The following is a 57,671-nucleotide window of genomic DNA, read 5'->3' as shown; positions in this document are numbered from 1 at the left end:
TAGGGCAACTCTGGAAACTCTGGTACAACTCTTCCTGAGTTCGGGAAGTCTTCCAACCTGCGCAGTACCGTTCCAACTCGTTCTCGGAACTGGACTGCCGCCCGAGGATTATCCTGGCGAATGTAGGCGAGGGCGGAGAGAAACTGTACCCTGGCAGAAGGGGTAAAGCGGACTTTCATGATGGCTCTGCCGCCAGGACTGCATCTGCCTCCGCAAGGACTGAATCAAGGTCATGCCCTTCGCCTGCTTCTATCTCCTTTTCCCCTTTTGCCAGAAGGCGTAGGAGCTCCCTGTCACGTTCCGATCGCTCATATGCTTCAACACTGAGCATTACGGCAGCCGCACGCCCCCTCTGCGTGATTACGAGAGGTTCTTGGGAGTCCCTGAGCCGCTTCAGAACCTTAGCAGCATCCTGTCTCAAATCGCTTACCGGGATGATATTCAATAGCTTGCCCATATCGTACCTCCTATGATACTTCTAAACGTACTACAGAATGTCAATAGAAGCAAGAGCAGGCAGGACGTTCCGATAGGGCGGATGGCCGAAGGCCAAGTGGACGGCACCGCGAGTGGCCCGCCCCACGTAGAGGTAACCGGACGACGACGGCGTGGTGCCTGGGCCGCGAGGCCAACATGAACTTTCCTCCACCAGCAGAGAGCAAGAACAGGCCCGTATTTCTTTTGCGTGAATTTGCATCCCGGAGCGTTAAAGATTTCGCCAGGGGAAGTGTGGTTGCCCATGTCCTGGAATACGAAGTGCCCGTCTTCCCAATAGAGGGTAATGTTGGACGCCGTGCGGCATGCATAGTGCCATTTCCAGTTTTTGATGACAGCCTGTAGATTGATGCCGTCGAGCTCACCATCGCCCACGAGAACGACTTTGGCGCCTTTTGGAATTAGAGGGTGCACCTGCTGGAGGATTTTGATGTGCTCCGCTTCGGGAAGGTGCCCTTTTTTCCCCTTGACCACCAGCCAGGCAGTTGGCAATGCTCGTTGTTTGTAGACTACGGAAACCACAAGTGCCATACAACCGCGGCCAACCGTGCTCCCATCTATGGCCAACACCAGGGTCTCCCGGGAAAGGCATGAGAGGAGAGCTTGCGCGAAAGGAAGAAAGTATGTTTCCAGATCGAACTTCTTGTTATTCATGAGACGGTGAAGTCGCTTTTCGTTGCTTGCAGGCAGTGCGTTGCCCGGCATTTCATCGGCAATGTGCGAAAGATGGCAATCCTTGTTTCGTATGATGCCGCAAACGAGAGCAGTTGTGAGATTGAGGATCCTGCCACCATTACCGGACTTTTGGGCTGAGCAGATTACAGTCAATGCTCGGCGAACAGCGGTGAACATTTTTTGCTGTCAGACATCACAGACTCCTTTCTCTCATCGATTTCAAGAGTTTTAGTCTAAGATACTGATTTTACAGGAGGCTGTCCAGCGAAAAATGTGTCCGGTAGCAAACCCGACGCTCCTAAATCTTGCCATCTCGTCAACATCCCTGCCTTGCCGGGTCGTGAGGCCTGCCCCACAGCACCGGGCCCCATCGACTGCGGCGGCTCCGGGTCGTCGAAGACCCGGTAGGGGCGCAGGCACTGGCATCCGTAATACGGTGCCGCGCGCAGGCCTGAGAGAGGGTGCCGCACCAGCGGCGCGATTCGGTCGGCTCCGACATCGCCCGCAAGCACATCCAGGAGGTGGCGCAGAATGGGTGGTAGAGACCTATTGATGCCGTATCCTGCATTTGATATAGGGGGGCAAAACCAAGGGAAGGTGTGAGCGCATGAAAGGAAAAGAGGAGCCTGCCGGGCTCGAGGATCTGCTGGTGCTGGCGTGTCGACTGGGTGCGAGGGATGCTGCGGTCATCCCCTCAGGGGACATCCCCGTCGAGGACAATCTGGCGGAGTTGTGTAAAACCCCGGGGTGCGAAAATTATGGACAGGGAGCGGGCTGTCCTCCGCATGTTTCCGGACCATCCGGATTTCGGGAACTGGTGAAACAATACCGGAAAGCTATTGTTTTCATGCTGGAGGTCCCGTCCGAGGCCCTGTTTTCCAATGAGCGGGAGGGTCTCTTTCGCCTGTTACACGAAATTGCCTCCAGTATCGAACGTGCGGCCGTCTCCATGGGATACGGCAGGTCGAAAGCCTTCGCCGGAGGCTCCTGCAAGCAGCTGTTCTGTCAGCATCACGCACAGTGCCGCGTGCTGAGCGGAAAGGGGGGATGCAGGAACCCGGACCTGGCTCGACCCTCCATGTCCGGGTTTGGCATCAATGTCTCGAAGCTCATGCAGGCGGCCGGGTGGAGCATGAGCCGGGCGGTCAAGACCGAAAAGGACGCCGTGGCCATGGGAACCCTCTGCGGCCTGGTCCTGATCGGCTGAGTCCTTCGAGAACTGCGGAAGCCGGCGGAGTTTTGCTTTCAGGCGTCGTTCAAACGGTCCTCACCTGGATGCCGTCCCCCGTGATCCGTATGAAATGATAAGGCGGACCGATGTCGTCATCCGATTCCGCCAGTGTTAATAGGAACTTTTCAAAGAGTGCCTCGACCTGCTGGAGCGAATCATCCGAGGGTTGGAGATGGGCCAGGCGGTACTCCAGGGTGACCTGCCTCGGAATGGTGAGAACATTCGAGGTCTCGAGGACATGCACGGGATCGTCGGCCTGCTCGGATCCGATGAAAAGGAGGGGGAAGGACTGCTCATCCCCCTCCGGGACAGACCCCGCCAGGACGACATAAAACCGGTTGAGCTCCGAGCGCACCTGGGCCGAAAGGTGTCCTCTTCGAAAGGAATCCGTTTCCGTACGGAAGAAGCCGAGGGCGGATTCGGCAATGTCGTGGAAATCAGAGAGTCCCGCCTGCCCGACATATCTCTGGAATTTTTCACACAGCCGAATCCCGAAGCCGGCGCCACCCGTTACCGCTATGACCTCGGGTCCCAGGGCGAACAGCTTCTGCACCTGCAGGTGCTGGGCCTCCTCCGGGGATTTGCCTTCGAATGCCACGGCCCGGCTGTCCGTGGCTATGGCAATGCCGTTTTCCGAGCGATACAGAAGGATCTGAGTCACGGGCTCTCCTTATGGATTGGGCTTAATTCTGCTCTCCGCGTATCAGCTCCTCTGGAGATTGTCAAGAAGATCCCCGCTCAAGCCGCCGATGCAATGCCGGCGGGGCGACCCTGATCCTTGCAATTTTCCAAAATGCCTCGTTGCAGGAAATCTTCGCTCACATAATCCAGGCCGAGACTATCCAGGGTCTCCCGGGTTGGAATCCCTTCATTATTCCAGCCTTTGAATGCGTAATAGGCATCAAGCACTTTTTGTTCCATCTCGGGGTCTCTTTTCTTCCAATGGTCGGCCGGAGGGGCCTCCTCATTTCTTCTCAAGCCTCTCCTTACATTGATGGCCCTCACCAAATTTCGGTTTCTGGCAGCCGTCTTCCACAGGCCCTCCGAGTCTACATCCAGGCCGGTGGCCAATGATATAAAGGCAGGCAAATTATAGATATGGTACGGAGGCCTCCCGCCAAACTGCCCCCTGAAGGAGGATAAGAAGGCACACGTCCCTATGGCGTCGTCGATATAATGCATGGTTTCATTCCAATCGGCTATGTTGACAGATGCTTCTATGGACGGATGCTGACGTGGCTCCCAGTCCATGAACCATTTTTTGAATCTCTCAGGAGCCGCGTCCCAACCCTCGACAAACTCTCTTCTCTTTTCCAAATCAGGCTCGGGTACCTGAGGATAGGAGCCCTCAATTTGGGTGATGTTCATCTTCTCACCCGTGGCATACATGAGGTAATAAGGGTAATTGCCCTTGGGTAAACCCCCGGCTTTGCCGGGGGACTCCCAGAGTTTGACATTTGCGGGAGTATGCGAAAGCCTCCCTCTTGTGGACAGCTCAAAGTTCGCAAAAGGAAAGGCTTTCGCATGGATGGAACTCAAAGGAAAGAACGCCAGATCGCCAGAACCTTCCTCGGAAGGAAGAAAAACTTCACTGGCCAGCACTTTTGGGCCAGGGGCTACTTTGTGTCCACGGTTGGAAGGGACGAGCAGATGATCCGTGAGTACATCAATAAGCAAGAAACCGAGGATCGCCGACTCGATCAACTGAATATGTTTGAATAGTCGCCACCTTGTAAGGTGGCCAAAGGTTTACAACCGCTTTGAGCGGTCCATGGTTTTACAAGCCTCCGGCTTTGCCGGAGGTATTTGACTAAATAAATCAAGGGTAAAGGATTTTTGCCGCACATTTCTATTGGCTCTTGTCATCGATGATTTCCGTCAGAACCCCGTTGAGCTTTTTGGGGTGCACAAACGCGAACTCACAGCTGCGAAACGGTCGCGCGATCTCGCCCCTGTTGTCGGGGATGAACGGATAACCCTTACCCTGAAGTTCTTTTACAGCCTCCCGGGTATTGTCCACATTGAAACTGATGAGCATGACGCCCTCGCCACGGGTTTTAATGAATTTGGCGACGTCGCCATCGGGTGTCGTGGATTCCATCAATTCAAACCCCACTTCTCCGATCCAATAGCGCGCGACCCTTATCTTTTCCGGCTCATCCACGTAGGTGTCATCCGGTTTTTCTTTTCCCAGGAGCGGTTCCCAAGTCTTGCGCGCCTCATCGAGGTTCTTCACCGCAATACAAATATGATCCATCCTATTGATCTTCATGAAATCCTCCCATCACCAACACGCTGATCCATACTCAACACATCGATAATCGATACAGTGGATCTATTCTTTAGAAGCCCACCTGCCCACCCAGCTCGCTATGCTGCAATGGCTTTCAGCTTGAACCGTTGCAGTTTTCCGGTTTCAGTGCGTGGCAAAGCAGAGATGAATTGGACGGCCCTTGGATACTTATAGGGTGCGGCGTTCTGCTTGACGAACTCCTGGAGTGTCTTCACCATGGCATCGTCACCGTGGTGCCCCGGGTGCAGCACAACAAAAGCCTTGAGAATCTGGCCGCGATCGGGGTCGGGGACGCCTATTACCCCGCACTCAGAGACGGCTGGATGCTCCAGCAGAACGGATTCCACCTCGGGTCCGGCAACGTTATAGCCGGAGGTCACAATGATGTCGTCTACCCGCGCATGGTAATAAAAATAGCCGTCAGAATCCTGGTGATAGGTGTCGCCGGTGATGTTCCATCCATCTCTAACAAAAGATGTCTGCCGCTCATCGGCCAGGTAGCGACAACCCGTGGGACCCTTGAGCGCCAGCTTCCCGGTTTGCCCCACGGCAACCGTCTGCATGTCTTCGTCCACCAGCATCCCGCGATAACCGGGCAGGATTTTCCCCAGAGCGCCTTCACGATAGTTCTCAGGGCCCGAAGCGAGGTAAATATGGATCACCTCTGTGCCGCCGATACCGTCGTGAATCTGTATGCCGGTGGCTTCCTTCCACTTGTTTCGAGTATCCACCGGGAGGGCTTCCCCTGCGGACACGCATTTCTTGAGACTCTGGATGTTGTAATTTGAGACCAGACCGGACATTTGACGGTAGCCAGTGGGAGAAGTGAAGCAAATGGTGGTGCGGTACTGCTCGATGGCCTCTATGAGCGCAGGCGGAGTGAGCTTCTCCAGAAGCACCGTGCTGGCTCGCGCCCAGAGAGGAAAGCACAGGAGCCCTCCCAGGCCGAACGTGAACGCCAGCGGTGGAGTGCCAATAAAAATATCATCGGCACTGGGCTTCAACCAGGAACCAGGCACAACCTCACACATGGCCATCACATCTCTGTGCAGATGGATACAGCCCTTGGGGACCCCGGTGGTGCCGGATGTGAAAGCAATCAATGCTGGGTCATCGGCAGCGGTATCGACGGCGGTGAATTCCGTCGATTTGAGGGAAAGCTTTTCTACAAAAGCGTCGTCACCGAAAAGCATCACCTGCGTGAGCTCGGGGCACTCGGGGCGTGCCAGGTTCAGCTCTTCGGCCAGTGAAGCTTCGCACAACGCATGACTGATGCGCGCAAGGCGTATGAATTGCTTCAGCTCCTTGGCGCGCAACAACGGCATGGTGCTCACCGCTACCCCACCCGCCTTCCACACGGCAAGCCAGCAGACGGCAAACCACGGGGTGTTGGCGCCGCGCAGCAGCACACGGTTTCCCGGAACGAGGCCCATATCCTCGGTCAGCACACGCGCCAGCTGATTCACCTTGTTCTGCAGATCGCCATATGTCCAGCGGATACCCTTGCCGATCACGGCCGGCCGTCCAGCCGCTCCCTCTGCAACCGCTTTGTCGAGCAGAGCCTTAGCTGCATTCAGACGGTCGGGAAATTGGAGCTGAGGCAATTCAAAAATAAACTCCGGCAACTGATCGATGGGTGGCAAGTTGTCACGAACAAAACGATCAATGTGTGCAGTGTAGCTCATATTGCCTCCTCACATCCATGCGGTCGTTGAGAGATTGCTGGTGATTCCTCCAAGTGTTGATCGAGACATATCACGGGGATAGCGGTCCGTCAAGATAAAATATAATAGCATTAAGTTTTATGCGATTTTAACATGAAAATATGACGCATATAATAATAATTTCCATTATAATTACAATATATTATGTTAGTTTGTTATGTCAAAAATGATATTAATATTTTTGGTAAAAAGCAATCGAGGCTGATGTTTGGATGAACACCAACTATGCTCGGAGGAAGCACAGGAAGCTTTTGGGCAGAAATGAGGAGGACCGAGGTCCCAAGAATCTCTGAACCCATGACAGCCCGTCTCGGGAGAGGAATGTTGGAGCTGGACCTACACATTTCCAAACTGAATGCACCTCGGAAGCATTTCCGTCATCTCTGCACGCCGCTTAAAAAAACCAACTTGCAGCAACTATGATTTTGGGGATGCTTGGACTGAAAATATGTGCTATAAAGATGATCTGGATCACTATTTATCATTTTTTACCATTAAAACCTAATATTATTTACATCATTAAGAATGGGATCATCATACATTGACGACCAAATCTCAGGACGCAACAAAAGAAGGTGCCAGATCGAAATCCAATCGATCGGAAGAGAAGAAAACGACCCTCAGCAAGAAGGCCGAAGACACCAGGGAGCGCATCATCAACAGTGCGAAGTTGCTCTTTGCTGAAAACGGTTTCCTCAAAACGACGGTGGTGGACATCTGTCGACAGGTTGGACTTTCGGAGGCTGCCCTCTATGAGTACTTCAAGGGAAAGGAAGACCTCTTGCTTGCCATTCCAGACCTGTGGGTCAATCAACTGCTGAAGGATCTGGAGGATCAGATGTTTGGGATCAAAGGAGCATTCAACAAGCTGAGGAAGTATATCTGGTGGATGTACCGCCGCATCGAGGAATCTCCCCTGGACTCCAAGATCGTGTACCTGTTCCTCAAAACCAGCGCCAGCTTTATGGAGACGTCGGTCTACACAAACGTCAGGAGTCTCTACCATTATCTCATCGATATTTTTGAAGAAGGCAAGCAATCCGGAGAGATGCGACCCGATCTGGATCCCTTTGTCGCTCGCACACTCGTCATTGGTACGATCGACCATGTTGTCACTGTCTGGCTGCTCAAGAATATGTCTTATTCGCTGTTCGAGAAGATAGAAGAAACCTTTGATCTCCTTGAGGGCGCTTTTTCCAGCAAAGGACATTGCGACACAAAGCCGCAACAGTGATTGGTCAGCCCCACGCGATATTTTAAGCGGTAAGGGCCGGGGAAGTAGATTCCTGGCTAGAGAAAAAAGCCATCTGAACGGCTGATCAGTTGAGGCGCGCAGAACTTTCACAGGAAAGCAAGCGGCCAAGACAGAGGGTAGTCTCTCCTGGGGATGGGTGCAAAATGAACCCACCTGAAAAGACATTCTCATGGCTAACATCCTCCCGGCTATCCCTCCCGCAGCCGCTTCGCTGGCTGTGAATCATATAATATCCTGTTAATTCAATCGATAACCTCATCAGATGTGTGCCACCCCTCCCTGTATTTCTTGTCCCTCGCCCAATGGCACGGGGATTGCCTTAAGAACATCCAGTGGTGAAAGGAATTGAAGGGTTGGGAACAGCACAATGCACAGCAGGGGAAGTGGAATCATGCTGGCCATACCTGTATTTCGCGACCGGGTGGCTCCGGTGCTCAACTGGTCTAAAAGGGTTCTGATCGTTTCCGATGAGGAACCGGAAGCCTCTCGAGGGGAAGAGCTCTTCTTTCCATCGGCGACGGGTTTCGAAATCCTGCGATGCCTGAAGGACAAGGGGGTTCACACCGTCATCTGCGGGGCCATCAGCCGGGAGCTTCTCTGCTACGCGGCCAACCTGGGGATAAAGATCCTCTGCGGGGTTTCCGGGCCCGTCCTGGATGTTCTGCGTGGGTACAGGGGCCGGCAGCTGGAGGAACCGCGATTTTGGCTGCCGGGGTGCGGTGGGCAGCGCCAGTACCGGGGAGACTGTCCTCGGAAGGCCCAGAGGGACCTGCGGGAAGAAGGGTCGGGTGAGGCCTCCGGAATGGCGGCAGGCCGGGGGCGCTGCCTCGGGCCGGGACGCGGCTGGCGAAGTGGAGGGGACAGCGGCCTGGAGCCCAATGCCCCTGGAGGTCTCCCGGGCTCGGAGATGCGAGATTTCTGCCTGTGCCCTGCCTGCGGTATGGAAGTCCCGCACCAGCGGGGGATCCCCTGTGCCCAGATGCGCTGCCACGAGTGTGATCAACCCATGGTGAGAAAATAGGGCTCAGACAAGGAGAATTTGAAATGATCATCAGTATCGCCAGCGGAAAGGGCGGAACAGGGAAGACAACCCTCGCCGCCAATCTTGCTGTTGCATTGAGGAATATAGAACCTGAGGTGACGTTGCTCGATTGCGATGTGGAAGAGCCGAACGACCACCTTTTTCTCTCGCCGACCTTTACCCGGACAAACGAGATCTGGGCGGAAGTCCCCGACATCGATACAAAGCTTTGCGCCTACTGTGGAAAGTGCCAGGAGATCTGCCAATTCAACGCCATCGCCATTCTTCCCGAGTTGGCCCTGACGTTTCCGGAGCTCTGCCACAGCTGTGGAGGGTGCTTCATGGTCTGCCCTGAAAATGCGGTGCGCTCCGGTAAACGGCTGCTGGGAGTAGTGGAAGAGGGCTCCCGAGGGCCGCTCCAATTCGTTCAGGGGCGCCTTCGCGTGGGGGAAGCCATGGCGCCGCCGCTCATCCGCAAGGTCCGGGAAGCAGCCGGCGGTGACGGCCTTACCCTGGTGGATGCCCCGCCGGGAACTTCCTGCCCCGTCATGGCCGCTCTGAGGGGAAGTGATTTCGTCCTTCTCGTCACGGAGCCGACTCCCTTCGGTTTGAATGACCTGGAGCTGGCGGTGGGAGCGGTTCGCATTCTGGGAATTCCCATGGGAATTGCCATCAACCGCTCCGACCTGGGGGATGACCGTATCCGGAAATTCGCCGGGAAGGAAAAAATCCCCCTGCTCATGGAGATCCCCTTCGACCGCCGCGTGGCGGAAGCCTACGCGAAAGGGGAGCTCCTGGTGGAAGTCCTTCCCGAATGGCGGGAAAAGATGTTGACCCTGTATGACGCCATCTGCAGGGTTCAGGGCGGGTGCGGCAATGGCCACAATGGAAGAGAAGGAAGCCAATGAAAGAGCTTGTCATCATCAGTGGAAAAGGCGGAACGGGGAAAACCAGTATTGTGGGGGCCTTTGCAGCGCTGGCGCGACGACAGGTCCTTTGCGATGCGGATGTGGATGCCGCAGACCTGCATCTGCTCCTCTCTCCCACGGTTGTGGAGCGTCATGATTTCAGGGCCGGCCATAAAGCGTCCATCGACCCCGAGCGCTGTACTCAATGCGGAGACTGCCTGGAACGGTGTCGTTTCGGAGCTATTTCTCCGGATCTCGTGGTGGATCCGCTCCAGTGTGAAGGCTGCGGCGTCTGCCACCACTTTTGCCCGGCGGGGGCCATCGACTTTCCTGAAAGTCTCTGCGGGGAATGGTATTTTTCCCAAACACGCTTTGGTCCCCTGGTCCATGCCCGCCTGGGAATCGCCGAAGAAAATTCCGGCAAACTGGTCTCCCTGGTGCGGAAGGAAGCGCGGCGCATGGGTGAGGAGAATCATGCGGACTGGCTCCTCACCGACGGGCCTCCCGGCATTGGGTGCCCCGTGATTGCTTCCATCGGGGGCGCCTCGGCGGTGCTCATCGTTTCGGAGCCCACCGTTTCCGGTTTGCATGACCTCAACCGGGTGGGGGAGCTGGCGCGGCATTTCCAGGTCCCCGCCCTCGTGTGTGTCAACAAGGCGGACCTGCACTGGGATGGGGCACGTCAGATCGACGCCCACTGCCGATCCGCGGGATATGCCTTCATGGGTTATCTGCCCTTTGACGCGGACTTTACTAGAGCCCAAGTTGAAGAAAAGACGATCATCGAATACAATCAAGGTCCTGCCAGGGATGCCGTTGTGGCCCTCTGGGAAAAAGTGGTGCGAGCGCTTCAGGCATCTGACGTGGGGGTTTGAAGCCTGAGAGGCTGTCTAAAAAATGAGTCAATCACTCCGAGCATCCACCTTGTTTCGTCATTCCGGCGGTTCTTAAGCCGGAATCCAGGTTTTTCGCTGGGGTGGATTCCGGCTAAAAGACTGCCGGAACGACGAGGAAATGAATTTTTAGACAGCCTCTAAAGACAACCGGATGGTGGCATAGTGGCAAAACCGGATCTTTCTCCCCAAACTCAAATCATCCTGAACAGCATCGCAGACGGCGTTTTTACGGTGGATCTGGAATGGCGAGTCACGTTTTTCAACCGCGCAGCGGAGGAGATCACGGGAATTCCCGCTTCCGAGGCCATCGGCCGTCCCTGCTGCGAGGTGTTCCGTGCCAATGTCTGTGAATCCATGTGCGTTTTGAAGCAGACGTTCGATGCCGGAAAGCCCATCATCAATCAGCCCGTTGCCATCCTGCGTGCTGACGGCGAGGAAATCCCCATCACCGTCAGCACGGCGCTTCTCAAGGATGAATCGGATCGGGTCATCGGGGGAGTGGAAACCTTCCGGGACCTGAGCCTGGTGGAAACCCTGCGGAAGGAGCTCGACCGACGGTATCGTTTTCACGATATCATTTCCCGTTCCCCCCTCATGCGAAAGATCTTTTCCATCCTTCCGGACGTTGCTCAGAGCGAGAGCTCCGTATTGATTCAGGGAGAGAGTGGAACGGGGAAGGAGCTTCTGAGCCGCGCCATCCACGATCTGAGCCCCCGGGCCAGGGGGCCTTTCGTGGCCCTCAACTGTGGTGCCCTTCCCGATACGCTCCTGGAATCCGAGCTTTTCGGACATGTGGCCGGGGCCTTTACGGATGCCAGGCGCAACCGGCTGGGGCGGTTCGCCATGGCCGAGGAGGGGTCGCTTTTTCTGGATGAAATCGGCGACATCTCCCCTGCCCTCCAGGTGCGCCTCCTGAGGGTCCTGGAGGAGCGGAGCTACGAGCCTTTGGGGTCTTCCCGAAGTGTCCAGACCAACGTGCGGATCATTACGGCGACCAATAAGAACCTGGAGCACCTGGTGGAGATCGGAAAATTCCGCAAGGACCTCTACTATCGCATCAACGTGGTCAAGCTGGTCCTACCGCCTCTTGCAGACCGCAAGGAAGACATCCCTCTCCTGGCCGAACATTTCATCGAACGGTTGAATAAGCTGCGGAACAAAAAAATCCTGGGCCTCAGCCACGATACCCTGGCGTTTTTCATGAGCCACGACTGGCCGGGAAACATTCGGGAGCTGGAAAATGCCCTGGAATATGCGTTCATCCTGTGCCGTGAAGGCCTTATCCTTCCTGCACACCTCCCCGAGCAGCTCCGGCGGGATATTCCCAGTGGTGGTGCTTCCCTGCCCCAGGGATCGACCCTGGAGGATATAGAAAAGCGGGCCATTTTAGAGGCCTTGGAGCGCAACCAGTGGCGCCGCCTCGCCACGGCCAGGGAGCTCGGTATCGACAAAAATACGCTCAGACGAAAGATCCAGCGCCACCAGCTCATAGCCCCTTCTGCTCTCCAGGAATAATCCCGGTTTTTGCCTCCCTCCAGGCCTGCGTAGAAAATGCGAGGGCTCGGGTGTGCCTGCCAACAGGAGGAACAATTTGTTCCCTGATCCTGGCAACAGCGGGTGCATTTTGTTCCCTTAAGAACGCTTTTGAAGGCTCCTGCCCGCCCCGGTAAGGGTGCTCCAATTTAATATATGGATATCAATATTAAAACTGACTTGGCATATTCTTTGATTATTAAAGCCCCAGTCGATATCTCACGGCAGTAGGAAGAATGAATGGATGGATTGGATCGATACGAAGGAGTTTTCACGAATGGGTTCATGTCAAAGTCAGCAATGCGGTCATGGGGCGCAGCCCCAGGGAAATAAGCCTCAGGAAGATGTTCAGCTGAAGCAGCGAAAGGATCAGGCATGTCGGATTTCAAGAATTTCAAAGTCGCCATTCCCATGGCAGGCGGGGCACTCACCAATCATTTCGGCCATTGTGAACAGTTCTCCATCGTGGATGTTCGGGATGGAGTCATTCAAAACAAGCAGACGATCACTCCCCCTCCCCATGAACCGGGCCTTTTGCCCCGCTGGCTGGGGCAGTTGAATGTGAACCTGGTGATTGCCGGAGGCATGGGGGCTCGGGCCATCGATCTTTTCAACCAGCAAGATATCAAGGTCATTACCGGAGCCCCTTGCCTCACTCCCGAAGAGCTCATCCAGCAGTTCCTCACAAACACCCTGACGACAGGGGCAAATGTTTGTGATCATTAGGCAGATTTACCATGAAAATCCCCCTCAATCCCCCTTTGATAAAGGGGGAGGAGTTGTGTTTCCCCCCTTGGGCAAAGGGGGGCAGGGGGGATTTTTATCGTTGGGGTGAACATCACTATGCTCATGACCGTTAAGATGAATATCGGGAAGCGTCGAAAGGGCATTGAAAAAAGATGAAAGGAAAGACCTCATGAAAGTCGCCGTCAGCGCTACGGCCAAAAATCTGGAAGCCCAGGTGGATCCACGGTTTGGGCGGGCCGCCTGGTTCCTCGTGGTGGATCCGGATACCCTGGAATATGAAGCTGTTGAAAACAGCCAAAACCTGCAGTCTCCGCAGGGTGCGGGGATACAGGCTGCTGTTCTGGTGGCCCGGCAAAAGGCGGAGGCAGTCCTGACGGGGCATTGCGGTCCCAAGGCCTTCGATACCCTCAAGGCCGCCGGCGTGGGGGTCGTGGTGGGGGTGAGCGGTTCTGTGCGGGAAGCCGTCGAGCAATTCAGGGCGGGAAAATACGCTTATACTCAATCCGCCGATGTTTCGGGACATTGGATGTGACTTTGCCATGCGGAGCTGGCTCCAAAGGTTGGGAGGCGATGCAGGGTGGGCTCCGCTCCGCTCACCCACCCCGCGGTTTTTCGCTCCTGGCCCATCGACTCCGACGCGGCGTTAAAGATGAAAATCTCCCGCTGCCTCGGGCTGATAAAGGACCTCTTCGATTTTCAACTGTTTCATTCCCGCCGGGGCCTTCCACTCCACGATGTCGCCTGCCTTGAAGCCGATGAGGGCCGTACCGATGGGGGCCAGAATGGAGACCTTGTGGTTTGCCGCATCGGCATCTCCCGGGAAGACCAGGTGATAAATCGTTTCTTTGCCGGTGTTCAGGTCTTTGGTCCGAACCTTCGAATTCATGGTCACCACCTCAGGGTGAATGTTTTGGGGCGCCACGACTTTTGCCCGGTGGAGCTCCTCTTCCAACTGCAGCAGGTGCTCCTGATCGCGCCCATCACCCTGTTCCTCGAGGAGCTCCAGCAGCTTTTCCAGCCGATTCATATCGGATTGCGTCACGTAAATGGTCTTTTTTTTCTGCATGAGGACTTCCTCCATTCGTTTCTTTCTTCGAGAGACAAAAAAAAAGAGACTATCGACACTCCTACCGAGTGTCGATAGTCTCGCTCAACAGCAACTTATCCCCTTCATTTCTTCGGCCGCTTGCACAGAGAGCATGACCGCGCTCAGGGGCTCCAGATCAACACGATGATACGTGGTTGAGTATAGAGGCTATTTCCTTTATGTCAACCCCATGGGGCATCGAATCGTTGAAATTGGAATTCCAAATACGGCTCTAATACTACAACGAGAGTTCTTGCGCAGGGTGGGCTTTGCCCACCAGCCTGCGCCGAAAGCATTGGCTGGCGGGCAAAGCCAATGTTGTTGACTTAACGTCACCCCGGGGGAAACCGGGGTCCAAAAAGTCTTAATTTTGTTGGATTCCGGCTTTCGCCGGAATGACGAAAGTTGGTTAAGTCAACATCGTTGGCGGGCAAAGCCCACCCTACACGGGAGAGCAATGTTTTGTTGTCGTACGTAGGTTATGGAATTCACAAAACCTTTCGCCTCCGCTTGATCCATTTCTCCATCTCGACGGCGAAGAAGACGATGGAAGACAGCCCGAGTGTCAGCCCCAGTTCAGGCAAGGTCAGGGGCTCTGTCTTGAAGATGGGGTTCAGGAAGGGCACATACACCGTTGCCACCTGGAGGGCGACGGTCAGGAGAAAAGCCCCGAGCAACGGCAGGTTGGAGAGCAGCCCCTGGGTAAAAAGGGACTCTCTTTCTGATCTTATGGCCAGGAGATTTCCCATCTGGCTCAAGCACAGGACCGTAAAGACCATGGTTTGCCAGTGGACATGCTCCGTCCGGATGGCCCAGGCCTGGGCCAGCAGGCAGACGCAGCCCATCAGGAGTCCAACCCACAGGATGTGGATGCCGAGACCGTGAGCGAAAATGCCTTCCCGGGGGTGCCGCGGCGGGCGTTTCATGACCCCCTTTTCGGGAGGCTCCGCCGCGAGTGCAAGAGCCGGGGCCCCATCGGTGACCAGGTTGATCCAGAGGATATGAATGGGCAGCAGAGGAATGGGAAGGCCAAAGAAGGGAGCAAGGAAGATGGTCCAGAGCTCCCCGGAATTGCTCGTCATGATGTACTTGATGAATCGACGGATATTTTCGAAGATGCGTCGGCCCTCCCGAATGGTCTTCACGATGGTGGCGAAATTATCGTCCAGAAGGATCATGTGCGCCGCTTCCTTGGAAACGTCCGTTCCGGTGATGCCCATGGCAATGCCGATGTCCGCCCGCTTCAAGGCCGGCGCGTCGTTCACCCCGTCGCCCGTCATGGCCACGAACTGTCCCCTGTCCTGGAGGGCTTTCACGATCTTTAATTTCTGTTCGGGGGCCACCCGGGCGTAAACGCGGATATGTTCCACCTTCTCTTCGAATTCCTCCAGGGAGAGCTCATCCAGCTCCCGTCCCGTGAGGGTCATTTCCGCACCATCCTCGATGATGCCCAGCTCCCGGGCGATGGTCGTGGCCGTGAGGGGATGGTCTCCGGTGATCATGACAGGGATGATGCCCGCCGTCTTGCACAGGGCGACGGCTTCTTTGGCCTCCTCCCGGGGGGGGTCCATCATTCCGGTAAGTCCCAGAACCGTGAGCCCCCTTTCCGCCGTTTCAGGTGAGAGATCCTCGGGAAGGCAATCCCATCGCTTCATGGCGATGCAGAGGACCCTCAACCCGTCGGCCGCCATCTTTTCATTGGTTGACAGGAGCTCTTCCGCGTCCAAAGTCCGGAGCCCGTCGGAGGTCAGGATTGTATCCGACAGTGGGATGAGTACGTCCATGGCTCCTTTCGTATAGGAGACGAATGCCTCCCTGCTTTCGGCCGAAGGCGGCAGCCGGTGAAAGGTGGTCATGCACTTTCTTTCGGAATCGAACGGGATTTCCGCCACTCGCGGGAAATGGGCTTCCAGAGCTTCCTTATGGAACCCATGGTCCCTGGCGATGTTGAACAGGGCGATTTCCGTGGGATCGCCCAATACCAGGTCGTGGGTCCCCCGCTGAGCGTCATTGCTCAATGCCAATGCCCTGAGAAGCTCGCAGGAAGGGGAGCACTGGAGATGGGGAGCTGACGAAACGTCCGTCCGAAGTGTGTCCTCATCCAGGTCCGCCGCCGTAACCCTCTGACTGTCCACGTAAATTTCCGACACGGTCATCTTGTTGAGAGTCAGGGTTCCCGTCTTGTCCGAGCAGATATAGGTCACCGACCCCAGAGTCTCGACGGCGGGGAGCTTCCTGATGAGGGCGTTTTGTTTCACCAGCTTCTTGGCTCCGAGGGCCAGGGCGATGGTGATGACGGCGGGAAGGGCTTCCGGGATGGCGGCAACCGCCAGGGAAATAGCCGTCAGCAGCATGATGAAAGGCGGTTCTCCCCGCAGGTAGCCTGCGCCGAAGACAATGGCACAGATGACCAGGACGATGAGGGCCAGCCTCCGGCCGAAGACGGCGAGCCTCTTTTGGAGAGGGGTTTTGACTTCCTTTTCTTCCTGGAGCATGGCGGCGATCCGGCCCAGCTCCGTTTCCATTCCCGTCGCCACGACAATCCCCGCACCGCGTCCATAGGTCACGAACGTCCCCTTGTAGGCCATGTTCTTGCGATCACCCGTGGCGAGGAGGGGGTCATGAAGGGCAAGGGCATGCTTGTCGATGGGGATGGATTCCCCCGTGAGGGCAGCCTCTTCCACCTTCAAAAGGGCGGACTCCATGATGCGCATATCGGCGGGAACGATCATGCCTGCCTCCAGCAGGACCACATCGCCGGGTACGATCTCGGTGGCCGAGACGGTTTCGGGCAAGCCGTCCCTGAGGACCGTCGCGGAGGGGGCCGCCATTTTTTGAAGGGCGGCGATGGCTTTCTCGGCCCTGTATTCCTGCACGAAGCCGATGACCGCATTGAGCAATACAATCACAAGGATGGCGATGGTGTCGGTCAGCTCGCCGATGAAGCCGGAAATCACGGCGGCCGCCATGAGGATGAGGATCATGAAATCCATGAACTGGTCCAGGAATATCCTGAATGCAGTCTTTTTCTTCTTCTCCTGGAGGGCGTTGGGGCCGAATTTCTCGAGGCGATGGAGGGCTGCTTCCGACGAAATGCCCTGAGGGGTGGATTCCAGCTCTTCCACTACCCTGTCGATATTCTTTTGATGCCAATGCATTGAAGCTTGCTCCTCCTGGGGACTCCCTGTCAGTCCAGCAGCGCCTGATAGGCGAGGACGTGAAAATCCTTTTCCGGGAGTCGAAAACCGAACATAAACTGGGCCATCAGGATGCCGATCAACTCTTCCCTGGGATCGACCCAAAAGTGGGTCTTGGCCGCTCCGGACCATCCAAATTCACCGACCGAGCCCGGCAGAGAGGATTCGGCGACGTTCAAGAGCACCCGGGATCCCAGGCCGAAGCCATAGCCGTGCATGGGGATTCCGGCAATCTCGAAAGGCAGCAGGGCCGGCGGCAGGTGGCTCAGGTGCATGAATGCGACGGTTTTAGGCCCGAGGATGCGCACCCCCTCCAGCTCTCCGCCGTTGAGCAGCATCTGGGCAAAACGCCAATAGTCCTTCACCGTGGAGAAGAGGCCGTGGCCGCCGCGGGCGAAGGCTCCTCCGTGGGTCGAGGGGTAGGTTTCTTCCACGTCGATGCGCTCGTTGCAGCCCTGTTTCCAGGCTTTGAGGGCCTGTCTCCATGTGGTGACGGCGATATCCGGGTGTCCGTACATGGTGGCGAGGCGGTCCCGCTGCTCGGGCGGAACGGAGAATCCCGTGTCGGTCATGCCCAGGGGCGCAAAAATACGCTCTTTTAGAAAATCCTGGAGCGGTCGGCCGGAAATGACCTCGATGAGATGGCCGATGACGTCGATGGACATGCTGTAATGCCACCGGGTACCGGGCTGGTATGCCAGGGGCATCCGCGCCAGCTCACTCACCATCTCTCCCAGCGTACGGCCGGCGTCGCACTGGAGACGGGCCTGTCGGTACAGTTCGCTCACGGGGGATTCTTCAAAGCAGCTGTAGGTCAGCCCCGCTGTGTGGGTGAGCAGATCGCGAAGGAGGATGGGGCGGACGAGGTCGGCTTCACGTCTATCGCCGGGAGTTGTCTCTGCCAGCACACGCACCTTTTTGAAAGCCGGAAGAAATTTGGACACGGCCTCATACAGCTGGAACCGCCCCTCTTCGTAAAGGGTCATGAAGGCGGCGCAGACGATGGGCTTGGTCAGGGAATAAATGCGGAAGATCGTGTCCGGCGCCAGGGGAGTCGCACTTTCCCGGTCCTGCCAGCCGACCTGCTCCCAATGAACGATGCGCCCACGTCGGGCCAGCAGGGTGCTTATCCCGGCAAACCCCCGGTGATCCACGTACGACTGCATGACAGGTCTGATGCGCGCGAGACGCTCGGAGCTGACCCCCACGGCTTCAGGCGATTCGATGAGGTGGCTCACAACGTGCCTCCATGTGTGGATTGAAATAAGGTCATCTCGGTATCCATCAGCTTCTTCGCAACGTTCGGCGGGTCCATTTCATCGCTGGGTCATCCCTCGAGACCACTAAATTCTATCGTCGAGGGAGTCAAGAAGGCGTTTGCCGTGAATTACGGCAAGGATGGTGATGTGTTTGGTGTGCAGGCGATAAATGAGTCTATAGTTGTAGACAAAGCGCTCTCGGATCGTTTCGTCCTCGAACTCGGGTACGATCCGTCCTGCTAATGGAAAATCTTTCAGTCTTCTTGCAGTATCCAGGAGCTTGTCTACAACGGCGCCGGCGTAAAACTTCGAGCCCTTTGCGATGTAGTCCGCGAGTGATTCAACATCTTCCAATGCCGCAGGGGACCACGCTACTTCGTAGTCCATGCGCTCAGCCGCCTTTCGACCTCTTCCTGGGTGAGGGTGCCGTGCGTGTCCGCTGCCTGGATGCCTCTGCGGATTTTCTCAATCACATATAGATGGTACTGAATGTCCTCCAACGTACAGTCATCCGGCAGCTTCTGCAACAAAGATTCGACATCCTGCTTGGCTGTGTTCATATTCACGCTCCTCTACACTGCAATAGAGTTTTCGAAAGCCTATCAGCTGTTCTAAAATGAAACATGCTCTTTTGTTTTGTCAATCAGGACTTTCTTGAGAATCTCAACGGAATATTTTATCGAGGCCTTACGGACACATGGTCCCTGATCTTGTCGCTCGGGTAGGCGATCACCGTGGCGCCCTCGTCGAGCCCCCGGAGCACTTCCGCCTCGATGTCGTTTTGCATCCCGATTTCAACGGGCCGCAGGTGCGCCCTGCCGTTTTGGACCACGAACACGCTCCATGCGCCTGCCTGCCTGAAGAGCGCCCCGGCCGGGACCTTCAGCACATTTTCGGCTTCGGCGACGACGATGCGGACATCCACCCGGAAGGCATCCCCCAGGCGGGTCCATTTCTCCCTGGGCTCGGTAAAATCGATGATGACGTTGACCCGCTGCTCCTCCACTCCCAGGGCCGAAATTTTCGTGAAGCCCGACGGCTCCACGAGCCGCACGCGTCCCAGGAGTGAACCGTCTCCCCCCCAGCGATCGAGGTAGGCCTTCGCGCCGGGTTTGACCTTCACGGCATCGGTGGAGAGGAAATCCACCTCGACCTCCAGGTCCCCCGGATCTCCCAGTTCCACCAGCCGCTCATTGGCGGGAACAACCGCCTCGCTCTCCTGGAAGACACGGAAAACCGTCCCCGATATGGGCGAATAGACATCGAAGCGCGTGCGGCTCGGACCCTGGCGGGCATAGGATTTCAGGAGCAGCAGTGCCGCCCTGGTCTGTTCCAGCTCGAATTCCGCCACCTGGATGCCGGACTGTTCCGCCCGGACCTCCTCCGAAGCCATGCGCTCTCTGGCCTCGGCATCGTCCACATCCTGCAGGGAGACGGCGCGTCGCTCCAGGGCCTGCTTCAGGCGCTTCAAATGGACCACGGCCCGCTCCTGCTCCGCCTGGGCCCGTTTCAGAGCGTGCTGTGCCTTTTCTTTGGCCGCCTCGGCCGCCCGTACGCGGGCTTCCGCCTCGGCCGTCGTCCGAACGTCCAGGAGATCGGGGGCGGTGGGCTCGATGACGGCGATGAGGGTCTTTGCGGCCTCGACCTTGTCCCCCGGGTCGAGGGCGATGCGGAGCAATCTCCCGGGGAGCGGTGCCGACACGGTGTAACGCTCCTTGATGCGCGTCTTGCCGTCGTCTTCCACCGTCCACACCGTGAGGGCTGCGAGCCCACGGCCGAGCGCCAGTCCGAGCGGGATGGCCGCTCCGAAAGGGCTCGGCCCGGCGAACTCCGGGAAGGTGCCTGATTTCGTGCAGGGGGCGCCGCTCCAGCTGCCTCAGGATCATGCGCAGCGGTGGCGAAAAGAAGCGCTGCAGGCCCAGACGTTCCAACACCGTGGGCGTGTACCTTGCGGGAGGCTCCGGGCGCATGGCTTCCGCCGGAGCCAGGCGCGCCGCGCGATGCACGGCGTTCAGGATACCGAGTCCGGCCGCGGCTCCCCCCATGAGGAGCGCAAGGCAGATGGCCAGGGGGTCCAGGTGGTAGGAAAAAGCGGGGAAGCGAAAATACCGGGCGTAAAGCTCCGTGAGGCCCTGCCCGAGCCATATTCCCATGCCCGTTCCCAGCAGGGAGCCCCCCGTCGTGATGGCGAGGGCGAACTTCAGGTAATGGAGTCCGATTTCAAACCTGCTGTACCCGAAAGCCTTCAGGGTGGCGATCTGCTCGCGCTGGGTGTGGATGAGGCGCGAGAGGACGACATGGATGATGAAAGCAGCGATAGACAGGAAGATGGAGGGAGGGATGATGCTCATGCCGCGCAGCTGCTTCATTTCGTCGGAGATCAGCCGGTGAGAGAACTGATCCTCCCGGCCGTAGGACCCCAGCCCCCCGTAAGGCTCGATGAGGTGATCCAGCCTGTGCAGAACCTCGGGCTCCAGGGCGCCGGGCATGAGGGAGAGGCAGATGTCGTTGAAGGCCCCTTCCAGGCCGTACGCGGTGGAGAGCTCCTCGTGATCCAGCCAGAATACCCCGAAGCGCCTGTCATCGGGCACGATGTCCCCGGCCCGGAGCTGATAGATGAATTCGGGTGATATGGCGATCCCGACGATCTTCAGGGTGTCGAGGCGGCCGTTGATGACGGCGCGGACCGTATCCCCGGGATTGAAACCGTGGGCTTGGGCGAATGGTTCGCTGACGAGGGCCTCTCCCCTTCGGCCGGCTTCGATGGGGCGCCCCTTCCGAATGTGGAGGCGGTTCAAGCTGCTGCCGGAACCGCCTTTGATGGAGACGAGTCTTCCGACAGCCGGCTCGCCCATGCCCGGGATATCGAGAGTCACGTCCACGACCACGCGGGCGTCCACCCGCGAGACGCCGGGGATCGCCGCAATGCGCTCCCTGAGCGGGTCGGGGGCCCGCTTGAGGTGGGCAAAAACCTGCGCGAAACGGTAGCGGTCGTAATAGGCTTCCCGAGCCGTTTCCAGGGACGCCAAGGTAGTGAGAGACATGACAAAGACCGCAATCCCGCAGGCCATGACGAGGGAGATGGCGAAGGCCTGCCCTTTCATCTGCAGGAGATCGCGCACGAGCTTTCGATGGAGAGCGTTCATGACGACTACCAGGCGAGCTCGCGCGCTGCGGTCTTTTTCGCGTTGCGTCGGATGTCGACGATCCTGCCGCCCGACAGGAGGATGACCCGGTCGGCCATTTCCGAAATGATGGCATTGTGCGTGATGACGGCCGTCGTCGTCCCCAACTCCCGGTTGATGCGGTCGATGGCTTCCAGTACCAGGATACCCGTTTGAGCATCAAGGGCGCCGGTCGGCTCGTCGCAGAGCAGCACGTCGGGGCGCTTGGCGATGGCTCTCGCGATGGCCACCCGCTGCTGCTCTCCTCCGGACATCTGTGCGGGGAAGTGGTCCAGGCGCTCCCCCAGGCTCACCAAACGCAGGGCCTCTTCGGGTGTCATGGGGTGCTGAGCGATTTCGGTGACCAATGCCACATTTTCCCGCGCCGTCAGGCTGGGAATGAGGTTGTAGAACTGAAAGACGAAGCCGATGTGGTCCCTGCGGTACTGAGTGAGTGCGGCATCGTCGAAAGCGCTGAGGTCGTGGTCGCGGTAGCGGACGGTACCCTTCGTCGGCACATCCAGCCCTCCCAGGATGTTCAGGAGAGTCGATTTCCCGCTGCCCGAAGGGCCGAGCAGTACCACCAGTTCGCCGGCATAGAGATCGAGGTCCACGTCGCGCAGGGCGACCACCTCCACTGCACCCATGTGGTAACTCTTGCTCACGCCGCGTGCTCTGAATACAACCTTCGGGTCAACCAGTGAGGGGAGGGCTTTATCGGTCAACGTCTCTTCCTCTCGATGGGAAAGCTCCGGGTTCGCTCCAATTTGCTCTGGATGGGGTGGAAGCCCCCTGCTCCAACGACCCCGGCCGCTGTGCTCCCGACGCTCCGTCCTCCTGAGTGAAGGGGGACCGTGTATTCCTTGAGGACAATGGCAGTATGATCCATCAGCTGTCGCAGATCAACCCTGCACCCCAAAATCTCCTTTCTACGAGTGGGCCTGTAGGACGTGCGCACCACGCGTCTAGACTACATTACAACTCTGTGATAGGATCATTTGCCAATTCGATTGACTTCCAGGGGCATGGAGGACGAAAAATATCGACCTATTCACGGTTTCCTTTGGAAAAACAATCCCGACAACCCAGAAGGAGAAGAGCGTCATGGAAAATCAGCTCCGTGTTTTGATCATTGGTGGAGTGGCTTGCGGACCCAAGAGTGCGTCGCGTTTGAAGCGGTTGATCCCCGATGCGGATGTCACCATGATTGAACGTGGCCGTCTGGTTTCGTACGGTGCTTGCGGGCTCCCCTATTATGTCGAGGGAATGTATCCGGAAATCAGCATGGTGAGCGAGACGCCCGTCGGCGTACTGCGGGATGCCGCATTCTTCGAGAAGGCGAAGGGGTTCAAGACCCTGACGCGGCTGGAGGCCACCCGCATCAGCAGGGAGGCCAAAACGGTCCGTGTGAAGCATCTCGACACGGGGGACGAGCGGGATGTTCCCTATGACAAGCTGGTTCTCGCGACGGGCAGCCGGCCCATTCAGCCACCCATCCCGGGGCTGGAGCTCGCGCATGTCTGGTACATGCGGCACCCGGACGACGCCGAGAGCATGGTGGCGGAGATCGAAGGGCAGAAGCTGCGCAGGGCCGTCATCATCGGGGCGGGCTACATCGGGGTGGAAATGGCCGAAGCCCTGGTGCGTCGAGGCCTGGAAGTCACCATGGTGGAAATCTTCGATCAGATCATGCCCCAGTTTCTGGATTACGACATGGCCACTCTTGCCGCCAAGCAGCTCCGCCAGAAGGGTGTTCGCCTCGTCCTGGGGGAGAAGGTCCTTTCGGTGCAGGGGAAGGAGGGGAAAGTCGCTTCCGTCCAGACGGACAAGCAAACGATAGAGGCCGACCTCGTGCTGGTGGGCGTGGGAGTCCGCCCCAATGATGAGCTGGCCCGGGAGGCCGGGCTTGCCTGCCATCCCCGGGGAGGCATCGTCATCAACGGATATTGCCAGACGAGCGACCCCGACATTTATGCCGGCGGGGACTGCGTCGTGAACCATGCCGCCTACCCGGAAATAAAGGATGCCATGTTTGTCCCCCTGGGATCGACCTCCAACAAACACGGCCGGGTCATAGCCGATCATATCGCAGGGGTGGCCGAGCCCTTCGTGGGCATCACGGGTACTGGCGTCTGCCGGGCCTTCGATGTCACCCTGGGCCGGACGGGCCTGACGGAAAAGCAGGCTCGCCAGCTCTATCCCGATGTGGAGACGGCCATCTGGGCCGGACCCGACCTCCCCCACTATGTGCCCCAGAGCAAACCTCTGGTGATCAAAATGGTGGCGTGTCGCCGCTCCCGCAAGCTGCTGGGTGTCCAGGTCGTCGGTATGGGGGATGCCTCCAAGCGTTTGGATGTGGCGGCCGGTGCCATTTTCTTTGGTGCCACCGTGGACCAGGTGGGCAACATCGACCTTGGCTATGCGCCCCCCTACGCTCCGCCCATCGATCCCCTCGCCGTCACGGCGCATCTGCTCTTGAACAAGCTCAACGGCATTGCCCGAGGGATTCCTCCCCTGGAGGCCAGGCGGCGCCTGGAGAGCGGGGAGGACATCCTGCTCCTCGACGTGCGAACCCCTGATGAATTCCAGATGATGCGCATGCCCTACGAGAAGCTGGTGGTTCACATTCCCCTGGGAGCCCTGCGGGGAAAACTGGACCAGCTGCCCCGGGACAAGGAGATCTTCGCGTTCTGCAAAGTGAGCATGCGCGGTTATGAAGCCCAGCGTATCCTCAATGGGGCCGGTTTCGACCGTGTCAGCTATATCGAGGGCGGACTGGTCGGATGGCCTTTCGAAGTGTGGACTCCAAACGCCTGAACGTCTTTAGAAGCATGCCTCCGGTGATGCCCGGCGATGGAAGGCCTTCCGGGATTGCTGGGTAGACAGTGGTCTTCGGATGCGAGGGTGATTATCATTTTCTCATGAACAGATTTGAATCCCTGCCATTCTCTTCGTCAGATGATTGAGGATGGAACGTAAGGCAAACCGAAGTAAAATTTGAGGGCCCTTCGGGGGAGAGGGAGGTGCTCCATGGAATCCAGAGACAAACGATCCTGCATGTTTGAAGGTCGTGAATATGGCCACGGTGCGGAAACTTGCAGCTCTCACAAATGCATGCGATGCAATGATGGAAGCTGGGAAGATACAGGAAGGGAAGTCAATCTCTTCGGCTTTGGACCCTGAAAGAGAGGCGGGTGTGCCATAGTGTAAATCGGTTACGGGGAATTCCCGGAGAAGCATGAAAGTCGTTTCAGGCATTGCAACAGTGGAACCGAGAGGGGCGGAAATATCAGTTTCCGCCCCTTTTTTTTAAGCGGAAAGTTCAGGGTATCGGCCATGATGCGGTGACGACGGTTCCTGCTTCCCGGCTGGAATGTATGGTGAAAGAACCACCGGAAAGCTCCGTCCGTTCTTTCATGCCCGCGAGGCCCATTCCCCGCTGCGGATCGCCGCCTGAGGCGATTTCCTGAACGTGGAAGCCCTGGCCGTCGTCCTGGATGTCCAGTTTCATCCGGGAATCGGTTTTCTCCAGGGAAAGGGTGATGCTGTGGGCACGGCTGTGCTTCACCACGTTGTGGAGGGCTTCCTGTACGATGCGGAACACGACGATTTTCAGGTGCTCCGGGATTTCCTCTTCTTCCAGAAATATATTTTGCTCGATGTGAATTTGCGGATAGGCTTTTTGGAATTCGCGGCAGAACCAGCTCAACGTGACGAGAATCCCGAAATCGTCCAGAAGAGAGGGCCGAAGGGATGCGCAGATGCGCCGCACTTCCTCTATGGCGCTTTGAACTGTGGGCACCAGTGCAGACAGGGCCTCAACGGATGGGGTAGCAGAAGGGCTGTCCGCATTGACGATGATGTTTTCCAGGGTGAACTTGATGGCCGTCAGAGTCTGCCCAATGCTGTCGTGGAGCTCCATGGCGATGAGTGCCCGCTCCTTTTCCTGGGCGGTCATGAGCTGAGCCGAGAGGCAATCGCCCCGAAAACTAAAAAGCAAGAGAGGATTGCGCCCCGAACATAAACCTCGTGAAAGGGGACGTGGAAAATGAGCAGATCCCAGAAAGGCTTCTCATAAAATATAAAATGGTCGAAGGCCGCATCCACAACCCACGCGATCATCCCGAAAATGCACGAAATGACAACGACCCTGGTTTGCTTCTTCATCCAGCTACCTCACGGACTGCGGCCTCAAAGATGCTCAGGCCGACGTCGATCTCCTCGGTGCTGACGGTGAGGGCCGGACAGAATCGGATGGTGCTGTCTCCGCATCCCAGGAGGAGAAGTCCCTTGCGGAAAGCCTTCTGGATGACCTCGTTCCGCCACTCGTGGGCGCGTTCCTTCGTGACGCGGTCTTTGACCAGCTCCACACCCACCATGAGCCCTATGCCCCGTACGTCGCCCATGCACTCGATGGACTTCTGGAGCTCGCGGAGCCCCGCCATGAGCTGTTCTCCCCGAGCGGCCGCATTGGCCATGAGGGACTCTTCCAGAAGGGCCAGTGTCGCGAGGGCGGCCTGGCATGAGACGGGGTTGCCCCCAAAGGTGGAAGCATGGGAGCCGGCTTCCCAGATCATGATGTCCGCGCGGGCCACCATGGCTCCCAGGGGCATGCCCGACGCAATCCCTTTGGCCAGGGCGATGATGTCCGGGACGACTCCGAAGTGCTCCATGGCAAACATTTTTCCCGTCCGTCCCATACCCGACTGCACCTCGTCCGCCACAAAGAGGATCCCGTATTTTCGGGTCAGTTTGTACAATTCCCGATGAAATTCGGGGGGCGGGACAATGTATCCTCCTTCCCCCTGAATGGGCTCCACGAAAATGGCCGCCACCTCTTCGGGCGGAACCGTGGTGCGGAAGAGGGGATCCTCGATCCAGCGCACGCAGGCGGTGTCGCAGGAGGGGGCACACATTCCGTAAGGGCACCGGTAGCAGTTGGGATAGGGAACATGCGTGATTCCCGGGACCAGGGGGTTGTAATATTTTTTCTGGATGGTCTTGCTCGCCGTCAGGGACAGTGCCCCCATGGTGCGGCCGTGGAAGGCTCCGAAGAAGGCCAGGTTCAAATCCCTGCGGGTGCTCCAGCGGGCCAGCTTGAACGCCGCCTCCACGGCCTCCGCCCCGGAGTTCCCGAAAAATACCTTCCAGGCGCTCTGACCGGGGGCCAGATGCGCGAGCTTTTCGGCCAGGTGGATTTGGGGAGTGTAATAGAAATCCGTGCCGGACATGTGCAGCAGGCGCTCCGCCTGATCCTGAATGGCTTTGACGACGCGGGGATGACAGTGCCCCGTGGCGCAGACGGCGATCCCGGCGGTGAAGTCGAGAAACGAGTTGCCGTCAGGGTCCTCAATCCACAATCCCTGTGCTCTTTCCGTCACCAGCGGATAGATTCTGGTATAAGATGGAGAAACATAAGCCGTGTCCTTCTGGATGAGCTCTAGCGCCCTGGGGCCTGGAAGAGCGGTTTGAATTTTGGGATATCTCATGGTCGCTCCTTTGAAAAGATGGACGGTCGCTCTGGTCAGTACTGGAGTTTGTACTTACTATAGAGACGATTTATGTCATTTTGAATAGCCCCATCAAGTTGAATAGCCTCATCAAGCCACGTTTTAAGACTGAACCGGAAAGAAGGATATGCGATATGCCGAAAAAAGAAATCGAACTTCCGTACCGGGTGAGCTACCTTTCGATCCTGGATGAAAATGGGCAACTGGACAAGGAGCTGGAACCGGATATTCCCGAGGATTTGCTCCTCAAGCTGCATCGGGGCATGCTCCTTGCCCGCAGATTCGACGAACGCATGCTCACCCTGCAGCGCCAGGGAAAGATCGGTACCTTTGCCCCCATCAAGGGGCAGGAGGCTTCTCAGCTGGGAGCGGTGGCTCTGCTGGAGCCTTCCGACTGGCTGGTCCCTTCCTTTCGGGAAATGCCTTCGGAGCTCTGGCGAGGCAAAAAGATGGAAAATATTCTCCTCGTTTATGGAGGGTACAACGAAGGGGGCCACATCCCCTCGGATCTCAACGACCTGCCCGTTTCCATCCCTGTGGGGACCCATCCCCTGCATGCCGCGGGCATTGCCTATGCCATGAAGTACCGGGGGAAAAAGGATGTGGCCATGACCTTTTTCGGGGACGGCGCCACCTCCGAGGGCGATTTCTTCGAGGCCATGAATTTTGCCTCCGTCTACCAGGTTCCCCTCATCTTCGTATGCCAGAATAATCAATGGGCCATCTCCGTCCCCCGCTCCAAGCAGACCCGATCCCGGACGCTGGCTCAGAAAGCCCTGGCGTTCGACATGCCCTGCATCCAGGTGGACGGCAACGACATCCTGGCCGTCTACGCGGCCGCCAAAGAGGCCGTGGAGCGCGCCCGGTCGGGCGGCGGGCCCACCCTCATGGAATGCATCACCTATCGCATGTCGGTGCACACGACTGCGGACGACCCCAAACGTTACCGCACGGATGAAGAAGTGGCCGAATGGGAAAAGCGGGATCCCCTCGTGAGGTTCCAGAAATACCTGAAAGACAAAGGCCTGCTTTCGGATGAGAAGATTCAAGCGGTGGACGAAGAGGTCAAGAGCGAGGTGAAGGCTGCCGAAGGACGCTGGGAGGAGATCACCCGGAAAACACCCGATCCCCTCGACATGTTCGAGCATCTGTATGCGGAAACGCCTCCCCATCTCCTGGAGCAGAGGGCGGAGCTGGAGCGGGAACTGGCGGAAAAACGGAAGGAGGCGGACAATGGCTAAGCTCACGATGGTCCAGGCGATCAACCTGGCTTTGCGCCAGGAAATGGAGAAAGACGACCGCGTCATCGTTCTGGGTGAAGACGTGGGGGTAGACGGCGGGGTATTTCGCGTCACGGAAGGGCTCATCGAACAGTTCGGTCCCGAGCGCGTCCTGGACACTCCCCTGGCGGAATCGGGGATTGCGGGGTTCTCCATCGGGATGGCCCTTTATGGACTCCGGCCTGTCTGTGAAATGCAGTTTTCCGGCTTCAGCTACCTGGCTTTTCACCAGATGGAGTCTCACGCGGCTCGACTGCGCGGGCGTTCTCTCGGGCGGTTCAGCGTCCCCATGGTGCTCCGTGCGCCCTATGGGGCGGGGGTACGCGCCCTGGAGCATCATTCCGAGAGTCGCGAAGTGTACTGGGCCCATACGCCGGGGCTCAAGATGGTCATTCCATCGTCTCCCCGGAATGCCCGTGCCCTCCTCGTCAGCGCCATCCGAGATCCGGACCCGGTGGTTTACTATGAGCCCAAAGCCCTCTACCGTGCCTTTCGAGAAGAAGTTCCCGACGAGGAGGAAACCTTCCCCATCGGCAAATCCCACATGGCCCGCGAAGGCAGGGATGTGACACTGGTCTCCTTCGGAGCCATGATGCACCCGACCCTGCAGGCTGCCGAACTTCTGAAGGAAAAGGACGGCATCGACGCCGAGGTGATCGATCTCCTGACGCTCGCACCCCTGGACGATAGCCTTTTCACGGCATCCGCCAGAAAAACCGGGCGCGTCGTGGTGGTGCATGAAGCCCCCCGGAGCTTCGGGGCCGGCGCCGAGCTCGTCGCCCGTCTGGTGGAGAAATCCTTTCTGTCCCTGGAAGCCCCGGTGCGCAGGGTGACGGGCTTCGACCTGGTGATTCCGCTCTTTCAAAGAGAAATGGACTACCTGCCGGGAGTGCACCGCATCGTGAGCGCCGTGCGCGAAACCGTTCAATACTGAACCCTGCCGGGGGGGGGAACTGACAGGCTTTTCCCGGGTTGCGAAGGGGGAATGGACGCTGAAAAACGCTGTCAGACGCTGACTTACGCTGACAAAGACCCAGAGTGAGGAGAGGATATGCCCATAGAATTCAAGCTGCCGGATCTCGGAGAGGGAATACACGAAGGAGAGATCGTCGAAGTGCTCGTATCCGTTGGAGACCGTGTGGAGGACGGCCAGCCCATCCTCCTGGTGGAAACGGACAAAGCGACAACGGAGGTTCCCTCTCCCGTCGACGGGGTGGTGGCCGAAATCAAAGTCAAGCCCGGAGATATCGTGAAAGTGGGGCAGGTGCTCATGACGTTCAGCGAGGAGGAGAAAAAGATCCCGTCGAAACCCCAGGCGCCGTCCCAGCCCGAAAGGGAGGAACCTGCTCCGAAGAAAACGCGGGAGGACATTCCCGCAGCCGTTGAGGGAGTGCCCCGGCCGCATGCCGAAAAGGAGTCCGGGGCAACGGTGCCCGTCCTGGCTACTCCCTCCACCCGAAGGCTGGCGCGGGAGCTGGAAGTCGATCTGCATCAGGTGCACGGGACGGGGCCGGGAGGTCGCGTCACGCCGGAAGATGTGCGTGAATTTTCCGAAAAGAAGGAAAGAGCGCCTGAGCCGGCCCGCGAGGCCGGAGTCGCAGCTGAAAAGCCCGGCGCCGCCGCGGAGACTGCCGCTCTTGCCCCTCCCCTCGTTTCCGGCGCACCGCCCCTTCCCCGCTTCGAGGACTTCGGCCCTGTGGAACGGATTCCCCTGCGCTCCGTCCGCCGGGCGACAGCCAGGCAGATGGCCCTGGCCTGGTCTCAGATTCCTCATGTCACCCATCAGGATGTGGTGGACATCACGGACCTGGAAGCGTTCCGCCGGAAGCACAAGGCGGAGGTGGAAGCCTCGGGAGGAGCCCTGAGCCTCACCGTCTTCGTAGTGAAGGCTGCCGTGGCGGCTCTCAAAGCCTTTCCCCGCTTCAACGCCAGCCTGGATCTGGCCTCTGAAGAGATCGTTCTGAAGCGCTACTATCATGTGGGAGTTGCGGTGGATTCCGAAAAGGGTCTGATCGTTCCGGTGCTGCATGATGTGGATCGCAAAAGTCTGACCCAGGTGGCCGTGGAGCTCCGGGATCTGGCGCAGCGGACCCGGGAGGGCAAGGCCGGCGTGGACGATATGGCCGGTGGCACCTTCACCGTCACCAATATCGGCCCGCTGGGGGGAACCGGCTTCGCGCCCATCGTCAATTATCCCCAGGTGGCCATCCTGGGCATGGCTCAGGCGCGGCTGCAGCCCGTCGTCCAGGGGGATCTGCGCAGCCACCGGATTGTCCCCCGGCTGATCATGCCCCTTGTTCTGGGGTTTGACCACCGGGTGGTGGACGGCGCCGACGCGGCGCGTTTTCTGGGAATGATCATCGAAGCGCTCCAGAGCCCGGAAAAGCTCATGATGGTGATGTGAGAGCAGCAGAGGGATCGAGGATGCACGACGGGAGGTGAACCGGTTATGGTCATGGGGGAATTCACGCAGGAAACGGATGTTCTGGTGATCGGCGGCGGCCCCGGCGGCTACGCGGCGGCATTTCGGGCCGCCGATCTGGGGTTGGAAGTCACCCTGGTGGACATGGGGGAACGGCCCGGGGGAGTGTGCCTCTTTCGCGGCTGCATTCCGTCCAAGACGCTCCTGTATGTCTCTGAAATCATCCACGACGCGGCGCGGGCGGGTGAAATGGGGGTTTCCTTCGGCGAGCCCCGGGTGGATCTGCCCCGGTTGCGGGAGTGGAAAAACGCCGTCATCGACCGGCTTTCCAACGGCCTCGTGGAGCTGTGCAGGCGGCGCGGGGTTCAGTTCCTCCAGGGGCGCGCGGTCTTCGAAAGCTCCGAGCAAATCCGATTGCTGGAGGGTGAAATTTCTCATGTGAAATTCCGCCACGTCATCCTGGCTACGGGCTCCCGTCCCAACCCTCTCCCCGGCTCCGCCTTCAAGAAGGGGGGGCGTGTCATGGGCTCGACGGGGGCACTGGAACTGCGGGACATTCCGGAACGGCTCCTGGTGGTCGGCGGCGGCTATGTGGGCGTGGAGCTGGGGTCCGTCTATGCCTCTCTCGGGAGCCGTGTGACCGTGGTGGAATATGCCGACCGCATCATGGCCGGGGCCGATGGAGACCTGGTCCAGCCCCTCGAGCGAAGGCTCCGGGAGCTCTTTGCTGCGGTGCACACTCGAACCCGCGTGGCGGCCCTGGAAGAAAAGGAGGAACGCGTCGAGGTCACCCTGGAGGGAGACGGTGTAGAGCCCCGCCAGACGTTCGACCGTGTGCTGGTGGCCATCGGGCGCATGCCCAATTCGGGAGACCTGGGGCTGGAGCATACCGGGGTGAAGCTGGATGACCGTGGCTTTATTCTCGTGGATGAACAGCGCCGTACCGACGATCCCAAAATTTTTGCCGTCGGCGATGTGGTGGGCGGTGCCATGCTGGCCCACAAGGCCATGTTCGAAGGAAAAGTTGCCGCGGAAGTCATTGCGGGCAAGCCTTCCGCCTTCGACGTGCAGGCCATTCCCGCGGTCGTTTTTACAGACCCCCAAATCGCCTGGTGCGGGCTGACGGAAGATGACGCGCGCAGGCAGAACCGCCGTGTGAAGGTGGCCCGATTCCCTTGGTCCGCTTCCGGTCGGGCCCTCAGCATGGGGCTCAACAGGGGGTTGACCAAGCTGGTCATCGATCCCGAAGTCGGAAGCGTCCTGGGCATGGGCATAGTGGGGCGTGAAGCCGGGGAAATGATCGCCGAAGGGGTGCTGGCGGTGGAAATGGGCGCCCTCGCCGAAGACATGGCCCTTTCCATGCATCCCCACCCGACCCTCTCCGAGAGCGAAGCCGAAGCGGCGGAGGCTTTTCTCGGCAGTTCCACGCACATATTGTCGCAGCGACAATGAAGCGACGGATCACTCACCGCTGGATGCTCCGCCTGCTGCAGCGTTACGGCTCCAGGAGTTTTTTCCTCGGGTTGCGGCACAGCGGATAGATGAGAATCTCTTTGGGTACGGCACCCTTGCCGATGCGCAGGTTCTTTCTGTCCATGCGGCCCCGCCCGGTGGTTTGCCCCAGCGGGATCCAATTGGCCGCTCGGTAGCAGGTCCCCTCGAACTTTGCCCGATCCACGAGGGTTTCCATCAGAACAGGGCGAATGGCGTAGCGGGCTTCCCAGTCAGCGGCGATGGTTTTGGCCATCTGGGCCAGGATCGCGCTCGCCAGGCAATGGATGCGCACCCAGGGAAGGATCATAAACCGGCTGTTCTGAACGATCCACTGGAGGCGCTTCACGCGCTGCTCGTCGTCCCACCCGATCCAATGGTCCCTCGGAGCCATCCTCCAGGCGGGGCTGGAGAACTGGACGCAGCCCACCCGCTGGGACTCCGGGTGGGTGACGCGAACGAAGTAGCGCAAATGGGCGCCGAAGGGGACCGTGCATCCCAGGTAATGGTATTTACTGACCCATTCGCGCCACAGGCTGCGCTGCTCCGGCGTCTCCACCAGCTCCATTTCGATGGGTTTGGCGTCCCCCAGCTTGGTTTCAATCAACGCGGGCATTTGCTCCGGAGGGTCCGGCGCAATTTTGCGGGGGCGCTTCTTCTTGGGGCCGCTCACTTTGAGCTCGGGAAGCTTGATCAAGCCCTTGGCGTCCAGCTCTTCCAGGAACGGCCGGCATTCGATAGCCTTCAGCCCTCCGTTGGGGCGTTTCCATTCCAGAAGCTCACAAACGGTGTGAGCCAGTTCCGTGCGGCTCAGTCCCCCAAGGTCTTTTATGGTTTCCACAATCAGTTCCAGTTCTTCGGCACTTACCTGAATCCCACTGAACTTCCATCCAGTTTCTGGTTGCATTGGACATCACCTCCATGGGAACCTTTCATACAACAACGAGATACCGGTTGTCCAGGAAAAGATTGAGCTATTTTTGAATTTTTCCATATAAAGGCATCAAGAGATCCCTTCCCAGAAGCACTGGTCTCCGGCGAGGGTCAAGAGCTCTTCAAAAACACACATGAGCGTCACCACTCCCACGATCTTTCCGTCCCGCAGCACAAGGGGCTGTCGGATGTTTTCCTTGAACATGAGATAGACCGCTTTGTTGATGCTGTCGTTTTCTTCCAGCAGCGGATCGATGGGAGACATGACCTCACTGACCTTCTTCTGGGTTTCCTGCCGGACCAGATCGAAAAAGCTCGTGTTGAACCAGTGAAAACGCTCCTGGATTTGTTTGATCTCTTTTTCCACTTCTTCGGCCCGCATGGAAAGGGAGCGATAGTAATATTGCTTCTTCGAGTCTGTCTTCCTGGCCGATTCGGGCACCAGTCCGCGGATCAGGTCGAAGGTGGAGAATTTTCCGACGATTTGCCCCTCGCTGTTTTTGACAAAGAGGGTTTTGTGGAAATTGCCCGGAGTGTTTTGCTGGAGCTTTTCGTGGTTGTCCCGAAGAATTCTGAGAGCATCGCAAAGTCTATCGTCTTCGTTGACGAAGTTGTATTCCTCGATGGGGGACATGATGTCTTTGACCTTGCGTTCATCTGCCATGGAAGACCTCCTTAGGGTTTATGGACAAAAGCGCACGAGGAGAGGGAATATGCCCCCTCCTCCCGGGAAAAAGGAATCCATTCTCCATAACACATATCGACTCGCCGTGTCACCATACATGCAAAAAGGGCAGTTGATCTATTTATCACACCTACCGCGGGTCTCAGAGGCTGAATGCGAATCTTCCTGAGTTCTTCTGACCAAGGCGACAGGTTGTCGTCATACACTGGCCTGTGGATCGCGGATTTTCCTTTTGACCGTTTCCAACAAGACTTCAGCTGGCTTGCATTCGGGGTTGAGATGAAGGGTTTTTTTAAACATTTTCATGGCGTTGACATAATTACCACGCTGATTGTACACCATACCCAGGTTGAAATAGAGTACGAAGGAATCTGGGAGGATTTCGATACATTTCTTATAGATATTTTCGCTTTCCTTGTAGAGGCCCTTCCGTCTCAAATTTATACCGTAATTATTGAATATATGGATATTTTCTTGATTAGGTACTACTCCCTCTTCCAAATATGCGCCTGCCTTTTTCAGATCTCCCTGGCCAATGTACAGATTCCCGATGTCGGCCAGAATCAGGTTCGTGGGGTTGGATCGAAGCACATCTTCAATCTCCGCTTCGGCTTTGGTAGATTGTCCGGAATCAAAATAAGCTTGAGCGAGGTCCACCTTTCTGACCAAGTTGAAGGTGCATTGCTGTGATGCTTGCTTCAGATGACTGATGCCTTGCTCTTCTTCTCCTTGCTTCATATAAATTTTGCCGATCAGGTTATCTGACCGGCCACACTTTTCCACCTTGGCGGATTCTTTGAGAAAACCTACAGCTTCATTGTACTGGTTCATTTCTGACAGGCACTCGCCCAGGAGAAAAAGGACATTTGGATCCCTGTGCTCTCGAAAGAATTTTTTCCCGAGCCGAACTGCGTCATCATACTTCCCATTAAGCTTCAATTTTTGGATTATATCGAGTTGTTTTTGTAGGGGTCGGTTTTTCTTTTGCCCGATGTTCCGGATGGATTCGATCAATTTTTCGGGTGTGAAGGGCTTGAGCAGATATCCGTCCGCCCCTTCCTCCAATGCGCACATCACAGCCTCGGCGTTAGAAAGGCCCGTCAGAATGAGTATGGGAACATGGAAAATGTTCGGGTCTTTTTTTATGACGCGTATCAATTCCACCCCTGTCATTTGAGGCATCACCCAATCTGTGATGACAAACTTTACTTTTTGCGTCCGGAGCACTCTCAAGGCTTCCTGCGCATTATTGGCCGAGTAAAATCTTTTCAATCCTGCCGACCTTAGAACCCGGAGGGTTAGAGCATGAATGAGGGGTTGATCGTCGACAACCAATACTTCAATCACTTCATTCGAATTAATGGGCATCTATAGGCGCCTTTTTTATTCAATAGACCTTCTCTCACATCCTTCACGTCGATCTTCATGACCCTGCACAAGAGTCGGCAAGAATCCTTTTTCCTCTATTCTTGGTTTTTGTGATGTGGTGCTCCAAAGAATTGTCTAAGCTCTATATGGCGGGCATGGGGTTGCACGGCCTCTGTAATTCAGCATTATTTTTCAATTTTTTTGCGCTTATCACGAATATAGACGGATTGGGAACGTCCGTCACTGTGGATTCTTTCATCCAGATCGAAGAGTTTCATGGCTGCAGCCAACCCTCTCAGCTTACTGAAGCCATAGTTTCGGGGGTCGAATTCCGGAGCCTGCTTGGCGATATTGCTGCCCACCGCACCCAAATGCGCCCATCCACTCTCGTCGGAAGCCGCTTCCAGAGCAGTTCGCAACAGTGCCACCAGCTTGGCGTCCCCCTTTAACTCGTTGGCCGTCTTGGGTTTTACGGCAGGCTCAGCATTCTCTTCAAATCGGAGGACTTCTGTGAAAATGAATTTATCACAAGCGGATACAAAGGCCTTGGGAGTTTTTTTCTCACCGAATCCGTAGACCAGCAAGCCTTCTTCGCGGATGCGGGAGGCCAAGCGCGTGAAATCGCTGTCGCTTGATACAAGGCAGAAGCCGTCAAAGCGTTTTGTATAGAGCAGGTCCATGGCATCGATGAGGACAGCAAGTCTATTCTGTGATGGATCATTTCCATTCATCGGCTATTCTTTCTAGTCCGTCTCAGCCGTTGATGGCCTCCAGGGCTTCCCAACGCTGGTAAGCTTCTTTCAGCTCCTGTCCCAGGGCTTCCAGGCGGGCTTTGGCCTCCACAATGGCGTGAGCCTCCCCCTTGTAGAATTCCGGATCGGCCATGGCATCGTAAAGCCCCTGCTGCTCGGCCTCGAGGCTTTCGATTTGCTGGGGAAGGGCTTCCAACTCGCGCTGCTCCTTGAAGGTGAGCTTCCGGGGGCGTTCGGGTCTCGTGCGCTGCTGTTCCTGCTTTCCTCCGGGCCTGGTCTTTTTCTCGACGGCGTCGGGCCGGCGCTGCATGAGCCAATCGTCATAGCCGCCCACGTATTCGACGACCCTGCCTTCCCCTTCGAAAACCAGCGTACTCGTCACGACGTTGTTGAGGAAGGCCCGGTCATGGCTGACCAGGAAAAGGGTACCCGGGTAGTCCATGAGGAGCTCTTCCAGGAGCTCGAGGGTTTCCGCGTCCAGGTCGTTGGTGGGCTCGTCCAGGATGAGCACATTGGATGGCTTGGCGAAGAGGCGAGCCAGGAGCAGGCGGTTGCGCTCCCCGCCCGAAAGGACGCTCACAGGGCTGCGGGACCGCTCGGGTGAAAAAAGAAAATCCTGCAGATAACCGATGACATGACGTGAGCTTCCGTTGAAAATGATGGTGTCGTTCCCGTCGGCCACATTGTCCTGAACGGATTTGCTCTCGTCCAGCTGAGCGCGCAGTTGATCGAAATAGGCGACTTCCAGGCGGCTTCCCAGCCGCAGCCGACCTGCGTCCGGGGGAATTTCTCCCACCAGAATCCGCAGGAGTGTCGTCTTCCCCACACCATTGGGTCCGATGATCCCGACTTTGTCTCCCCGCATGACCGTCGTGGCAAAATCCCGAAGGATCGGGTGATCCCGGTAGCTGAAGCTTACTCCTTCGGCATCCACCACGAGCTTTCCCGAGCGCTCCGCGTCCTGCACCACCATCCGCACATTGCCGGTGCGCTCCCGCCGCTCTCGCCTGATCTCGCGCATATTTTCCAGGGCGCGGACTCTGCCCTCGTTGCGGGTGCGCCGGGCCTTGATCCCCTGTCGGATCCAGATCTCCTCCTGGGCCAGCTTCTTGTCGAAACGGTTCCACTGTCCCGCCTCGGCGTTCAGCACTTCCTCTTTGCGCTGGAGAAACGTATCGTAGTCGCAGGACCAGTCCACCAGGCTGCCCCGCTCCAGTTCAATGATGCGCGTGGCCAATTTCCGCAGGAACATGCGGTCGTGGGTGACAAAAAGGAGAGTGCCCCCGTAGCGCAGCAGAAAGTCTTCCAGCCAGGTGATGGCATCGATGTCCAGGTGGTTGGTGGGCTCATCCAGGAGGAGGATGTCCGGGTCGCGGGCCAGGCCCCGCGCCAGGAGCACGCGGCGCTTGAGTCCGGCGGAAAGGGCTTCGAAGGGGGCTTCGGGGTCCAGGTGCATGCGGGAGAGGACCTGGGCCACCTGCTGCTGAACCCGCCACTCCTCTTCGGCGTGAAACGGAGGGGAGGAAAGACTTTCCTCCGAAACGGCTTCCCGGGTTGCCGGGTCTTCTCCCGGTCCGGGCGTGACCCCGCCGGCCACCACGTCGAAGGCCCTGCCCTCCAGTCCCTGCGGTACTTCCTGGGGAAGATACGCCACCCGCAGGCCCGCCTGCCGGATGATTTCACCCCTGTCGGGGACCAGTGTCCCCTGGATGACCCGCATGAGGGTGGATTTTCCCGCCCCGTTGCGTCCCAGGAGGCATACCCTGTCCCCCCGTTCGATCTGAAGGCTCAAATTCTCCAGTACCGGCGGCCCCCCATAGCCGATACTCACATCCCGCATGCTCAACAACGCCATGGATTGCCTCTCGCCCTATGGGATTACCGGCTTTTGGAGCCTCCCCGCTTGAAGTTGGGATTGAACTTGCCGTCGATGCGCGCCTTGGAGGAGATCCTTCTGTCCTGGCCGGAGCCCCGCGAAGACCTCTGAGGCTTGGGGCGGGAGCGGGCTCCCTCGGGCCGGGGCGGCAGGACGAGCCATTCGTCCTCGGGATGAATGCAGTGCAATTCCTGGCCCAGGAACTTTTCGATGGCTGGAATCTGGAAGGCGTCGTCTTCCGAGGCGAAGCTGATGGAGATGCCGGTGGCTCCGGCGCGTCCTGTGCGGCCGATACGGTGCACATAATCTTCGGGGTCCATGGGCAGGTTGTAGTTCACCACGTGGCTGACAGCGTCCACGTGCAGTCCGCGGGCAGCCACGTCCGTTGCCACCAGCACTCGGATTTTCCCCGCACGAAAGCTTTCAAGGGTGGTGATGCGCTTCTTCTGGTCCACTTCCCCTGACAGCAGGGCGGAGCTGATGCCGTAGTCCTGGAACTTTTCCGTCAGGTTGCGCGTCAGGTCCCTCCGGTTCCCGAAAACGATGACGCGGTCCATGTTCTGGAGGGTAATGAGGTTGTAAAGGAGTGCAAATTTTTCCTGGGTGGTGGTGATGTAAACGATTTGCTGCACATTGTCCGCAGCCACGTGCTCCGGTTCGATCTCCACCATGACGGGGTTGCGGGTCCACTGGGAGGCGAACCGGGTAACTTCAGGCGTGAGGGTTGCACTGAAGAGCATGGTCTGGCGATTGTCCTTGGGAGGAGTGCTTCGAATGATGCGCTGCACATCGGGAATGAAGCCCATGTCGAGCATGCGGTCCGCTTCGTCGATGATGAGGATTTCCACGCCGCCCAGGTAGATGTCTCCCTGACGGAGAAAATCGATGAGGCGGCCCGGGGTGGCCATGACGACATCCACCAACCCGCCCGTGAGGGCCCGCTTCTGTTTTTCATAGTCCATCCCACCAAAAACACTGACGATCTTGATGGGTGTGTGTTTGCTGAGGGCTCGAGCGTCCTTTTCGATCTGAAGCACCAGCTCGCGAGTGGGACCCAGGATGAGAGCCCGCGGAGCGCCTCTTCGCCGTTTGTCGGGGGCGGGCTTGGTGAGCAGGTGGGTCAGGATGGTGATGAGGAAGACAGCGCTCTTGCCCGTCCCTGTCTGGGCTTTGCCGGCTGCGTCGGCGCCCTGGAGAGCCTGGGGGAGGACGGCGCTCTGAATGGGGGTGCAGTATTGAAATCCCAGGTCGTAGACGCCGTGCATGATTTCGTTGGGAAGGTCCAGGTCGTGAAACCGGGTCTTGCCCTCCTCTTCCGGCACCTGGAATTCGGCGGGATCCCAGGGCTCTTCCAGGGCGATGAAGGGCTCCGGACGGGATTCCGTTCCTTCCGGGACGGCCTGCACGTCTTTCTTGGGGCCCCGCCGCCGAGGCCGTCGCCTGGAACGGCTCTTCCGGCGTTCAGACTCTCCTTCGGCCGGGGGCGACTCCGGGGTCCCTCCCGAATCCCTTCCCGGATTCCCTGTTTTTCCCTCGGCAGGTGCAGCGAGTGTCCGAGGTGTGGAGCCCTGGCTCTCTCCTTTGTCCCCACCGCCAAACCAACGGCGAACTTTTTCTATGATAGAAGTGAGCAACGTCTCTCCTCTAATTGTTCCATGAAATGAATCCTGTGCACTGCCAATGTCCGGAATGCCTCAGCCCTGCAGCAGCTCAGCTCAAGCGTGCTCGCGCGTCTTGCGGAACTGAATGTCGGGCCAGTCTTCCATGATGAAACCGAGCCGCCATTCGTTGGGGGCAAGGTAGGCGAGATGCCCTTCCGCGTCATGGGCCAGGTTCCCCTGGTTTTTCTTCTCGAAATCCTCCAGCTTCTTTTTATCTTCGCAGGCAATCCAGCGTGCCGCCGCATAGGGTGCGGGCTCGTAAACGGCGTCGACGCTGTATTCGGCCTTGAGGCGGGCCATGGTGACGTCGAACTGGAGGACCCCGACAGCTCCCAGGATATAATCCCGGCCGATGATGGGACGGAAAAATTGGACTGCTCCCTCTTCGGCCAGCTGAATGAGTCCCTTCTGCAGCTGCTTCAGCTTGAGGGGGTTCTTGAGGACCACCCGACGGAAGTGCTCCGGGGCGAAATTGGGGATGCCCGTGAATTTCAAGGGCTCCTTTTCGCTGAAGGTGTCTCCGATCTTGATAGTCCCGTGGTTGTGGATCCCTATGATGTCCCCCGCGTAGGCTTCCTCGACATTGGCCCGGTCCTGGGCCATGAAAATGGTGGCATTGGATATGGCGATTTCCTTGCCCATGCGGTGGTGCATCACTTTCATGCCCCGCGTGAACTTCCCGGAGCAGATGCGCAGGAAGGCGATGCGGTCGCGGTGGGCCGGGTCCATGTTTGCCTGAATCTTGAACACAAAACCCGAAAAGGCTTCTTCATAGGGAGACACGTCCCGTGAAAGGGTCATGCGTGATCCTGGAGCCGGAGCCATTTCCACGAAAGCGTCCAGGAGCTCCTTCACTCCGAAATTGTTGAGGGCGCTTCCGAAAAAGACCGGACTCTGGTTGCCTTTCAGGTAATGCTCTCTCTCGAGGGGGTTTGCCGCCCCTTCCAGTAGCTCCACATCCTCCCGCAGCTTGTTTGCCTGTCGGCCCAGGATCTCGTCGAGCTTCGAGTCGGAGAGGTCGGTGATGACGATCCCCTGCTGCTGCCGCGTTTCCTTGCCGGGAGTGAAGAGGTGGAGCTCCTTGCGGTAGAGGTTGTAGACGCCTCTGAAGCTCTTGCCCATTCCGATGGGCCATGACAGAGGCGTACACTCGATCTGGAGCTTGTCTTCGATTTCAGACAGGATATCGAGAGGCTCCAATCCTTCGCGGTCGAGCTTGTTGATGAAAGTGATGATGGGCGTGTTGCGCATGCGGCAGACTTCCATCAGCTTCTCGGTCTGGGGCTCGACGCCCTTGCCGCTGTCGATGACCATGAGGGCGCTGTCCACGGCGGTGAGCACCCGGTAGGTGTCTTCGGAAAAATCCTGGTGGCCGGGAGTGTCCAGGAGGTTGACCTCGAAATCCCGGTAATTGAACTTCATGACGGAAGTGGTGACGGAAATGCCGCGCTCGCGCTCAATGGCCATCCAGTCGCTCGTGGCATGCCGTGCGGCTTTGCGCGCCTTCACCGCACCCGCGAGCTGAATGGCCCCTCCGAAGAGCAGCAGCTTTTCCGTGAGGGTGGTCTTGCCCGCATCGGGGTGGCTGATGATGCCGAAGCATCGGCGCCGGTCGACTTCTTTCTGGTGCTGCTTGTCCACTGGAAAACCTCAAAATAGGGGTGGTACACAGAAAAAAAACGGGCCTTGTGTCGTCAGGCCCGTGTCATAACCTTCTAACAATTTATATTATAAAGCAAAAATCGACTGAGGGTCAATTCCGGAGTGCAATTTTGTCACCCGGTGGAGCTTTCAGGCACGAGAGCAGGCCGACGCGATGCTTCATACCATGGGACGGTCGGATTGACCCCGTGATGCGGACAGGCAATCTTGTTGACTCAACGTCATTCCGGCGAAAGCCGGAATCCAGGGTTATGCGGTTTCTGGACCCCGGCTTCCGCCGGGGTGCCGGTCATGACATGAGCATAGAGGTTTGCGTGCAGAACCTATGCTTTCCCCGGTGCTCCGAAAGAGCGTTGAAAAAGGTCGCGAATGGCTTGACGGCCTTCGTCCGTCAGGTATCGCGTTCCGGTTCCCGCAAAGGTTTCGTGGGCGATGACGGGAGTGTTTTCCACCCATTGATGATTTTCCCAGGTGAACCATTGCTTCTTGTCCTGGTCGAAAACACTGACCGGTCGGTTGAAAAATTTTGCCAGTTCCACCCCCCAGCCCGTTCCGCCTTTGACGGTCTTGTCCTCTTTGATCCAGCCCACGGCAAAAACCTGGTAGCCATTGTTGACCATGTGAAAGATGGACTGCATGACTTTCCGAATTTTTTCGGCGGTGGTATAGGTCCTGCCCATACGCTTGTAGACGATCTCCATGCTGACATCCCCCTTCTGGAGATCTTCTTCCGTCAGGAACTTCACGTGCTTGATGCGCTCCATCTCATGGCCCAAAAAGGTAAAATTGACTTCGTGTATCCCCCACAGCTCGGCGTTGATGCCGAACTCCGCTTCCGCCCCTTTGAGGCCCCCACTGTAAAGCGTTGCTTTAGAACGATCCATCATTCATCACTCTCCCTGTCATCTGGTCGTTGGCTGCATTCGAATCCCCCGTTCCTGAAAAAACCGACCCTTTCATGCTCATTGCGATCTTTTGCCGGGTCGGAGGAGTCGCGGCACATTGTCCTTCCCGAAGGTCCGGCCTCATTCACAGCCGGTTTCGGGGCTTATGAGGGTATCCCATCTGAAAGACAAAAACCCCCTTGGAAAGAATTGAGGCGGTATTGGAACCGATTCAATCCATCTTTACAAGCCCGGGCGTGAACCTGCCGGATAGGGTGGGCAGGAAGGCGGGACCATAGACCTCAATATGCAGGGAGGATGTGCGCAGTCTGTGTTGATTTTGCCGGCCGGATCATCCTGCAGATTATTTCAATAATCCTCGTCGTCCCAATTGGATTGCTTTCCGCGTTTCTTCCGCTTTGCACTCTTGAGACCTACCTCTCCCCGGTCGTCCTTGCCCTTCTGCTTCCGGCTGCGGCGACCGGAGCTGTCAAAATCCTTCGTCAAAGGGGGGTCTGCCATGGAGGAGTCCTTGATCCAATCGGTGCTCGGGGGGGCAGAACGGCGCTGGGGCGGCGCTGAAGCAGGCGATGCATAGCTCCCTCTCGCCGGGGAGCTGCTGTCCCTCGGGCGCGCTTCGTTGATTGCGAGGGGTCTGTTTTTGAAGGGTTGATTGTTGAATCTGCGAATGGCTTCTTCCGCCTGAGCGGCGTCGACAAACTCGATGAACGCGAACCCTCGAGCCCTTCCTGTTTCTCTATCCATTGCCACCTGGGCAAAGGACAGCGTGCCCACTGCCGAGAAGTATTCCCTCAACTCTGCTTCAGTCGTGTCATAGGGAAGGTTCCCAACAAAAAGTCGAACTGGCATTACTCTGGTGCTCCTGTTTCTGTGAATGAAATCTCCGGCCTGTAACAAGGTGCCTCTTTGGTGGGCCGCCGACGCCGTTCAACGGGGAAGGTCGACAACGGAAAAAGGTCCGCCCGGCCCCCGCGCCACCATCGTTCTATCTATCATCACTTTCAAATTAAATCACCAAAATATATCGTATCTTCATCGACTTCCTTGCAATTTTTTTTGTTTTGCCGGCGATTGGAATTCAGAGAAAATTTTAAGGCGTTTTTCGGACTTTTCGAAAAAGATAGTGGCTGACGAGCCATTCGTTGCCGGCGTTGAATCCGAATAACTCAGAGCATGCCATGAAAAAAACCCGGCAGCGTTGGAGCCAGGCCCTGGCGTCGTGCCCATAGGTCTTCTCCAGGATGGGCAGGATCCGCTCCCTTTTTTCGTCCAGGCGCCGCAGCCAGTCCTCGCAGGTCTTCTGGTAATGCATGCCGTTCACCCTCCAGTGATCGTCCACCGCCATGTGCCGGTTGAAATACAAAAGCAGGTGGTCTGACGGCATGATGCCGCCAGTAAAGAAATACCGGCCCATCCAGTCATCTTCATTTGTCGTTTCGAAAAAGTATGCATACTCACGGTGGCAGAAGATGTGGACAAAAAGCAGCCCGTCGTCCCGAAGCCAGCCGGAGATTCGCTTCAAAAGCTCGGCGTAGTTGCGCATGTGCTTTCCGATGTGCCCAAGCGCCTCGAAATCAGCTACCTGGTGTCCATCAAGGGAAAGGATTTCGACAAGGGAGCCAAGCCTACCCTGGAGCGTAACCTGTCTCCTGGAGAAATGAGAAGGTTGCAGGATCGCCTCGATCGTATCAACGCCGTCTATGAGGATGTCAAGCCCGGCGATCGCTACAGCCTGACATATGTTCCCGGCAGAGGCACGGAGCTGGCTCTGAACGACAGGGCTCTGGTCAATATTGAAGGTGCTGATTTCGCTGCCGCTTATTTCAGCATCTGGCTGGGCCAAAAGCCCATCGACCAAAAGCTCAAGCAGGATTTGCTGAGGAGCCGCTGACATGAAGACGCCTCTGGCGATAGCCGGCTTATTGGTCCTGGCCTTGATGCTCTCGGTGACCGTCACCGCATCACTGCATCAGGACATCTTCAGCGCGGCACAAAAACTGTGGCCCGACCCATGGTTTCGGGCCACCCTTGCCGATGCCTACTGCGGCTTTTTCTTGTTCTGGTTGTGGGTGGCATGGCGGGAGGGCTCCTGGAGCCGGGGCGCAGTTTGGTTCCTGCTCATCATGACCCTGGGAAATATCGCCACGGCCGGCTACCTGCTGCTGCAGCTCAAGAGTCTGAAACGCGGTGAAGGCATCCAGGAGCTTCTCCTGCGCAAGGAGCCTTCCTGTGCCTCAATGGTGGTCTCTTGCCCTCGCTTTGGCGTGCCCGGCCTGAAAATCTCACAATTGAGGAGGAAGCCATGACCAATGTCCTGATCACGACGACCGGAATTGTTCTGGCTTACATGACCGTTTGGTTTATTCTCGCCCTGATCAAAGGGCGAAACGACATCGTCGATGTGGCCTGGGGGCCGGGATTTATTCTGGCTGCCCTTTTTTCTTTCCTCTATGGCGGCATGTTTACCCTTCGCGGTGTCCTCGTTTGTCGTCTGGTGCTGGTTTGGGGGCTCCGGCTGGCCCTGCACATTCATGAGCGCAATCGGGGCAAGGGGGAAGACCATCGATATCGCCAGTGGCGCGAGGAGTGGGGAGACACATTCCTCTGGCGATCCTTCCTGCAGATTTTCATGCTCCAGGGAGTCCTCCTGGTGTTTGTCGCCGTGCCGGTGATTTTCATCAACGCGTCCGCGTCCCATCCCTTTACGGCATGGGATTTCCTTGGTCTCGCCGTTTGGATGCTGGGTTTTTCATTCGAGGCCGTCGGCGACTGGCAGCTCCTGACCTTCATGCGCGACCCGGCCAACCGCGGCAAGCTCCTGACGGAAGGATTGTGGCGATATACCCGACACCCCAATTACTTTGGCGAAGTCACCCTCTGGTGGGGGATCTGGCTCATGGCTCTCTCCCTGCCGTACGGCTGGCTCACCATCATCGGTCCATTGACCATCACCTGCCTGATCCTCAAGGTATCTGGAATTCCCATGCTCGAACGGCACTATGAAGGCCGTACCGATTTTGAGGAATACAAGAAGCGAACCAGCCCATTTTTCCCTCTGCCACCTCGAACTGGAAGAAACGCTTTATGAAAATGGCCATCATCGGCGGAGGCATCTCAGGGCTTGCCACAGCGCATCTCCTCTGCCGGGATATGGACGTCACTCTTTACGAGGCCAATGACTACAATCTGTTCATGCTCTACCTCGACCTGGGGGAACTGGAGCATGTTTTCGACGGCCATCGACCCTCAATGCTTCCCTGTCCTGGCTGCAGGGCCGCTATGAACTGGCCGCCGTCTTTGGGGCTGTCGGAGGCCCCCTGGCCTACTACGCAGGGGCTGAAATGGGCGCCACCGAGGCCCTTCCGTCGGTGAGTGGAATGCTGGTGCTCATGGCGGTCTGGGCTCTGGCTACCCCGTTTCTGGTGTGGCTCGCGGGTTATCTCAAGGGGGGTGGAGCAAGAACAGGAAAAGCCCCCTGACTTTTCCATTTTATCAATGTCTTCCTTTGTGCTGTTGGCAATTCCATTCTCTTTCATGCCCGTGCTCCGGGTTGTTCAAGGCCTCAGCACACCGAACCGTCCCGCGCACGTTACCGAGAGTATTCACCGGTTGCTTGCACAAGCGAGCAGGCGCTCATGCAGCGCCGCCTCAGTCATGACGCCCCGGAAGTTCCTCCCCCAGAGAGATGGCAAGCAGCGCCGCCCAAAGGGGACTATTCTTTCTCGGCTGTGCCAGAATCCTCATCCTTGCAGAATTCCGGATACAGTTTCTCTATGCATGTCGGACAGACACTGTGTGTGAATAAGGCTTCCGTGCGACTGGAAACATACGATTCAACCTGTTCCCAGTAGCCTCTGTCATCGCGAATTCTCTTGCAAAATGGCTCGCCCATCATCTTGATGTTATTTATATTTTATAGATGAAGCCCGTGCAAGGATTTTCCTCAAGAGATTGTCAAGGCGAGTGCATTTACCTTGAACCCCGAGAATCAGGCCTCAAGTGTGCCCTTCTCTCTATTTGGAATCCCCGCGAAAATACAACGTGACTTTTAAAATTCGATATGTATATTCTGCATTTACAAGTTCCTTGATCTACTCGACCTCCTTGCCTGCCTCGACCTGTTGCGGAAGAGGTGTTGCTCCCCACGGTGATCCGCAGCTGCGGCAATTTGATCTCCTTTGTGTCGGAAGTCTGGACCGAATTCCTGCGTTTTCGACAAATCGTGGAGCAGGTCATCGGAAAATAAGACTACACCCTCAAGTGGAACAATCCAAAACATCGCGGGAGAAGCGTAATGAAGACGTTCCTCGTGTGTTCGTTCCGCCCTGAAGACAAGCCTCTGATCACGTTTGTTGATTGTAAGCAGGTTTTCAACCTTGCAATGCCTGAAAACTGGAGTATGCCATGCCTCATAAAGCGCTCTGTTTTGTCGCAATGCCCTTTGGAAAGAAATCCGACCTGACAAGTGGTGTGGAAATCGATTTCGATCAGATTTACGACAGGGCCATCAAACCCGCCATCGTGGATGCTGGCCTTGAGCCTCTGCGTGCTGACGAGGAGCGGACCGGTGGAATCATTCACGCCGCAATGTTCGCACGGCTGCTCCTTGCTGAATTTGCGGTAGTCGATCTCAGCCTGGCAAATCCCAATGTGTTCTACGAACTTGGAGTCCGTCATGCTGCGAAGCCCTACACAACCATACCGATCTACGCGACACTCCGTCCCCTCCCCTTTGATGTGGCGTTGATGCGCGCCCTGGGCTACACCCTCGAAAATGGAGTGCTCACTGAAGATGGAGCAGCCAAACTCCGGTCCGCGCTGAAAAACAAATTGGATGAAGCCGTTCGTGGGGCGGCGGTTGAGGACAGCCCCATCTTTCAGCTCATTCCCTCGTTTCCCGGGATCGACCTGCCCCACGATGTCACCGATGCGTTCAAGGACCGTGTTCAACAGGCGGAGGAGTTCCGCAACCTGCTGGGCTCGGCCCTTGCCAAACCGACCGAGGAGGAACGCCGCGAAGCTCTCGATAGGCTCCAGCAGAACCTCGGTGATCTGAGGACAGTGCAGCGGGAAGCGCTCATTGCACTGCTGCTCTCCTACCGCGACGTCTCGGCGTGGGAATCCATGGTGCGCCTTTGCGAGAGCCTGCCGGATTATGTCAAGAAGATCACCATGGTGCGGCAACAATGGGCACTGGCGCTCAATCGGCGCAAATCTCCCGGGGACAGGGACAAGGCTGTCGCGCTGCTCAACGCAATCGTCGAGCAGGAAGGGGGCGATCCGGAAACGCTGGGAATTCTCGGCCGCGTTCACAAAGATCGGTACAAGGACCTGAAGGAGGCCGGGAGCATCATGGCCTCTGCGGCGCTCGACGACGCCATTGCCGCATACACCAGGGGATTCGAGTCGGACCCTCGTGACTATTATCCGGGTGTGAACGCCATCACGCTCCTCATCGAAAAGGGAGATGCGGAGGCACTCAAAGAGGTCGACCGGCTTGTTCCTCTCGTGAGCTTTGCGGTGGCGCGTCGTGGAGGGACGAAGGACTACTGGAGTCTGGCCACGATGCTTGAACTGGCCTGCGTCGGAAACGACTGGCTTATTGCCCGCCAGGTGCTTCCCAAGGTCCTTGCGGCGGCCGGCGCCTCGTGGATGACGGAAACCACTCTCAATAATTTGAACCTGCTCAGGGAGGCTCGCAAGCGTCAGGGACAGTCCATCCCTCAGCTCGACGAAATCGTGGAGCACCTGAAGAATCGGACGGAAGCCTTGAAGGGCGGGAAGAACGGAAGCAGTTGAGGGACCTTGGCGGGTTTTCGACCCCCAAGGCACGGAAAAGAAAATCTTGTTTCAGTTCACGCGGAGCCGCGGAGAACGCGGAGAAACCGCAATAGAATGAAGCTCCGCGTCCTCCGCGGCTCCGCGTGAGAAGGAAACACGCCGGTCTCGCGAAAGAGCCAGCCCATCGCCACGCGTGGGGGGGCTGCCGGTGCCGGTTCACTCCCCCTGGCCCAGGCCAGGGCAGGCATCCGGCGCACGCGCCGGGCCCTCTTCAACACCACGGTGGAGGCCGCTGTCAGGGATCGGGGAATCGCGTTCGACGATCAGGCCCAGGACTTTCTCGACAACATTGAGCTGAAGAACGTGATGGCAAGAATCAAGAAAAAGCTGAAACGGAAGATCGACATCCTGGGCATGGATGCCTGCCTCATGAGCATGGCCGAGGTGGCTTATCAGATCCGCGGCGTGGCCGGATTCTGCGTCGGCTCCCAGGAAACCGAGCCGGGCGACGGATGGCCTTACGACCGCATCCTCAAGGCCCTGGCCGCCAAGCCCGCCATGACACCGAGACAGCTCTCCCAGACTATCGTCAATCAATATGTGGCTTCCTACGGTGCAGACGAAAACATCACCCAGTCGGCCCTCAAGCTTGCCGGACTCAAGGCCCTGGCCGAGGCGGTGGATGGTCTGGCCAAAGCCCTCAAAAACATCCTGGCCGATAGCGCTTCCCTCAACTCCATCATCAGTGTCCGGGCCCAGGTCCAGGAGTATAGCCGCCCTTACGACGACTACTGTGACCTCCTTCACCTCTGCTCCCTCCTGGAGACAAAGGTCACCGACACGGAGGTACATACTGCCTGTGCCGCCGTCAAGGAGAGTGCGGGAGCGGCCATCGTCGCCAACGGTTCTAAGGGAGGGGCGGTAGACCACTCATCAGGCCTCTCCATCTACTTTCCCAAGCGCACTCTTTCGCCCCTCTACAAGACGCTCGACTTTACCCGGGAGAGCAGCTGGGACGAGTTTCTGGCGGCCTATCTGGCTGCATTGAGGCCGTGAGGCCAACGTTGCATAGAGGGGCTGCCCCTGATTTACCAGGGGATCAGCCTCGAGCTCGACCGCTATTCCCTCACCTTTCATGCGGTGTCCTGCGCCCTGGGGACCACTCAACAACCGTAACAGCACATCCACGGAGGGACAAAACATGGCCGACCAAAGCTCCATCGTTGAGATTCGCATCCCCGGCACCGAAGCTCCCGCCACCCTTAGGAGAGGAACCCAGTTCGTCACCCTCTCCCAACAGCACACCTACCGCATTGCTGCGGCCCGGGCTGCGAAGGCGCCGCCCGCCGTTCACCAGTCGGAGCCCAACGAGGTGGTGGAAATCGAATTCGAAGACGGCACCCGCGTCTGGACTTCGCGGGAGCGCCTCTGCACCGAGCTGATTCCCGGCCAGGAGCGGAAACGGGGTGGGGATGGGGCACTGGAGCTGCCGGTGGGCCTGGCGCGCGAGGATGCGGCGCGGGGCATCGTCGGCAGGATACTCTTCAAGACCCTCAGCTTTTTCCAAGTGGACGTGGGAAAAATGACTGCCGGGAAGCTGGCCGAAAAGTGGGAAGAGCACACCCTCGGGTCCAGCGACAAAGGGTTCGGCCCGGGGCTCTATCGCTGCGCCGTCCCCGGGGATTTCAAGCTGACCCGTTGGGTCAAAGGACGCGATACGCTTACGGCGGATCGGCCGACCCTCCTCTTCCTCCATGGTACGGCCTCGTCCACCCGGGGGAGCTTCGGTGCGCTCTGGGAGCCGGAGAAGATCGACCTGCGCAGGAAGCTTTTCGACCCCTACGGGACCAATGTGCTGGCCCTGGAGCACGCCACCCTCTCCATGAGTCCGGTGCAAAACGCCCTCGATCTCCTCGAAGCCCTCCCTGCCGAAGGCCGGCTTCACCTGGTTTCCCACTCCCGGGGAGGACTGGTGGGAGAGCTCCTCTGCCGGAAGATGGCGGCCGGCGCCCGCGAACCCTTCAATGCCGACGAACTGGAAGCCTTCTCGCTCATGAACCCCGACGGGAAGCGGGGCGACCTGGCCAGGCTGAACCGCCTGCTCAAGGAGAAGCCTTTCACGGTGGAACGGTTCGTGCGGGTGGCCTGCCCGGCCTGGGGAACGACGCTGGCCTCGAAACGCTTCGACATTTACCTTTCCATCCTTTTCAACCTGCTCTCCAAGATCCCCTTCCTGAGCGCAGTGCCCGGCGTCAACATCGTTCACGACGTTTTCAGCGAGCTCGCCATGCTGGTGGCCAAAGAGCGGACGGATCCCTCGGTCCTGCCGGGAATCGAGGCGATGATTCCCGGATCCCCCCTCGTTCAGCTCCTCAACCGACCTGACTGCATGGTGGAGGGCGAGCTGCGGGTGATTGCCGGCGACATCGAAGGGGAAACCCTCCTGAGCGCACTGGGGACGCTGGCCACCGACCCGATCTTCCGCAAGGACAATGACCTGGTGGTGGACACCGAGGCCATGTTCGGCGGGGCCGACCGCACCGGCGGAGCGGCGTTTTCCTTCCACCAGGGCTCCCACGTCTCCCACTTCCGTTATTTCAAGAACGACGAGAGCGCGGAGCGGGTCATGAAGGCTCTCACCCGGGGAAAGGATGAACCGGACGGTTTCGAGCCGTTCGACGTACGCCAGAGCGATGCGGAGCGCCCCCCCTACCTTCGCGCGGCAGCGGGGCCGCAGCCCGTCGTGTTTCTCCTCCCCGGCATCATGGGAAGCCACTTGACGGTGGGCCACGACCGCATCTGGCTCGACCCGGTCAGCATCGCCTTCGGCAAGTTCGACGCCCTGCGCATCGATGCGCCGGGGGTAAAGGCCGAGGAGCCGGTGTGGATGTCCTACGGGGACCTGGTCAAGCGACTTGCGGCCACCCACGAAGTGATTCCCTTCGCCTACGACTGGCGCCTTTCCCTGGAGAAGGAGGCGGCGCGCCTAGCGGGCGAGATCGACAAAGCGGTCCGGCGGGCGGCCAAAGCGGAACACCCGGTGAGCATCATCGCCCACTCCATGGGGGGACTCCTGGCACGGGCACTCATCGCGACCCAGCCTGCCGCCTGGGACCGGATGTGCAAGCACCCCGAGGCCCGTCTCATCATGCTCGGCACCCCCAACCAGGGCTCCTATTGCATCCCCAGGGTCCTCACGGGGCGGGACAGTCTCATCAAAAAGCTGGCAATCCTCGACATGAAACACAAGCCGGTGGATCTTCTCGGCATCGTCAGCGAATATCCGGGCCTGCTGGAGCTCCTGCCCGATGAGCTGTTGGACTACGCCGAGTGGCAGAAGCTTTCCCAGGCCGATCCCAAGCGGGATGAATGGCATTTGCCGACGGCGGCTGCGCTTCAGGATGCACGACGCGTCCGCGACACTATCGCGCGCAGTCCCCTGGACCCGGCCCGGGTCTTCTACCTGGCCGGGCATGCCCCCGCCACGCCGTCGGGCATGGATATCCAACCGGACGACGACGGCAAGGCCCGCATCGTGTTCCTGGCCACCCCCGAGGGCGATGGACGCGTGCCCTGGAAGACGGGTATTCCGGAGGGGGTAAAAACCTGGTATGCCTCCGCCGCGCATGGGGACCTTGCCGACCATGAGGAATGCTTCGGCGCCATCCTCGACCTGCTTCGAAATGGAACCACCGATCGGTTGGATACCGCTCCGCCCGTGAGCCGCGGAGTGCGAGCCGATTTCGAGCTGCCGGAGGAGATCGCGCCCCTTTACACCGGGTTCAGGGACCTGGCGCACTCGGCGCTGGGGAGCTCCCCCGATGCAAAGCGCCGCAAGCCGGTCCACCGCATCCGGGTTTCCGTGGTGCACGGCAATCTCGGCTTCACGCACAAACCCGTGATGGTCGGTCACTACGAGGATGACGGTATCGTGAGCGCCGAAGCTCACCTGGACCGGGTCATGGACGGCCGGTTGCGGGCTCGTTACCTCCTGGGGCTTTACCCGGGAGCCGATGATACCGCCGAGGTGTTTCTCAACCCCGGGCGGCAGCCGGGCGGCGCCGTCATCATCGGCCTGGGCGCCGTGGGAAGCCTCTCTCCCGGCAAGTTGATGCGGGCGGTTTCACGCGGCCTGCGCGCCTACGCCCTCAGCATTGCCGAAGCCCTCGACCGTGGCGGTGAGGCTCCGACATTGCCCCGTACCGTCGGGATTGGCGCTCTCCTCGTCGGGAGCGGTGAGGGAGGCGTCTCCCTGGAGGATTCCGTCACAGCCATTCTTCGGGGAGTGGCCAACGCCGTCCAGGGCCTGAGGGAACAGGGCCTGGATCAGCGGGTGCTGCTCGACGAACTGGAGCTCATCGAGCTGTTTGAAGATCGGGCCATTCAGGCGGTCCATGCCATGGAACGGGTCCGCAAGGACCCCGAGATCGCCCGCAGCTTCCTCATCGATCCCGCGCTGCGCGTGGAAAGCAGCGAGGGCGGACGCCGCCGGGCCTCCTACGCCGAAGAAGAGCCCTGGTGGCAGCGGCTCCAGATCAACGAGGATCGACTGGGCCGCCTGGCCTTCAACGTTCTGACCGAGCGCGCCCGGGCAGAGGTCCACATCCAGCAGAGCCAGCGGTCCCAGGCTGACCAGTTCATCGATGAAATCATTGCTTCGACGGATGCGGACAGCGATGGAGTGGCCGTCACCCTTTTCGAGATGCTCGTTCCCAATGAGCTGAAGGAATACGCTCCGGACCGGCGTGCCCTGGTCCTGGTACTCAACGACGAAGCGGCCCGCTACCCCTGGGAGATGATGAAGGAGCGCCCCGCTCATGATCAGGGGATGATCGGGATAAAGCCCCTGTCCGTTCAGGCGGGGATGATCCGCCAGCTCCAGACCGAGCAGTACCGCAACCGCGTGGTCATGGCCCGGGGCCGGGCGGCGCTGGTGGTGGGCAACCCGAAGACAAACTTTGTGAACCTTCCCGGCGCGGAAGACGAAGCGCAAAAGGTGCACGAGCTTTTCCTCAAATCTGGGTACCAGTCCATCGACAAGATTGGCGCCAACGCGACGAGCAGCTCCATTTTGAAAGAGTTGTATGCCCGGGATTACCGTATCCTCCACCTGGCGGGCCATGGTGTCTACGCTCAGGAGGAGGAGCTCGACATCCCCTGCGAGTGTTGCGGCGCCGAAAAGATCGTCAGGAAGACCACCGGCATGGTGATCGGCCCCGACCAGTTCCTGACTCCGGCACAGCTGCACCAGATGCGCGCCGTTCCTGAGCTGGTTTTCATCAACTGCTGCCACCTGGGAAGGATCGAAAAGGTCGACGACAAGCTTCCGCCCAATCACCCGCCGAAACTGGCGGCCAACCTCGCCACCGAGCTCATCCGGATGGGAGTCAAAGCCGTGGTGGCTGCGGGCTGGGCGGTGGACGACGCTGCGGCGCTATTGTTCGCCACGACCTTCTACGACGCCATGTTTTCAGGGTCGCCTTTCGGAGATGCTGTTCTTGCTGCACGGCGCGCCGTGTATGACGCACACCCCGGAATCAACACCTGGGGGGCCTACCAGTGTTACGGCGACCACGCCTTCCGACTCGTCCAAGCGGGCGGCAAGAACCCGGCGGGGAGTCAGGAACAACGATTTGTCGCCCCAGCTGAAGTGATCGCCCGGCTCGACAACATCACCCAGCAGGCCAAGACGGCCGATGACGGGCAACTGGGAGCGCTCCGAGAGACCGTTGGAGATATCCAGCAGCGCATTCCCACCGAATGGCGCGGGGAGGGGGAGATCCTGGCCGCCTTGGGGTGCGCCTACGGGGAGCTGGAGGACTTTGAGCAGGCGGTGGAATGCTGTAAGAAGGCCCTCAGGGATGAAAAGGCCTTCTACTCGGTGAGAGCGGTCGAGCAGCTCTGGAATCTCCAGGCACGATGGGCGGTGGAGCTTTGGAAGAAAGATGCAGAGGAGAATGCGGAGAGGGCGAGGAAGCTTATCGGCAAGTCTGAGGCAAACCTCCATAGGCTCGTGAAATTGATGGGCGAGACCACCGAGCGCCTGTCCCTCCTGGGGAGCACGGCCAAACGTGAAGCCGTGATCGCGACCGACTTGGAGGGCAAAAAGGCAGCCCTGGAGAAGATGGCCCATCACTACAAAGCGGCCTATGAGCACAGCAAAGAGAGGGATCCCTACCCGCAGCTCAACTGGCTGACGGCTTCGGTTCTCCTCTCTGTGTTGAATTCATCCCTGAAGCTCGCCGAGGATTTCGGGCAGATGATCGAAAAAGCCCGGGCGGCCGCAAGCGAGCAACAGCTGAGTGACCCCGATTTCTGGAACGCCGTCATGTCCGCCGACTGCCTGCTGCTCCAGCACCTGGCTGCCCGAGACCTGGGGGAACACGCCGACGAGATCATCAGCACCTACCGGGAGGTGAAAAAGTACATCGGCTCACCGCGGGAATTCCGGTCGGTGCTCGAGCACCTGGATTTTCTCATGAACATTATGGCTGCAGCCCCGGAAGAGGACACTGTGAACCGCATGCGTGCCGCCTTGGTGAAAATCAGGGACGCATTGAAGACAAGCTCGCCGGCATCGTCCTGATCCCGGTTGATGCGGCTGGTGATGAAGGAGCCATTCATCAAGGCTCAAAAGCTTCGTCGCAGGAACGGCAGGACAGGGTGACATTCGCGGTAAATCAACGGATAGAGGGGAGTAGTAGAGGGGTGGAAAAAAGCCTTCCACCCCTCTACTACTCTCCTCTATCCTTGCAGGTTAGAAGTCCCTCAGAAGCCGGTGAACAGAAAATCAAGTGCAGCAATAATCTCGTGACGCTGAGCTTTTAGTGAGCTGACCTTCTTTCCCATGGACCGTACTGGAATCCCGGCCAACTCTGCTGTGGACATGAATACTGCGGTGCCTTTAATCACAAACGCTGGATTAAGATGTCTGATGGTTTTACCCACAGTTGAAGCGGCTACAAGTGGTACGACTACACGCGTTGAAAGGGTGTCGAGCAAGTCAGCCTGGACGTCGAGCAGATAGGGAACAGCTTGATTTGTTTCTTCACAGGGGTTTTCGAAGACATCAAACTGTGCCATCAAAACCTCCTCAAGCCGTCACTGAACACGCCACCTGCTTCGATGCGACGATTATAGGCTTCAATGGCATCGCGATTCTCTTCCTTCCATTCTCGGCGCTTTTCCTCGAGCACCATCTCAACCAAGCGCTGTTCCAGAGCCTTGGAAAGGTTGATGTGATAGTTTTTCGCCTGGCGAAGAAGGTCGCTGTTGACGCTTAGATTTGTCGATTTCTTCGGTGCATTGGTATCGTATAAAGCCTCTTGCATGATGCTCTCCTTATGCGCATTTATGATGCGCATATATTACCCATTTTGGTGAGCACTGACAAGAAATTTAGTTAACGCGAGCCTGAGTGGCCGACGAAGAGCCGCTGAGTAGCCGGCTCGCACGACACATGCTGGAAGAATATGCGGTTGCCGGTCCGTTCCAGGCATTCGTTAGCCCTTCCACCGCCTGTACGAGACTATTTAAACGAGAAGTAACTGAGCGCCCCCCGATCCATCTCTCATGGGAGCCGGTCTACTCGGTATCGTCTGGAATGGTGACCTTATCGTATAAGTCGCGCAGCAAGAGATCACATTGAATCGACTGCAGGTGAACTACATCGCTGAGATCGGTCGATTCAGAAAACAGCCATTGATTTTCCTGCCGAAGAAAACGCTCCACACTGTACCGGTCTTGTGCAATGAGCACATACTCCATGAGAGACTGGATCTTGCGGTAGTGAGAGAACTTTCCTCCACGGTCATAAGCTTCTGTTGAAGGTGAGAGTACCTCTATGATCAAGGTGGGGTTAATAAGGGTGTCCAGGTGCGTGTCTTCGAAAAGATCTTCTCCACAGAGAGCGGCAACATCGGGGTAAGCGTACATTCCGGTTGAGCTGATTTTAACCCGCATGTCAGTGACATAGGCTTCACAGGGTCTGCCTCGAAGCTGCGAATGCAAAAGACCGGCAAGGTTGAATGTGATCTGGTTGTGTCTGCGATTGGCGCCAGACATGGCATAGATATGCCCATTTACGAATTCGCTCTTGTAGTCTGCCCGCCGTTCCAGCTCAAGGTACTGCTCAGCGGTGTATCGTGATTGGGCTGGGAATGACATTGTTTCCTCCGCTCAATGGGAATCGATATTGCAAGTATAGCATAGATGGATCTGATGAGTCAGGCTGGGGTAACACCCAAGCCAAGCTGCCACCTATGCAGGTACGAACATCAACAGAGGCCTTGTGTTCGCCATAGTAGGCATGGAAATGGGGTGGTGGGTGCCAATGGTGTTGACTTAACGTCACCCCGGTGAAAACCGGGGTCCAGAAAATCTTTATTTTCCTGGATTCCGGCTTTCGCCGGAATGACAAAATCTGGTTAATTCAAAAACATTGGGTGCTCACCTGGAGCGAACTACATCCGTATGATGATCCCGTAGAACATCGAAATGGTCGGCAAGGACCTCTCCTCTTCAAGCGAGCATACACCCGTGAGGGTGATTGGATCTTGCTGCACAACGCCGGGGCTGAGCGGCGCAAAACCATGCGGCTACGGACTTTCGGATGACACCGCCGAATTTGCACCGCGTGGTTTCGTGTCCGCGTGCAGGCCCGGCGTTGGGCCTGTTAATGCAGAGTTACTACACGGTGTTCATTTCTTTCAGTAAGTCCGGATGGCGCTCCAGCAACTTAAGGAGCTTGACCACTGGGGCAGGAGGACGGGTTTCTCCCCGTTCATAACGAGAGAATGCTACTTTACCTACACCGAAGGCTTCGGCCAATTGAGCCTGGGTAAGCTTCAGGTTCTTTCTGATGCGCCTGATTTCACCGCTCACATCTCCTTTCACGGCTCGCAGCAATGCTGCCTGAGCTTCGGTATAGCGGCGGTAGCTCTCACTATCCCACACACCCTCATCACATACCGGACAAAACTCACCACGCATAGCGTGCAGTGTGAGTGATTGGCCGCCGTAAGAGAGCGTTTCATCCTGGGTTTTGGATACCATTTCAGGGTGGCCACAGGCTGGACATTTCATGATCTCACCTCACTTCGCCTTGAATTGTATGATTGGCGGATGACCTTCAGCAAAGGCAGTGATCTTGATGTAAACAACGATTCCTTCTTCCGTCATGCCGTGATAGACATCCTGCCACACCTGATGGTCTGCATGCGAAGTCATTGCCTTGTAAAAATCTCGTCGGGAGAGCTTCAGCACCACCTCCCGCATCTCCGGTTCAGTCAGGCCCATAGCGAGTCCGTTGCGTAAAGCCGTTACCGTGAAAGGCTGACTTGCTGGGTCGGCCACCAATGCCTGCACCTCGGTTAGCTTGTAGTGTGGTCTGCGCTTCTCCATGACTCATAAAATAATCAATATGGCTAAATTGATCAATAAGATAATTTGTCTGCACGATTTAGGTTGCGAGGAACATGATGGTGGGGCCAACGATTAAGCTAAGGGGCGCGGCGGTTTTATGCCGCGTCCCTCTTGAGCGGTTTGTTATGTGCCTTTCATTATTTTCTCAAAAGGCGTGCCTTCATACCGGCATTTCCAGTAAGCGCAGACTCTATACCCGTCGTGGAGGTGCAATCCCATTTTCGTTATCACCGACGGGAACAGGGTCTCTATAATGGTAGATGCTACATTTAGGGCCAAAGACGTTTCTTCCCTGGACGCCACCTGAGCCTAGGGCGTCCAAATTGGCGAACGCCCGTTGACCGGTATTTGACTCCAGCACTGGGAAGCAATGCTCCTGCCATTCTAAAACGGTTCATGCGAGGGCATTTTGCGCCTGGCCGTGCCCTGTTTGACAG

The 57,671-nt window shown here is 57.8% G+C and carries 52 protein-coding genes and 3 pseudogenes (1 of these 55 running past the window's edge); 22 read left to right on the top strand and 33 right to left on the bottom strand.

Annotation, left to right across the window (positions count from 1 at the left end):
* The 3 genes in view from MWC30_RS22945 to MWC30_RS10230 are tightly spaced (each overlapping or abutting the next) and all read right to left on the bottom strand, a layout consistent with a single transcriptional unit that may run on beyond the window.
* Positions 1-179: the 5' portion of a type II toxin-antitoxin system RelE/ParE family toxin gene (locus tag MWC30_RS22945; protein ID WP_368860829.1), read on the bottom strand. 112 nt of this gene lie to the left of the window's left edge; only the first 179 of its 291 coding nucleotides appear in the window; the start codon lies at positions 177-179; the stop codon falls past the left edge of the window.
* On the bottom strand, positions 176-457 hold the full coding sequence (locus MWC30_RS10235) for a type II toxin-antitoxin system Phd/YefM family antitoxin (RefSeq protein WP_244084075.1): 282 nt from the start codon (positions 455-457) through the stop codon (positions 176-178). Before MWC30_RS10235 ends, MWC30_RS22945 begins: the two co-directional genes overlap by 4 nt.
* Complete coding sequence (locus tag MWC30_RS10230; protein ID WP_244084074.1) at positions 442-1,149, bottom strand: hypothetical protein; 708 nt, start codon at positions 1,147-1,149, stop codon at positions 442-444. Before MWC30_RS10230 ends, MWC30_RS10235 begins: the two co-directional genes overlap by 16 nt.
* Before the next feature lie 628 nt (positions 1,150-1,777).
* Between MWC30_RS10230 and MWC30_RS10225 the strand changes: the two genes are divergently transcribed.
* Positions 1,778-2,377 (top strand): DUF2284 domain-containing protein, encoded by a 600-nt coding sequence (locus tag MWC30_RS10225; protein WP_244084073.1) that lies wholly within the window; start codon positions 1,778-1,780, stop codon positions 2,375-2,377.
* Positions 2,378-2,426: 49 nt separating this feature from the next.
* On the opposite strand, the gene MWC30_RS10220 is transcribed toward MWC30_RS10225, so the two are convergent.
* Together MWC30_RS10220 and MWC30_RS10215 are read right to left on the bottom strand one after the other, a co-directional pair.
* Complete coding sequence (locus MWC30_RS10220) at positions 2,427-3,062, bottom strand: hypothetical protein (RefSeq protein WP_244084072.1); 636 nt, start codon at positions 3,060-3,062, stop codon at positions 2,427-2,429.
* A gap of 77 nt (positions 3,063-3,139) precedes the next feature.
* A complete protein-coding gene (locus MWC30_RS10215) occupies positions 3,140-3,940 on the bottom strand; it encodes an aldehyde ferredoxin oxidoreductase C-terminal domain-containing protein (RefSeq protein WP_256461238.1) in 801 nt (266 codons plus the stop codon).
* Here MWC30_RS10215 and MWC30_RS10210 point away from each other — a divergent pair.
* Positions 3,936-4,123, top strand: a pseudogene (locus tag MWC30_RS10210) (transposase); the annotation flags it as partial. The gene MWC30_RS10215 and the pseudogene MWC30_RS10210 overlap by 5 nt on opposite strands.
* Positions 4,124-4,250: 127 nt before the next feature.
* On the opposite strand, the gene MWC30_RS10205 reads toward MWC30_RS10210, so the two are convergent.
* On the bottom strand, positions 4,251-4,673 hold the full coding sequence (locus MWC30_RS10205; protein WP_244084070.1) for a VOC family protein: 423 nt from the start codon (positions 4,671-4,673) through the stop codon (positions 4,251-4,253).
* 98 nt (positions 4,674-4,771) lie between these two features.
* Positions 4,772-6,379, bottom strand: a complete 1,608-nt coding sequence (locus tag MWC30_RS10200) for an AMP-binding protein (RefSeq protein ID WP_244084069.1) — start codon at positions 6,377-6,379, stop codon at positions 4,772-4,774.
* 580 nt (positions 6,380-6,959) lie between these two features.
* Between MWC30_RS10200 and MWC30_RS10195 the strand changes: the two genes are divergently transcribed.
* From MWC30_RS10195 to MWC30_RS10165, 7 genes are all read left to right on the top strand, one after another.
* Positions 6,960-7,652 (top strand): TetR/AcrR family transcriptional regulator, encoded by a 693-nt coding sequence (locus tag MWC30_RS10195; RefSeq protein WP_244084068.1) that lies wholly within the window; start codon positions 6,960-6,962, stop codon positions 7,650-7,652.
* Positions 7,653-8,064: 412 nt separating this feature from the next.
* Positions 8,065-8,694 (top strand): hypothetical protein, encoded by a 630-nt coding sequence (locus MWC30_RS10190; RefSeq protein ID WP_244084067.1) that lies wholly within the window; start codon positions 8,065-8,067, stop codon positions 8,692-8,694.
* A 23-nt stretch (positions 8,695-8,717) separates the two neighbouring features.
* Entirely contained in the window at positions 8,718-9,602 is an 885-nt protein-coding gene (locus MWC30_RS10185) for an ATP-binding protein (protein ID WP_244084066.1), read from the top strand.
* Positions 9,599-10,477, top strand: a complete 879-nt coding sequence (locus MWC30_RS10180) for an ATP-binding protein (protein ID WP_244084065.1) — start codon at positions 9,599-9,601, stop codon at positions 10,475-10,477. Before MWC30_RS10185 ends, MWC30_RS10180 begins: the two co-directional genes overlap by 4 nt.
* 183 nt (positions 10,478-10,660) lie before the next feature.
* Positions 10,661-12,013: a sigma-54-dependent Fis family transcriptional regulator gene (locus MWC30_RS10175; RefSeq protein WP_244084064.1), complete on the top strand. Its 1,353-nt coding sequence runs from the start codon at positions 10,661-10,663 to the stop codon at positions 12,011-12,013.
* 393 nt (positions 12,014-12,406) lie between these two features.
* Entirely contained in the window at positions 12,407-12,757 is a 351-nt protein-coding gene (locus tag MWC30_RS10170) for a NifB/NifX family molybdenum-iron cluster-binding protein (protein WP_244084063.1), read from the top strand.
* 190 nt (positions 12,758-12,947) lie between these two features.
* Positions 12,948-13,310: a NifB/NifX family molybdenum-iron cluster-binding protein gene (locus MWC30_RS10165; protein ID WP_244084062.1), complete on the top strand. Its 363-nt coding sequence runs from the start codon at positions 12,948-12,950 to the stop codon at positions 13,308-13,310.
* Between the two features lie 111 nt (positions 13,311-13,421).
* Here the strand turns inward: MWC30_RS10165 and rnk are convergent, their stop codons facing one another.
* From rnk to MWC30_RS10125, 8 genes are all read right to left on the bottom strand, one after another.
* Positions 13,422-13,844, bottom strand: a complete 423-nt coding sequence (gene rnk, locus MWC30_RS10160; RefSeq protein ID WP_244084061.1) for a nucleoside diphosphate kinase regulator — start codon at positions 13,842-13,844, stop codon at positions 13,422-13,424.
* Positions 13,845-14,353: 509 nt separating this feature from the next.
* Entirely contained in the window at positions 14,354-17,023 is a 2,670-nt protein-coding gene (locus MWC30_RS10155; RefSeq protein ID WP_244084060.1) for a cation-translocating P-type ATPase, read from the bottom strand.
* Between the two features lie 29 nt (positions 17,024-17,052).
* Complete coding sequence (locus tag MWC30_RS10150) at positions 17,053-18,300, bottom strand: serine hydrolase (protein WP_244084059.1); 1,248 nt, start codon at positions 18,298-18,300, stop codon at positions 17,053-17,055.
* Between the two features lie 105 nt (positions 18,301-18,405).
* The gene (locus MWC30_RS10145; RefSeq protein ID WP_244084058.1) at positions 18,406-18,708 is read right to left on the bottom strand and encodes a type II toxin-antitoxin system RelE/ParE family toxin; all 303 of its coding nucleotides are present in this window, start codon (positions 18,706-18,708) and stop codon (positions 18,406-18,408) included.
* Positions 18,693-18,881 carry a hypothetical protein gene (locus MWC30_RS10140; protein WP_244084057.1) on the bottom strand — a complete coding sequence of 63 codons (189 nt, stop codon included), beginning with the start codon at positions 18,879-18,881 and terminating at the stop codon, positions 18,693-18,695. Before MWC30_RS10140 ends, MWC30_RS10145 begins: the two co-directional genes overlap by 16 nt.
* A gap of 116 nt (positions 18,882-18,997) precedes the next feature.
* Entirely contained in the window at positions 18,998-19,570 is a 573-nt protein-coding gene (locus MWC30_RS10135; RefSeq protein ID WP_244084120.1) for an efflux RND transporter periplasmic adaptor subunit, read from the bottom strand.
* The gene (locus MWC30_RS10130) at positions 19,512-21,467 is read right to left on the bottom strand and encodes an ABC transporter permease (RefSeq protein ID WP_244084056.1); all 1,956 of its coding nucleotides are present in this window, start codon (positions 21,465-21,467) and stop codon (positions 19,512-19,514) included. The genes MWC30_RS10135 and MWC30_RS10130 overlap by 59 nt, the downstream gene beginning before the upstream one ends.
* 5 nt (positions 21,468-21,472) lie before the next feature.
* Positions 21,473-22,132, bottom strand: coding sequence for an ABC transporter ATP-binding protein (locus tag MWC30_RS10125; protein WP_368860834.1), 660 nt, complete (start codon positions 22,130-22,132; stop codon positions 21,473-21,475).
* 457 nt (positions 22,133-22,589) lie between these two features.
* Between MWC30_RS10125 and MWC30_RS10120 the strand changes: the two genes are divergently transcribed.
* Positions 22,590-24,302, top strand: coding sequence for an FAD-dependent oxidoreductase (locus MWC30_RS10120; protein WP_244084054.1), 1,713 nt, complete (start codon positions 22,590-22,592; stop codon positions 24,300-24,302).
* A gap of 505 nt (positions 24,303-24,807) precedes the next feature.
* Here the strand turns inward: MWC30_RS10120 and MWC30_RS10115 are convergent.
* Together MWC30_RS10115 and MWC30_RS10110 are read right to left on the bottom strand one after the other, a co-directional pair.
* Entirely contained in the window at positions 24,808-25,485 is a 678-nt protein-coding gene (locus tag MWC30_RS10115) for a sensor histidine kinase (protein ID WP_244084053.1), read from the bottom strand.
* 163 nt (positions 25,486-25,648) lie between these two features.
* Entirely contained in the window at positions 25,649-26,974 is a 1,326-nt protein-coding gene (locus tag MWC30_RS10110; protein ID WP_244084052.1) for an acetyl ornithine aminotransferase family protein, read from the bottom strand.
* Between the two features lie 155 nt (positions 26,975-27,129).
* Between MWC30_RS10110 and pdhA the strand changes: the two genes are divergently transcribed.
* The 4 genes from pdhA (at position 27,130) to lpdA (ending at position 32,149) form a co-directional block, all read left to right on the top strand.
* Entirely contained in the window at positions 27,130-28,236 is a 1,107-nt protein-coding gene (gene pdhA, locus MWC30_RS10105) for a pyruvate dehydrogenase (acetyl-transferring) E1 component subunit alpha (RefSeq protein ID WP_244084051.1), read from the top strand.
* Positions 28,229-29,209 carry an alpha-ketoacid dehydrogenase subunit beta gene (locus MWC30_RS10100; protein WP_244084050.1) on the top strand — a complete coding sequence of 327 codons (981 nt, stop codon included), beginning with the start codon at positions 28,229-28,231 and terminating at the stop codon, positions 29,207-29,209. Before pdhA ends, MWC30_RS10100 begins: the two co-directional genes overlap by 8 nt.
* 117 nt (positions 29,210-29,326) lie before the next feature.
* Positions 29,327-30,679 carry a dihydrolipoamide acetyltransferase family protein gene (locus tag MWC30_RS10095; RefSeq protein ID WP_244084049.1) on the top strand — a complete coding sequence of 451 codons (1,353 nt, stop codon included), beginning with the start codon at positions 29,327-29,329 and terminating at the stop codon, positions 30,677-30,679.
* 51 nt (positions 30,680-30,730) lie between these two features.
* Positions 30,731-32,149 (top strand): dihydrolipoyl dehydrogenase, encoded by a 1,419-nt coding sequence (lpdA, locus tag MWC30_RS10090; protein ID WP_244084048.1) that lies wholly within the window; start codon positions 30,731-30,733, stop codon positions 32,147-32,149.
* Positions 32,150-32,192: 43 nt separating this feature from the next.
* Here lpdA and MWC30_RS10085 read toward each other — a convergent pair whose 3' ends face one another.
* The 10 genes and pseudogenes from MWC30_RS10085 to MWC30_RS10040 form a co-directional block, all read right to left on the bottom strand.
* Positions 32,193-33,095, bottom strand: a complete 903-nt coding sequence (locus MWC30_RS10085; protein ID WP_244084047.1) for a Druantia anti-phage system protein DruA — start codon at positions 33,093-33,095, stop codon at positions 32,193-32,195.
* Positions 33,096-33,191: 96 nt separating this feature from the next.
* Complete coding sequence (locus MWC30_RS10080; protein ID WP_244084046.1) at positions 33,192-33,785, bottom strand: HPP family protein; 594 nt, start codon at positions 33,783-33,785, stop codon at positions 33,192-33,194.
* Between the two features lie 219 nt (positions 33,786-34,004).
* Positions 34,005-35,174 (bottom strand): response regulator, encoded by a 1,170-nt coding sequence (locus tag MWC30_RS10075; RefSeq protein WP_244084045.1) that lies wholly within the window; start codon positions 35,172-35,174, stop codon positions 34,005-34,007.
* Between the two features lie 185 nt (positions 35,175-35,359).
* Positions 35,360-35,872 (bottom strand): annotated as a pseudogene (locus MWC30_RS10070) (NYN domain-containing protein); the annotation flags it as partial.
* A gap of 55 nt (positions 35,873-35,927) precedes the next feature.
* On the bottom strand, positions 35,928-37,781 hold the full coding sequence (locus MWC30_RS10065; RefSeq protein ID WP_244084043.1) for an ATP-binding cassette domain-containing protein: 1,854 nt from the start codon (positions 37,779-37,781) through the stop codon (positions 35,928-35,930).
* A gap of 23 nt (positions 37,782-37,804) precedes the next feature.
* The gene (locus MWC30_RS10060; RefSeq protein WP_368860833.1) at positions 37,805-39,424 is read right to left on the bottom strand and encodes a DEAD/DEAH box helicase; all 1,620 of its coding nucleotides are present in this window, start codon (positions 39,422-39,424) and stop codon (positions 37,805-37,807) included.
* A gap of 93 nt (positions 39,425-39,517) precedes the next feature.
* On the bottom strand, positions 39,518-41,104 hold the full coding sequence (locus MWC30_RS10055) for a peptide chain release factor 3 (protein WP_244084041.1): 1,587 nt from the start codon (positions 41,102-41,104) through the stop codon (positions 39,518-39,520).
* Positions 41,105-41,448: 344 nt separating this feature from the next.
* Positions 41,449-42,009, bottom strand: coding sequence for a hypothetical protein (locus tag MWC30_RS10050; RefSeq protein ID WP_368860832.1), 561 nt, complete (start codon positions 42,007-42,009; stop codon positions 41,449-41,451).
* A gap of 369 nt (positions 42,010-42,378) precedes the next feature.
* Positions 42,379-42,879 carry an RNA-binding protein gene (locus tag MWC30_RS10045; protein ID WP_244084039.1) on the bottom strand — a complete coding sequence of 167 codons (501 nt, stop codon included), beginning with the start codon at positions 42,877-42,879 and terminating at the stop codon, positions 42,379-42,381.
* A 241-nt stretch (positions 42,880-43,120) separates the two neighbouring features.
* Positions 43,121-43,573, bottom strand: a complete 453-nt coding sequence (locus MWC30_RS10040; protein ID WP_244084038.1) for a class I SAM-dependent methyltransferase — start codon at positions 43,571-43,573, stop codon at positions 43,121-43,123.
* Between MWC30_RS10040 and MWC30_RS10035 the strand changes: the two genes are divergently transcribed.
* The 8 genes and pseudogenes from MWC30_RS10035 (at position 43,502) to MWC30_RS10000 (ending at position 54,397) form a co-directional block, all read left to right on the top strand.
* Positions 43,502-43,921: a chalcone isomerase family protein gene (locus tag MWC30_RS10035; protein WP_244084037.1), complete on the top strand. Its 420-nt coding sequence runs from the start codon at positions 43,502-43,504 to the stop codon at positions 43,919-43,921. The genes MWC30_RS10040 and MWC30_RS10035 overlap by 72 nt on opposite strands.
* A 1-nt stretch (position 43,922) precedes the next feature.
* Positions 43,923-44,336, top strand: coding sequence for a DUF1475 family protein (locus tag MWC30_RS10030; protein ID WP_244084036.1), 414 nt, complete (start codon positions 43,923-43,925; stop codon positions 44,334-44,336).
* Positions 44,333-45,118 carry a DUF1295 domain-containing protein gene (locus tag MWC30_RS10025; protein WP_244084035.1) on the top strand — a complete coding sequence of 262 codons (786 nt, stop codon included), beginning with the start codon at positions 44,333-44,335 and terminating at the stop codon, positions 45,116-45,118. The genes MWC30_RS10030 and MWC30_RS10025 overlap by 4 nt, the downstream gene beginning before the upstream one ends.
* Positions 45,115-45,213 (top strand): annotated as a pseudogene (locus MWC30_RS22940) (FAD-dependent oxidoreductase); the annotation flags it as partial. The gene MWC30_RS10025 and the pseudogene MWC30_RS22940, both read left to right, overlap by 4 nt.
* 74 nt (positions 45,214-45,287) lie before the next feature.
* A complete protein-coding gene (locus tag MWC30_RS10015) occupies positions 45,288-45,509 on the top strand; it encodes a DUF2878 family protein (protein ID WP_368860831.1) in 222 nt (73 codons plus the stop codon).
* A gap of 925 nt (positions 45,510-46,434) precedes the next feature.
* On the top strand, positions 46,435-47,829 hold the full coding sequence (locus MWC30_RS10010) for a TRAFs-binding domain-containing protein (protein WP_244084033.1): 1,395 nt from the start codon (positions 46,435-46,437) through the stop codon (positions 47,827-47,829).
* A 264-nt stretch (positions 47,830-48,093) separates the two neighbouring features.
* Positions 48,094-48,867, top strand: a complete 774-nt coding sequence (locus MWC30_RS10005) for a clostripain-related cysteine peptidase (RefSeq protein WP_244084032.1) — start codon at positions 48,094-48,096, stop codon at positions 48,865-48,867.
* Between the two features lie 145 nt (positions 48,868-49,012).
* The gene (locus MWC30_RS10000; RefSeq protein WP_244084031.1) at positions 49,013-54,397 is read left to right on the top strand and encodes a CHAT domain-containing protein; all 5,385 of its coding nucleotides are present in this window, start codon (positions 49,013-49,015) and stop codon (positions 54,395-54,397) included.
* Positions 54,398-54,579: 182 nt separating this feature from the next.
* Here MWC30_RS10000 and MWC30_RS09995 read toward each other — a convergent pair whose 3' ends face one another.
* The 6 genes from MWC30_RS09995 to MWC30_RS09975 form a co-directional block, all read right to left on the bottom strand.
* Positions 54,580-54,894: a CcdB family protein gene (locus tag MWC30_RS09995; protein WP_244084030.1), complete on the bottom strand. Its 315-nt coding sequence runs from the start codon at positions 54,892-54,894 to the stop codon at positions 54,580-54,582.
* Positions 54,894-55,142 carry a type II toxin-antitoxin system CcdA family antitoxin gene (locus MWC30_RS09990; RefSeq protein ID WP_244084029.1) on the bottom strand — a complete coding sequence of 83 codons (249 nt, stop codon included), beginning with the start codon at positions 55,140-55,142 and terminating at the stop codon, positions 54,894-54,896. The genes MWC30_RS09995 and MWC30_RS09990 overlap by 1 nt, the downstream gene beginning before the upstream one ends.
* Before the next feature lie 253 nt (positions 55,143-55,395).
* Entirely contained in the window at positions 55,396-55,977 is a 582-nt protein-coding gene (locus tag MWC30_RS09985; RefSeq protein WP_244084028.1) for a Uma2 family endonuclease, read from the bottom strand.
* Positions 55,943-56,164 carry a DUF4160 domain-containing protein gene (locus tag MWC30_RS22935; RefSeq protein WP_368860828.1) on the bottom strand — a complete coding sequence of 74 codons (222 nt, stop codon included), beginning with the start codon at positions 56,162-56,164 and terminating at the stop codon, positions 55,943-55,945. The genes MWC30_RS09985 and MWC30_RS22935 overlap by 35 nt, the downstream gene beginning before the upstream one ends.
* A 335-nt stretch (positions 56,165-56,499) precedes the next feature.
* Positions 56,500-56,895, bottom strand: a complete 396-nt coding sequence (locus tag MWC30_RS09980; RefSeq protein WP_244084027.1) for a type II TA system antitoxin MqsA family protein — start codon at positions 56,893-56,895, stop codon at positions 56,500-56,502.
* Positions 56,896-56,904: 9 nt separating this feature from the next.
* Positions 56,905-57,213 carry a type II toxin-antitoxin system MqsR family toxin gene (locus tag MWC30_RS09975; RefSeq protein WP_244084026.1) on the bottom strand — a complete coding sequence of 103 codons (309 nt, stop codon included), beginning with the start codon at positions 57,211-57,213 and terminating at the stop codon, positions 56,905-56,907.
* Positions 57,214-57,671 lie beyond the last annotated feature (458 nt).

The organism is Desulforhabdus sp. TSK (genome assembly GCF_022836495.1).
In the GTDB taxonomy this organism is placed as follows: Bacteria; Desulfobacterota; Syntrophobacteria; order Syntrophobacterales; family Syntrophobacteraceae; genus Desulforhabdus.
The sequence above is the reverse complement of the archived record's forward strand: the minus strand, read 5'-3'. Positions and strand labels throughout refer to the sequence as shown.

Bases quoted from the DNA above. Each gene is read 5' to 3' on its own strand.
- MWC30_RS09995 (WP_244084030.1), bottom strand. From the start codon at position 54,894: ATGGCACAGTTTGATGTCTTCGAAAACCCCTGTGAAGAAACAAATCAA.
- MWC30_RS10010 (WP_244084033.1), top strand. From the start codon at position 46,435: ATGCCTCATAAAGCGCTCTGTTTTGTCGCAATGCCCTTTGGAAAGAAA.
- MWC30_RS10085 (WP_244084047.1), bottom strand. From the start codon at position 33,095: ATGCAACCAGAAACTGGATGGAAGTTCAGTGGGATTCAGGTAAGTGCC.
- MWC30_RS09985 (WP_244084028.1), bottom strand. From the start codon at position 55,977: ATGTCATTCCCAGCCCAATCACGATACACCGCTGAGCAGTACCTTGAG.
- MWC30_RS10170 (WP_244084063.1), top strand. From the start codon at position 12,407: ATGTCGGATTTCAAGAATTTCAAAGTCGCCATTCCCATGGCAGGCGGG.
- MWC30_RS10155 (WP_244084060.1), bottom strand. From the start codon at position 17,023: ATGCATTGGCATCAAAAGAATATCGACAGGGTAGTGGAAGAGCTGGAA.
- MWC30_RS10225 (WP_244084073.1), top strand. From the start codon at position 1,778: ATGAAAGGAAAAGAGGAGCCTGCCGGGCTCGAGGATCTGCTGGTGCTG.
- MWC30_RS10235 (WP_244084075.1), bottom strand. From the start codon at position 457: ATGGGCAAGCTATTGAATATCATCCCGGTAAGCGATTTGAGACAGGAT.
- MWC30_RS10205 (WP_244084070.1), bottom strand. From the start codon at position 4,673: ATGAAGATCAATAGGATGGATCATATTTGTATTGCGGTGAAGAACCTC.
- MWC30_RS10185 (WP_244084066.1), top strand. From the start codon at position 8,718: ATGATCATCAGTATCGCCAGCGGAAAGGGCGGAACAGGGAAGACAACC.
- MWC30_RS10200 (WP_244084069.1), bottom strand. From the start codon at position 6,379: ATGAGCTACACTGCACACATTGATCGTTTTGTTCGTGACAACTTGCCA.
- MWC30_RS09990 (WP_244084029.1), bottom strand. From the start codon at position 55,142: ATGCAAGAGGCTTTATACGATACCAATGCACCGAAGAAATCGACAAAT.
- MWC30_RS10050 (WP_368860832.1), bottom strand. From the start codon at position 42,009: ATGGATCGTTCTAAAGCAACGCTTTACAGTGGGGGCCTCAAAGGGGCG.
- MWC30_RS10040 (WP_244084038.1), bottom strand. From the start codon at position 43,573: ATGCGCAACTACGCCGAGCTTTTGAAGCGAATCTCCGGCTGGCTTCGG.
- MWC30_RS10110 (WP_244084052.1), bottom strand. From the start codon at position 26,974: ATGAGATATCCCAAAATTCAAACCGCTCTTCCAGGCCCCAGGGCGCTA.
- MWC30_RS10120 (WP_244084054.1), top strand. From the start codon at position 22,590: ATGGAAAATCAGCTCCGTGTTTTGATCATTGGTGGAGTGGCTTGCGGA.
- MWC30_RS10125 (WP_368860834.1), bottom strand. From the start codon at position 22,132: ATGGGTGCAGTGGAGGTGGTCGCCCTGCGCGACGTGGACCTCGATCTC.
- MWC30_RS09980 (WP_244084027.1), bottom strand. From the start codon at position 56,895: ATGAAATGTCCAGCCTGTGGCCACCCTGAAATGGTATCCAAAACCCAG.
- MWC30_RS10080 (WP_244084046.1), bottom strand. From the start codon at position 33,785: ATGGCAGATGAACGCAAGGTCAAAGACATCATGTCCCCCATCGAGGAA.
- rnk (WP_244084061.1), bottom strand. From the start codon at position 13,844: ATGCAGAAAAAAAAGACCATTTACGTGACGCAATCCGATATGAATCGG.
- MWC30_RS10000 (WP_244084031.1), top strand. From the start codon at position 49,013: ATGGCCGACCAAAGCTCCATCGTTGAGATTCGCATCCCCGGCACCGAA.
- MWC30_RS10100 (WP_244084050.1), top strand. From the start codon at position 28,229: ATGGCTAAGCTCACGATGGTCCAGGCGATCAACCTGGCTTTGCGCCAG.
- lpdA (WP_244084048.1), top strand. From the start codon at position 30,731: ATGGGGGAATTCACGCAGGAAACGGATGTTCTGGTGATCGGCGGCGGC.
- pdhA (WP_244084051.1), top strand. From the start codon at position 27,130: ATGCCGAAAAAAGAAATCGAACTTCCGTACCGGGTGAGCTACCTTTCG.
- MWC30_RS10095 (WP_244084049.1), top strand. From the start codon at position 29,327: ATGCCCATAGAATTCAAGCTGCCGGATCTCGGAGAGGGAATACACGAA.
- MWC30_RS10025 (WP_244084035.1), top strand. From the start codon at position 44,333: ATGACCAATGTCCTGATCACGACGACCGGAATTGTTCTGGCTTACATG.
- MWC30_RS10075 (WP_244084045.1), bottom strand. From the start codon at position 35,174: ATGCCCATTAATTCGAATGAAGTGATTGAAGTATTGGTTGTCGACGAT.
- MWC30_RS09975 (WP_244084026.1), bottom strand. From the start codon at position 57,213: ATGGAGAAGCGCAGACCACACTACAAGCTAACCGAGGTGCAGGCATTG.
- MWC30_RS10230 (WP_244084074.1), bottom strand. From the start codon at position 1,149: ATGAATAACAAGAAGTTCGATCTGGAAACATACTTTCTTCCTTTCGCG.
- MWC30_RS10165 (WP_244084062.1), top strand. From the start codon at position 12,948: ATGAAAGTCGCCGTCAGCGCTACGGCCAAAAATCTGGAAGCCCAGGTG.
- MWC30_RS10180 (WP_244084065.1), top strand. From the start codon at position 9,599: ATGAAAGAGCTTGTCATCATCAGTGGAAAAGGCGGAACGGGGAAAACC.
- MWC30_RS10145 (WP_244084058.1), bottom strand. From the start codon at position 18,708: ATGGACTACGAAGTAGCGTGGTCCCCTGCGGCATTGGAAGATGTTGAA.
- MWC30_RS10140 (WP_244084057.1), bottom strand. From the start codon at position 18,881: ATGAACACAGCCAAGCAGGATGTCGAATCTTTGTTGCAGAAGCTGCCG.
- MWC30_RS10130 (WP_244084056.1), bottom strand. From the start codon at position 21,467: ATGAACGCTCTCCATCGAAAGCTCGTGCGCGATCTCCTGCAGATGAAA.
- MWC30_RS10045 (WP_244084039.1), bottom strand. From the start codon at position 42,879: ATGCCAGTTCGACTTTTTGTTGGGAACCTTCCCTATGACACGACTGAA.
- MWC30_RS10065 (WP_244084043.1), bottom strand. From the start codon at position 37,781: ATGGCGTTGTTGAGCATGCGGGATGTGAGTATCGGCTATGGGGGGCCG.
- MWC30_RS10190 (WP_244084067.1), top strand. From the start codon at position 8,065: ATGCTGGCCATACCTGTATTTCGCGACCGGGTGGCTCCGGTGCTCAAC.
- MWC30_RS10030 (WP_244084036.1), top strand. From the start codon at position 43,923: ATGAAGACGCCTCTGGCGATAGCCGGCTTATTGGTCCTGGCCTTGATG.